The organism is Cellulomonas dongxiuzhuiae (assembly GCF_018623035.1).
GTDB lineage: Bacteria > Actinomycetota > Actinomycetes > Actinomycetales > Cellulomonadaceae > Cellulomonas > Cellulomonas dongxiuzhuiae.
Window position 1 is genome coordinate 1,771,434 of sequence record NZ_CP076023.1, and the last position, 57,671, is coordinate 1,829,104.

Consider the following 57,671-nt stretch of genomic DNA (forward strand, 5'->3'; position numbering starts at 1 on the left):
GGGGCCGGCACGCCGGACGGCGCGACGCTGGAGGACGAGCTCGCCGCCGGCGGCGCGTTCGCCGACATCGTGACGCAGACGGACACCGCGGTGGACGTCGTCCTGACGGGCCACACGCACAAGCAGTACGCGTGGTTCGGTCCGGTGGGCGACGGCGACGCGACGCGGCCCGTCCTGCAGACCGGGTCGTACGGCGAGTTCCTCGGCAAGGTCGTCCTGACGTACGACCGGACGACCGACGAGGTCACCGCCGCGACGGCCGAGAACGTCGCGCGCACCACGACCCCGGACGCCGACCTCGTGGCGGCCTACCCGCGCGTCGCCGCGGTGGCGGACATCGTCGCGGACGCGCTCGCGTACGCCGACGAGGTCGGCTCCGAGCCGGTCGGTTCGGTGACGGCCGACATCACCACGGCGTTCAGCGGTGGTTCGTACGTCGACGGCGTGTACGTCGGGTCGGCACCGGGCACGACCACGGGACGCGACGACCGCAGCCGCGAGTCGACGCTCGGAGGGCTCGTCGCCGACGCGCTCCTCGACGCGCTGGCGGCACCCGAGCGCGGCGGCGCGCAGATCGGCGTCGTCAACCCCGGCGGGATGCGCGCGGAGCTGGTCCACGCGCCGGACGGCACGATCACGTACGCCGAGGCCAACGCGGTGCTGCCGTTCGTCAACAACCTCTGGACGACCACGCTCACGGGCGCCCAGGTGGTCACCATGCTCGAGCAGCAGTGGCAGACCAACGCGGACGGCACGATCCCGAGCCGCCCGTACCTGCAGCTCGGCCTGTCGGACAACGTGACCTACACCTACGACGCGTCGCGCGACCTCGGCGACAGGATCACGTCGGTCACGGTCGACGGCGCGCCGATCGACCCGGCCGCCGACTACCGCATCGGGACGTTCTCGTTCCTCGCACAGGGCGGTGACAACTTCCGGGTCCTCACGCAGGGCCGGGGGACGGCCGACTCGGGCCTCATCGACCGCGACGCCTGGATCGCGTACCTCGAGGCGCACCCGGGTCTGTCGCCCGACTTCGGCGAGCGGGCCGTGGCGGTCCCCGAGCTCGCGCCCGTCGCGGCGGGCGGGGAGCTGACCTTCACGGTCGGCGGCCTCAACCTGACGAGTCTCGGTGCCCCCGAGAACACGCAGGTGGAGGTGCGTCTCGGTGACGACGTGCTCGGCACCTTCCCGCTCGTGCGGGGAGAGGCCGGCCCCGACGCGTCGGCGCAGGTCACGGTCACGCTGCCGGGGGACCTGACGCCCGGTGGGCACGTCCTGACCGTCGTGGCGACGCCCAGCGGGACGGTCGCGAGCGTGCCGTTCACGGTCGAGGACGGCCTGGCGACCTCGGCCACGGCGCTCTCGGCGTCGCCCGCCACGCAGGTGTTCGGCACCCGGGGGACGCGGGTCCGGCTCACGGCGGTCGTGACGTCCGCGGGGCCGGTCACCGGGGCCGTCCGGTTCGTGGCGGGGGACGACGTGCTCGGCACGTCGACGCTGCGCGACGGACGCGCCGTGCTGACGCTCCCGGCGCAGACCCCGGCGGGGACCTACGAGGTCGTGGCCGTGTACGCCGGGACCGACGCGGTCGCGGGCTCGCAGTCGGCGCCCGTCACCGTGACGGTCGCGCAGGCGAGGAGCAGCACGTCGCTGGCCGTCGTGCAGTCGCCGCTCCCGCGGCTGCTCCCGTCGGCGTGGGTCGCCACCGCGGGCCTCGAGACGCGCACCCTGCCCGCGGGGACGGTCGAGCTGCGCGAGGGAGACCGCGTCGTGTCCCGGGCGCGGGTCGTCCTCGGCCTGGCGATCGGGACGGTGCCGCGTGACCTCGGAGCGGGCAGCCACCGCCTGACCGCGGTCTTCGTGCCCGACGACGCAGCGAACGTCGCGGGCAGCGCGAGCGCCGCGGTGAGCGTCCGCACCTGACCGGGCTCGCCGGACCACCCGCCCCGTGCGGGTGGTCCGGCGGCCCGTCGCCGTGCGGTCCCGCCAGGTCGACGCCGTGGACCCCTTGTCGCAGCGCGCAGGTGGTCGCAGAGTGGGACCCGTCGCCGCGTCACCGCCGGCCGGCGCGGACCGGGCGCTGCGGCACGGGTCGCGCAGGGGGCGGGCCCGCACCTGGAGGCGTCGTGCACCCGTGGCGGTCGGTGGTCGTTGCTCTCGTCCTGGCAGGCACGCTCGGCGTGCCGTCGCCCATCCCGCCGGCCGCGGCCGCGGCCGAGCCCGGTGACGCACTCGTCGGGTGGGTCACCGCCTCCGCGACGCGGGCCTTCGACGAGGCGGTCCTCGTCGGTGGCGAGGTGGTGCTCCCCGGCCCCGTCCCGGGGCCGGACGGCGGGGACGTCACGCGGGAGTCGGCGCTCGGCAACCTCGTGGCCGACGCGGCCCGTGCGGCCCGCTACACCCCGGCGGCCGACCCGCAGATCGGGGTCTCGACGCCCACGGCCCTCGCGGCCGACCTGCTCTACGACGTGCCCGACACGCAGTGGCCGCCGGATCCCGGGTACCCGGAGCGCAGCCGCGTCACCGATGCCGAGCTCGTGGCGGTCCTGCCGGAACCGGAGGAGCTGTGGCAGGTGACCCTCACGGGCGCCCGGCTGCAGGCGCTGCTCGAGGAGCAGTGGCGGACCGACACCCGCGAGGGCCGCCCCGACCTGCACCTCGGCCTGTCGGCCAACGTCGTGTACACGTACGACGACACGCGCCCCCGGGGCGCACGCGTGACGTCGCTGAGCATCGACGGCACGCCCGTCGACCCCGCCGCCGGGTACCGGCTCGTCGTGCCGGCGTCGCTCCTGCAGGGCCCGGACGCGTTCGGTGCGCTCGCGGGGGTGAGCGACCGTGTCGCGACCGGCCGCACCGACCGTGACGCGCTGCGCGCGGCGCTGGGCCAGGTGGCGACGCCGGACACCGATCCCCGCGCCCTGGGTGTGTCGCACCTGTCGGACCCGGTCGTCCCGGAGTCGACCCTCGAGCTGCGCCTCACGGGCGCGGGGACCGCGAGCCTGGGTCCCGCGCCGGGACCGGTCGAGATCAGGCTGTCCGGTGTCGAGCTGACCCTGAACCTCCACCTGCCCCGCGACGGTGACCCGGAGGGGCCGGTCGACGTGCGTCTGGCCGTCCCCGCCGGCGTGCCCGCCGGGCCGGGCGTGCTGGGCATCACGGTGGTCCCGGGAGGCACCGAGGCGCGGCTCCCGGTGGTCGTGGGCCCGGGGCGCACGGCCACCACGCTGAGGCTGGACGGGAACGGGCAGTCGCAGGTGTACGGGGACCTGGACCCCGTGGTCCGCGTCCGTGCCTCCCTCACGCCGGTGACGGCGCCGGGCCCCGTGGAGTTCGAGGTGGAGGGGGCCGCGCCCGTGCGCGTGCCGGTCGTGGACGGTCTCGCCGAGTACCGGCTGCCGTCCACGACACCGGTCGGTGAGTACGTCATCACCGCCCGGTACCCGGGCGACGCGGCGTACGCCCCGGCGCAGGCCGGTCCGGTGCGGGTCAGCGTGCGGCCTGTGGTCTCGGGCACGACGCTCACGATGCGCCGCCCCGCGTCCTGGCTGCCTGTCGTGTGGGTGTCGGACGTCCGCCTCGACACGGGCGCGCAGCCGACGGGTCGTGTGGAGCTGCGCGAGGGGACGCGGGTGGTGGCGCGTGCCCGCGTCGTCCGCGGGTTCGCGGCCGGTCCGGTCCCGGCCCTGGGTGCCGGTGTCCACCGGCTCGTCGCCGTGTTCGTGCCCGACGAGCCGCGCAACGTCCTGGGCAGCCGCAGCACCGCCGTCACGGTGCCGCGCTGAGGGGGCCGGCCCGGCCGCTCAGGTCAGGGCCGGTTCCCGCAGCAGTCCGAGCAGCTGGTCCCCGACCCGCGCGGTCTCGTGCAGGTACGGGGTGTCGGAGAGCACGAAGTGCGTCACGCCGAGGTCGCGGTAGCGCTGCAGCGCGGCGGCCACGTCCGCGGCGGAGCCGACCAACCACGTCGTGCCCGCGCCCCCGCCGCCGTACCGCCCCGGCGCGGTGTACAGGCAGGAGTCGAGGACGTCCCCGCGGGCGCCCAGCTCCAGCAGGCGCTGCTGACCCACGGCACGTCGGCGCAGCGGGTCGGGCGGCCGGGTCCCCGCGGTCTCGGCCATGCGTGCCACCTTCTCCTCGGCGTCGTGCCACGCCTCCTGCGTGGTGTCACGCACGAGCGTCGTGACCCGCAGGCCGAACTCGAGCGGGGGGTGCCGCCGCCCGACCTCGTCGCTCAGTGCCCGCAGGCGCGCGACCCGCTCGGCGACCCCGTCGAGCGGCTCGCCCCAGAAGAGCTGGACGTCGGCCTCGGCGGCGGCGACGCGCTCGGCGGCCGGCGACGCGCCGCCGAAGTAGAGGCGCGGGTGCGGACGGCCCGGGCGAGCCACGGGGCGCGGTGCGAGGGTCGAGTCGTCGACCCGGTAGTGCTCGCCGTGGAACGTGACGTGCTCCTGGGTCCACAGGCGTCGGACGAGGTCGAGGAACTCCCGCGTCCGCGCGTACCGCTGCGCCTGGTCCCCGGCCGTGTCGCCGTACTGCGCGACGCCGTCGTGCCCGCTGACGACGTTGACGAGCAGCCGACCGCCGGACAGCCGGTCCAGGGTCGCGGCGGCGCTCGCGAAGTGGGCGGGCTGCCAGTAGCCGGGGCGGACGGCCACGAGCGGCTGGAAGGTGGTCGTGCGGGCAGCGAGCGCGGTGGCGACGGTGAACGTGTCGGGCCGGCCCCACCCCGTCCCGATGAGCGCACCCTCCCACCCGTGCGCCTCGGCGGCGCGCGCCAGCTCGGTCGACAGGTCGAGCGAGCCCCAGCCGTCGGCCGTGTCGTCACCGCGGTGACCGGGCTCGACGGTGTTGGGGATGTACCAGAGGAAGTGCGTGCCCATGCGGACTCCTTGTGCCGGTGTGCCTCCCCGAGACGATAAGCCGACAAGAAGGGTCAAGATAAGACGGTGCCCACGTCGTGGTCACGGCCCTGCCGTGACGTCAGACGTAGTCGTGGTAGGCGGGCAGGTCCAGGACGCCGTTGCCCGACAGGCCGATGAGGATCGTCTCGTCCGTCGTCGCGGCCCGCGCGTGGGCGAACGCAGCCGCCAGGGCGTGCGTCGACTCGGGCGCCGGGATGATGCCCTCGGCCCGCGCGAACTCGATGCCGGCGGCGAAGGCGGCGTCCTGCTCGACCGCGACGGCGTCCAGGAGCCCCAGCGCGTAGGCGTGGGAGACCATCGGAGCCATGCCGTGGTACCGCAGCCCGCCCGCGTGGATGGGCGGCGGCACGAAGTCCTTGCCGAGCGTGTGCATCTTGAGCAGCGGCGTCAGGCCCGCGACGTCACCGAAGTCGTACCGGTACTCGCCCTGGGTCATCGACGGGCAGGCCGCCGGCTCGCAGGCCACGACGCGGGTCGTCGCCCCGTCGCGCAGGTTGCGGCCGAGGAACGGGAAGCTCAGCCCCGCCAGGTTCGACCCGCCGCCAGCGCACCCGAACACCACGTCGGCGGTCTCGCCCAGCTCGTCGAGCTGCGCGAGTGCCTCCTGACCGATGACGCTCTGGTGGAGCAGGACGTGGTTGAGCACCGAGCCCAGCGCGTAGTGCGCCTTCGGGTCGTTCGCCGCGACCTCGACGGCCTCGCTGATCGCCATGCCCAGCGACCCCGTGGTCGTCGGGTCGGCCGCCAGCATCGCGCGGCCCGCAGCGGTGAGGTCCGACGGTGACGGGTGGCACGTCGCGCCGTACGTCTCCATCTGCATGCGCCGGTAGGGCTTGCCGTCGTAGGACGCGCGGACCTGCCAGACCTCGCACCCGAGGCCGAGCAGCGCGCAGGCCATCGACAGCGAGGCGCCCCACTGCCCGGCGCCCGTCTCGGTCGTGAGCCGCGTGATGCCCTCGAGGGCGTTGTAGTACGCCTGCGCGACGGCGGTGTTCGGCTTGTGCGAGCCGGCGGGGGAGCCGCCCTCGTACTTGTAGTAGATCTTCGCGGGCGTCCCCAGCGCGCGCTCCAGGCGTCGCGCGCGCAGCAGCGGTGCCGGGCGCCACAGGGCGTAGATCTCCCGGACCGTCTGCGGGATCTCCACCCACCGCTCGGTCGAGACCTCCTGCGCGATGAGCGCCATCGGGAACAGCGGCGCGAGGTCGTCGGGCGTCAACGGCTCACGCGTGCCCGGGTGCAGCGCGGGCGGGCACGGCTCGGGCAGGTCGGCCGCGAGGTTGTACCAGTGCGTCGGGACGGCGGACGGGACGACGGTGCCGACCGGGTCGGTCAGCGGTGCGGGTCGGGTCGTGCCGGGGGAGGTGGTCATCTCGCCTCGCAGGTTCGGGCGCGGGGGCGCGCGTGGTCGGAGCCGGACCGCCCGCGTAGGTCCCGCCGTCGACGACCCGCACGGGGAGCGTAGCCCCCGGTGCCTGCGCGCGTCCGAGGGTCGAGACCACGAGATGGCGGGCCGGACGCCACGGTCTAGGGTCGACCCGAGACACGGGGTGCCCTGTACCGAGCAGGGCTGAGATCACACCCGTCGAACCTGATCTCGTTCGTACGAGCGAAGGGATGTCCTCATGACGTCTGCCGTCCTGTCCCCGCACGACCTCGCCGCCGCGCTGCCGGCGCTGACCCGATGAGCTGCGCAGGCAGCCGCGTGCGGGTCCTGTCCGTCGCGGGCACCGACCCGACGGGGGGCGCGGGCATCCACGCGGACCTCAAGTCGTTCGCGGCGCACGGCGCGTACGGCATGGCCGTGGTCACCGCGCTCGTCGCGCAGAACACGCACGGCGTGCGGGCGGTCCACGTGCCCGACGTCGCCTTCCTGCGCGCCCAGCTCGACGCCGTGAGCGACGACGTGACGGTCGACGCCGTCAAGATCGGCATGGTCGGCACCCGGGCCGTGGCGGACGAGGTCGCGGCGTGGCTCGCGCACACGCGGCCCCCGGTGGTCGTGCTCGACCCGGTCATGGTCGCGACCAGCGGGGACCGGCTGCTCGACGCCGACGCGCAGGACGCGGTGCGCCGGCTGGTCGCGCAGGCGGACCTCGTGACCCCCAACCTCCCGGAGCTGGGCGTGCTGCTGGGTGAGGGCACCGCGGCCACGTGGGCCGACGCGGTGCGCCAGGCCCGCCGGCTCGCGACCGCCGCGGACGTGACCGTGCTGCTCAAGGGCGGCCATCTGCCGGGGGACGCGAGCCCCGACGCCGTGGTCGACGCGACCACGGTGACCGAGCTCGACGCGGTTCGCGTGAGCACCACCAGCACGCACGGCACGGGCTGCTCGCTCTCGGCGGCCGTCGCCGCCCTGCGGCCCCGTCGGCCCGACTGGGTGACCGCGGTCCGCGAGGCGAAGGAGTGGCTCACCGGCGCGATCGCCGCGGGCGAGGCGCTCGGGGTCGGGTCCGGACGCGGGCCCGTCGACCACCTCCACCACGCACCCGCCCTCGGCGCGCGGCCGTTCAGTGCCGACGCGTGGGACCGCGTCGCGGACCTGCGGGCCGCGTGCGACGACCTGCCGTTCGTGCGCGGGCTCGCCGACGGGTCGCTGCCCGTCGAGGAGTTCGAGCAGTACCTCCACCAGGACGCCCTCTACCTCGCGCAGTACTCCCGCGTGCTCGCGCGGGCGAGCCAGCTGGCCCCGGACGGCGTGGCGCAGGTGTTCTTCGCGCAGGGCGCTGCCCGCTGCCTGGACGTCGAGACGCTTCTGCACGCCGAGCGCCTGGCACGCGCGGGGACGCGCTGGTCCGGCCCGGCGAGCGCCGCCACGACCGCGTACGTGGACCACGTGCTGGCCGTGGCGGCCACGGGCTCGTACGCGGAGGTCGTGGCCGCGGTGCTCCCGTGCTACTGGCTCTACGCGGACATCGGCGCCCGCATCCTGGTGCGCGCCGGTGACCTGGCGGGGCACCCGTACGGGGACTGGGTCGGGACGTACGGCGACCCGGCGTTCGCCGCGGCCTCGGCGCGGGCCTGCGACCTGGCCGACGCCGCCGCTCGCGAGGTCGGTGCCGCGACGCGCGCGCGGATGCTCGCGGCGTTCGTCACGTCGTGCCGGCACGAGGTCGCGTTCTTCGACCAGGTCCGGGCGCTCGCGCCGTCCCGGTGACCGCGGGGGGCGGCGCCGGGCGACCCGGGCGGCACGGTGCGGCAGAGTGGTCGCCGTGGACGTGCGCGCCGTGGTCCTGGACGTCGGGGAGACGATCGTCGACGAGACGCGCGCCTGGACCCGGGCCGCCCACGACGTCGGTGTGACGCCGCTCGCGCTCATGGGGGTCCTGGGCGCGCTGGTGGAGCGCGGCGAGCCGCACGCGCGCGTGTGGGACGTCCTCGGGGTCGACCCACCGGTGACGCGGTCGACGATCGGCGCCGTGGACCTCTACCCCGACGCGCTCCCCACGCTGCACGCGCTGCGCGCGGCCGGGTACGTCGTCGCGATCGCCGGCAACCAGCCGGCGGCCGCCGAGGAGCAGCTGCGTGCCGCGGGCGTCGACCTCGGGCTCGTCGCGTCGTCAGCGCGCTGGGGCGTCGCCAAGCCCGCGCCGGCGTTCTTCGCGCGCGTGCTGAGCGAGCTCGACCTGCCGCCGGGCCAGGTGCTGTACGTCGGCGACCGCCTCGACAACGACGTCCTGCCCGCCCGCGCGGCGGGCATGCGGACCGCGTTCCTGCGTCGTGGACCGTGGGGCTACGTGCACGCCCTGCGGCCGGAGGTGGCGCTCGCCGACGTGCGGGTCGACTCGCTCACGGAGCTGACCCGCCTGCTCGGCGGGCCGCCGCCGGGATGACGCGCGGCCGGCGGGCCGCTAGCAGGAGCCGTCGGTGCAGGCGTCGCCGACCGGCACGGCAGCGAGCGGGTTGGCGTCCCGCCACCCGGCGTCGAGCAGCTGGGCGAAGACCTCGGCCGGCTGCGCCCCGGACAGCGCGTACCTGCGGTCGACGACGAAGAACGGCACACCCGTGACACCGATCTCCCGGGCGGTGGCGAGGTCGTCGCGCACGGCGTCCGCAGCGTCGTCCGCGGCCAGGGCCGCCGCGACGCGTGCGTCGTCCCAGCCGTGCGCGGCGAACCCGGCCCGCGCTGCGAGCGTCACCAGGGCGCCCTCGGCGCCGAGGTCGACGCCCTGCTCGAAGTGCGCCGAGAACAGCGTCTCCATGGTGGCCTCGACGAGCGGTGACCCGCCCGCCGCGCGCGCGAGGTGCAGCAGCCGGTGGGCGTCGAACGTGTTGAACGCCAGCGTGCGCGCGAAGTCGTACCGCAGGCCGTCACCGGCGGCGGCGCTCGTGACGTGCGCGAACATCTGCTCCACCTGCTCGCGCGGCAGCCCCTTCATCTCGGCGAGGGCGTCGATCTCGGGCCGCCCGGGGCCCGTCGGTGTCTCGGGGGAGAGCTGGTAGGAGCGCCAGACCACGTCCACGTGGTCGCGGTGCGGGAAGTCGCGCAGCGCGGCGGCGAACCGGCGCTTGCCGACGTAGCACCAGGGGCACGCGACGTCGGACCAGATCTCGACGGTCAGGGTGCGGGGCGGTGCGGCGAAGGTGGGGACGGCGAGGTTCACGGGAGCAGGAGCACCTTTCCGGTGGTGGCGCGCCCCTCGAGGGCGCGGTGGGCGTCGGCGGCGTCGGCCAGGGGGAACGTCGCGCCGACGCGCACGTCGAGCGCGCCCGCGACGACGGCGTCGAAGAGCTCGGTGGCGCGCCACACCAGCTCGTCACGCGTGGCGGTGTAGTCGCCGAGGGTGGGGCGCGTGACGTACAGCGAGCCGGCGGCGTTGAGGCGCTGCAGGTCCACGGGCGGCACCTGCCCCGAGGAGGCGCCGAACAGCACGAGGGTCCCGCGCCGGGCGAGCGAGGCGAGCGACGCGTCGAACGTGTCCTTCCCGACGCCGTCGTACACCACGTCGACGCCCCGGCCGCCGGTGAGGTCGCGCACGAGCGCCGGCAGCTCGGTGCCGAGATCCGACAGCTCGCGGTAGCGCACGACATCGGCGGCTCCCGCCGCGCGCGCCAGGTGCTCCTTGTCGGCCGACCCCACCGTGGAGACCACCCGCGCGCCGCGTGCCGCGGCCAGCTGCGTGACGAGCAGGCCGACGCCGCCCGCACCCGCGTGCAGCAGCACGTCGTGCCCCGCGGCGAGGGTGAACGTCGAGGCGACGAGGTAGTGCGCCGTCATGCCCTGCATCGGCAGGGCCGCCGCGGTGGCGTCGTCGACGCCCGCCGGCACGGGCAGCGTGTCGGCCTCCCGCACGGCGACCAGCTCGGCGTAGGAGCCGGGTGCGGACGACCACGCGACGCGGTCGCCGGGCGCCAGGGTCGTCACGTCGGACCCGGTCTCGACCACCTCACCCGCGCCCTCGGATCCCACCACGTGCGGGAACCGCATACGGTAGATGCCCCGACGCCGGTAGGTGTCGATGAAGTTCACGCCCGCCGCGGCCACGCGCACGACGACCTCGTCGGGCGCGGGTCGGGGGTCGGGGACGTCGGTGACCTGGAGGACCTCCGGGCCGCCGGCCCCGGTCGCGATGACAGCGCGCATGTATGCCGCAACCGCCGGGCACCGGTGACCTGTTCCCGCGCACGCCTTGGTATTTGTCTGCACTCGACTGTATGTTCATGCACATGACGTTCACGGTGGCGGTGGCCGGAGCCAGTGGGTACGCCGGCGGAGAGGTCCTGCGGCTGCTGCTCGACCACCCGCAGGCACGCATCGGCACGCTCACGGCGCACTCGAGCGCCGGCACGCCGCTCGGCGCCCACCACCCGCACCTGCGCGACCTCGCCGACCGCGTGCTGGAACCGACGACCGCCGAGGCGCTCGCGGGCCACGACGTCGTCGTCCTCGCGCTGCCGCACGGCGCGAGCGGCCGGGTCGCGGCCGAGCTGGAGGCCCTGGGGGAGGACCCCGTCGTGCTCGACCTCGGCGCCGACCACCGGCTCGTCGAGCCGGGCGACTGGGAGACGTACTACGGCAGCGCGCACGCCGGCACGTGGACGTACGGCCTGCCGGAGCTCGTGGTCGGCGGGTCGCGGGGCCGGCAGCGCGAGCGCCTCGCCGGTGCGCGGCGCATCGCGGTCCCGGGCTGCAACGTGACCGCCGTGACGCTCGGCCTGCAGCCCGGCGTCGCCGCGGGGCTGCTCGACACCACGGACCTCGTCGCCGTGCTCGCCGTCGGCTACTCCGGTGCCGGCAAGTCCCTCAAGCCGCACCTGCTCGCGTCCGAGGGTCTCGGTGCGGCCGTGCCCTACGCGGTCGGCGGCAGCCACCGCCACATCCCCGAGCTGGCCCAGAACCTGCGCAGCGCGGGCGCGGGCGACGTCCGCACGTCGTTCACGCCCGTGCTCGTGCCCATGCCGCGCGGCATCCTCGCGACCGCCACGGCCCGGCTCGCCCCCGGCGTCACCGCCGACGACGACGCGCTGCGCGAGGTGTGGCGTGCCGCCTACGCCGACGAGCCCTTCGTGCACGTGCTGCCCGCGGGCGAGTGGCCCACCACGGCGTCGACCACCGGGGCGAACACCGCGCTCGTCCAGGTGGCGCTGGACGCCCGCGCCGGGCGCGTCGTGACAATCACGGCGATCGACAACCTCGTCAAGGGGACGGCCGGCGGCGCCGTCCAGTCCCTCAACCTCGCGCTCGGGCTGCCGGAGACGCTCGGCCTGCCCCGGAACGGGGTCGCCCCGTGACCGACCACCTGGGACCCGCGCTCGCCGGTACGTCACCCGGCACGTCGCCCGGCGTCACGGCGGCCGCGGGCTTCCGCGCGTCCGGCGTGACCGCCGGCCTCAAGGCGTCCGGGAGCCCGGACCTGGCGCTCGTCGTCAACGACGGCCCGCGCCAGGCGGCCGCCGCGGTCTTCACGACGAACCGCATGGTCGGCGCGCCCGTCGTCTGGTCGCGCCAGGTGGTCTCCGACGGAGTCGTGTCGGCCGTCGTCCTCAACTCCGGTGGCGCCAACGTCAGCACCGGTCCGGAGGGCTTCCTCGACGCGCACCTGACGGCCGAGCGCGTCGCCACGGCTCTGGGCGTCTCGGCGGGCGACGTCATCGTGTGCTCGACGGGCCTGATCGGTGAGCGGCTGCCGCGCGAGAACCTGCTCACCGGCGTCGACCTCGCCGCGGCGGCGCTCGCACCGGACGCCGGACCGCAGGCCGCGCGCGCCATCATGACGACGGACTCGGTGCCCAAGACCGCGCACGTCACGGTCGACACGCCGGACGGGTCGTTCACGGTGGGCGGCATGGCCAAGGGCGCGGGGATGCTCGCACCCGCCATGGCCACCATGCTCTGCGTCGTGACCACGGACGCCGACGTCGAGGCGCGCGTGCTCGATGCCGCCCTGCGGGCCGCGACCGCGGTGACGTTCGACCGGGTCGACTCGGACGGGTGCATGTCGACGTCGGACACGGTCACGCTGCTCGCGTCCGGTGCGTCGGGCGTGGCACCGTCGCTCGACGTGCTCGCCGACGCCGTGCTGCGGGTCTGCGCGTCGCTCGCCCGCCAGCTCGTCGCCGACGCCGAGGGCGCGTCGCACGACGTCGCCGTCCACGTCGTCGGGGCCACGAGCCAGGACGCGGCGCTCGCGGTCGCCCGCGCCGTCACGCGCTCCAACCTCTTCAAGGCCGCGATCTTCGGCAACGACCCCAACTGGGGCCGGGTGCTCGCCCAGGTGGGGACCGTCCCCGAGGCGGTCGCGCCGTTCGACCCCGAGGCCGTCGACGTGTCGATGAACGGCGTCATGGTCTGCCAGGCTGCCCGTGTGCACGCCGACCGCAGCGACGTCGACCTCGCGTCCGCGCGCGAGGTCCACGTCGTGGTCGACCTGCACGCGGGCGACGCGTCCGCGACCGTCTGGTCGAACGACCTCACGCACGACTACGTCCACGAGAACAGCGCGTACTCCACATGAGCGGAAGCCACGTGACACCCACCGGCGTGCCCGACGACTTCGTCTTCGACACCCGCACCGACCTGCGGGCCGAGCAGAAGGCCGAGGTCCTCGTCGAGGCGCTGCCCTGGCTGCAGCAGTTCGCCGGGGCGCTCGTCGTCGTCAAGTACGGCGGCAACGCGATGATCGACGACACCCTCAAGCGGGCGTTCGCCGAGGACATGGTCTTCCTGCGGCAGGTCGGGCTGCGGCCCGTGGTCGTGCACGGCGGCGGCCCGCAGATCAACGCGATGCTCGACCGCCTCGGCATCGCCAGCGAGTTCCGCGGCGGCCTGCGCGTCACGACGCCCGAGGCGATGGACGTCGTCCGGATGGTCCTGACCGGTCAGGTCTCGCGCGAGCTCGTCGGGCTCCTCAACGCGCACGCCCCGCACGCCGTCGGCCTGTCGGGCGAGGACGCGGGCCTGTTCCAGGCGCGGCGCCGCACGGCGGTCGTCGACGGGCACGAGGTCGACGTGGGCCTCGTCGGCGACGTCGTGCAGGTCAACCCCGGTGCGGTGCTCGACCTCCTCGACGCCGGACGCATCCCCGTGGTCTCCACGGTCGCACCCGACATCGACGACCCCACCCAGGTGCTCAACGTCAACGCGGACACGGCGGCGGCCGCGCTCGCGGTCGCGCTGGGTGCACGCAAGCTCATCGTCCTGACCGACGTCGAGGGCCTGTACACCGACTGGCCGGACCGGACGACGCTCGTGCGCCGCATCCGCGCCTCCGCGCTGGCCGAGCTCCTGCCGCGTCTCGACGCGGGCATGCGGCCCAAGATGGAGGCGTGCTGGCGCGCCGTCCAGGGCGGGGTGCCGCGTGCGCACGTCATCGACGGCCGCGCGACGCACTCGATCCTCGTCGAGGTCTTCACGTCCGAGGGCGTCGGCACGATGGTGCTGCCGGACGCCGATCCCGACGGGCACCCGTCGACCGTGCCGGTGCGCGCCGTGCGCCTGGCGACCCAGGACCAGCAGGAGGTCGCACCGTGACGACGACGCCCGATCAGGCCGTGGCCGCACCGCCCGGGGGGTCGGCGCGCCACCGCGCCGCCGGCGCCGACGAGGCGCTGCCGCTGCCCGCGGCCGTGGGCTCGGTCGCCGAGTGGACCGACCGGTACACCCACGCGGTCATGGACACGTTCGGACCGCCGCAGCGGGTGCTGGTGCGCGGCGAGGGACCGTACGTGTGGGACGCGGACGGCAAGCGGTACCTCGACCTCCTCGGCGGCATCGCGGTCAACTCCCTCGGGCACGCCCACCCGACCCTCACCGCCGCCGTCAGCGCGCAGCTGGGGACCCTCGGGCACATCTCGAACTTCTTCTCCAGCCCGGCCCAGATCGCGCTGTCGGAGCGTCTGCTCGGGCTCGCCGACGCGCCGCAGGGTTCCCGGGTGTTCCTCACGAGCTCGGGCACGGAGGCCAACGAGGCCGCGCTCAAGCTCACGCGCCGGCACTCCGCGGGCACCCGACCCCGTGTCCTCGCGCTCGAGGGGGCCTTCCACGGCCGTTCGATGGGTGCGCTGTCCCTCACGCACAAGCAGGCGTACCGCGAGCCGTTCGAGCCCCTGCCACCGGGCGTCGAGTTCCTGCCCTTCGGCGACACCGACGCCCTGCGCGCCGCGTTCGAGCACGGCGGCGACCAGGTCGCCGCGCTCTTCGTCGAGCCGATCCAGGGCGAGGCCGGCGTGCGCACGGTCCCCCCCGGCTACCTCGCGCTCGCGCGTGAGCTGACGACGGCGCACGGCGCGCTCCTCGTGCTCGACGAGGTGCAGAGCGGCATGGGACGCACGGGCCGGTGGTTCGCGCACCAGCACCCGCACATCGGCGGCGGGATCCGGCCGGACGTCGTGACCGTGGCCAAGGGCCTCGGCGGCGGCTTCCCCGTCGGCGGCCTGGTCGCGCTCGGGCCGGACGTCGCGGCGCTCCTCGGCCGCGGCCAGCACGGGACGACGTTCGGCGGCAACCCCGTGGCCTCCGCCGCGGCGCTCGCGACGATCGGCGTCATCGAGCGTGACGGCCTGCTGGAACACGTCACGACGCTGGGGGAGCGGCTGCGCGAGCGGCTGCGCTCGACCGGCAACCCGCTCGTGCGCGAGGTGCGCGGCGAGGGCCTGCTCATCGCGGTCGAGCTGGTCCGGCCCGTCGCGGCCCAGGTGGTCGCGCACGCGCTCGAGGCGGGGTTCGTCGTCAACGCGTGCACCCCCGGCACGCTGCGTCTGGCGCCGCCGTTCGTCCTCACCGACGAGCAGGTGCAGCCGTTCGTCGACCTGGTGGCGTCGCTGCCGGCCGGCCTCGCCCCCGAGGAGCCCGCATGACCCGCCACTTCCTGCGCGACGACGACCTGACGCCCGACGAGCAGCGGGTGGTGCTCGAGCTCGCGCTGGCGTTCCGCGAGGACCGGTACCTCCGCAGGCCCGCGGCGGGCCCGCGCTCTGTCGCGGTGATCTTCGACAAGCCGACGCTGCGCACCCAGGTGAGCTTCCTGACCGGGATCGCCGAGCTCGGCGGGTTCCCCCTGCTGCTCGAGGGGTCGCTCGCGCGGATCGGCGTGCGCGAGTCCGTCGCGGACACCGCGCGCGTGCTCGGGCGGCAGGTCGCGGCGATCGTGTGGCGCACGTTCGCGCAGGCGGACCTCGAGGAGATGGCAGCGACGGCGGGCGTCCCGGTCGTGAACGCGCTGACCGACGAGTTCCACCCGTGCCAGGTGCTGGCCGACCTCACGACCCTGGCGCAGCACCGGGGCGGCGTCGCGTCGCTCGCGGGCACGACGTTCGCCTACGTCGGCGACGGCGCCAACAACATGGCGCACTCCTACCTGCTCGGCGGTGCGACCGCCGGGCTCCACGTGCGCGTCGGCACCCCCGTCGACGCCCTGCCCGACCCGGCGGTGGTCGCCCGCGCGGCGGAGATCGCCGCGGCCACGGGCGGCTCGGTGACGGTCGTGCACGACCTCGTCGAGGCCGTCGCCGGTGTCGACGTGGTGGCGACCGACACGTGGACGTCCATGGGCCAGGAGGGCGAGGCGCAGGACAGGGAGCACCGGTTCGAGGCCTTCCGGCTCGACGCGGCGGCGCTCGCACTGGCCCGGTCCGACGCACTGGTGCTGCACTGCCTGCCGGCGTACCGCGGCAAGGAGATCACGGCCGAGGTGCTGGACGGCCCGCAGTCGGTGGTGTGGGACGAGGCGGAGAACCGGCTGCACGCGCAGAAGGCGCTCCTGACGTTCCTGCTGGAGCAGTCATGAGCTCGTCGACGATGGCCTCGACCAAGGCCGCGCGGCACGCGCTGATCATCTCGCTGCTGCAGCGCGGCATGGTCCACTCGCAGGGCGAGCTCGCGGCTCTGCTCGCGGACGAGGGCGTCACGGTCACGCAGGCCACGCTGAGCCGTGACCTCGTGGAGCTGCGTGCGGTCCGCATCCGGACCGCGGCGGGCGCGCTGGTCTACGCCGTCCCGGGCGAGGGCGGTGACCGCACGCCGACGACCTCGGGCACCGAGCACCTCGCGGCACGCCTGGCGCGCCTGTGCGCCGAGCTGCTCGTGACGGCCGAGGCCTCGGGCAACCTCGTGGTCCTGCGCACACCTCCGGGCGCCGCGCAGTTCCTCGCCTCGGCGATCGACCACTCGGTGCTGCCGACGGTGCTCGGCACGATCGCGGGGGACGACACGGTCCTGGTCATCTCACGTGACCCCGGCGGCGGTGACGCGCTGGCGGCCCGGTTCCTCGTGCTGGCGGGCGAGGGCTGAGACCGGTTATGCATAGGTCCGCAGGACGATGTATGTTCATGCAAGCGGACCTCGATCAAGGAGAAGACCACACATGACCGAACGCGTCGTCCTCGCGTACTCCGGCGGCCTGGACACCTCGGTGGGCATCGGCTGGATCGCCGAGGCCACCGGTGCCGAGGTGATCGCCGTCGCGGTCGACGTCGGCCAGGGCGGGGAGGACCTCGAGGTCATCCGCCGCCGTGCGCTCGACTGCGGAGCCGTGGAGGCGTACGTCGCCGACGCGCGCGACGAGTTCGCAGCCGAGTACTGCATGCCGGCGCTCAAGGCCAACGGCATGTACCTCGACCGCTACCCGCTCGTCTCGGCGCTGTCCCGCCCGGTGATCGTCAAGCACCTCGTGCGTGCGGCCCGCCAGTTCGGCGCCACCACCGTCGCGCACGGCTGCACGGGCAAGGGCAACGACCAGGTCCGGTTCGAGGTCGGCATCACGTCGCTCGCGCCCGACCTCAAGTGCCTCGCCCCGGTCCGCGACCTCGCCCTCACGCGCGACAAGGCGATCGAGTACGCCGAGAAGCACAAGCTGCCGATCGCGACGACCAAGCACAACCCGTTCTCGATCGACCAGAACGTGTGGGGCCGCGCCGTCGAGACCGGCTTCCTCGAGGACATCTGGAACGGTCCCACCAAGGACGTCTACACCTACACCGACGACCCGACGTTCCCGCCGGTCGCCGACGAGGTCGTCATCCGGTTCGAGCAGGGCGTGCCGGTCGCGATCGACGAGGTCCCGGTGACGCCGCTGCAGGCGATCCAGGAGATGAACCGCCGGGCCGGGGCGCAGGGCGTGGGGCGCATCGACATCGTCGAGGACCGCCTGGTCGGCATCAAGTCGCGCGAGGTGTACGAGGCTCCGGGCGCGATCGCGCTCATCGCCGCGCACCAGGAGCTCGAGAACGTGACGGTCGAGCGCGAGCAGGCCCGCTTCAAGCGCGGCGTCGAGCAGCGCTGGTCGGAGCTGGTCTACGACGGCCAGTGGTTCTCGCCCCTGAAGAAGTCGCTCGACGTGTTCGTCGAGGACACGCAGCGCTACGTCACCGGTGACGTCCGCATGGTCCTGCACGGCGGTCGTGCGACCGTCACGGGGCGTCGCTCGGAGTCGAGCCTGTACGACTTCAACCTCGCGACCTACGACTCGGGCGACACGTTCGACCAGTCGGCGGCCCGCGGCTTCATCGAGATCTACGGTCTGAGCTCGAAGCTCGCGGCCGCGCGGGACGTCAAGTTCGGCAACGCCCCCGACCTGGGGTCGCAGGGGGGCATCGACGCGTGACCGAGCAGCCCGGCCCGCTCGCGCTGTGGGGCGGACGCTTCGCGTCCGGACCCGCGGCGGCCCTCGCCGACCTCTCACGGTCGACCCAGTTCGACTGGCGCCTCGCCGACGACGACATCACCGGCTCGGTCGCGCACGCGCACGTGCTGCACGCCGCCGGGCTGCTGTCGGACGACGAGGTGGCCGGCATGGTCGACGCGCTCGAGCGGTTGCGCGCCGACGTCGCGTCGGGGGCGTTCGCGCCCCTGCCGGACGACGAGGACGTGCACACCGCGCTCGAGCGCGGGCTCATCGAGCGGGCCGGGACCGACCTGGGCGGCAAGCTGCGGGCCGGGCGGTCGCGCAACGACCAGATCGCCACGCTCGTGCGGATGTACCTGCGGCGTCAGTCGCGGGTCTTGTCGGGTCTCGTGCTCGATGTCGTCGACGCGCTCGTCGCGCAGGCCGAGGCCGCCGGGGACGCGCCCATGCCGGGTCGCACCCACCTGCAGCACGCCCAGCCCGTCCTGCTCGCGCACCACCTGCTCGCGCACGCGTGGCCGCTGCTGCGCGACGTCGAGCGCTGGGCGGACTGGGACGCGCGCGCGGCACGCTCGCCCTACGGCTCGGGCGCCCTCGCCGGCTCGTCGCTGGGCCTGGACCCCGCGGCCGTGGCCGAGGAGCTCGGCTTCTCCGGACCCGTCGAGAACTCGATCGACGGCACGGCGTCGCGCGACGTCGTCGCGGAGTTCGCCTTCGTGGCCGCGATGACGGCGATCGACCTGTCGCGGCTCGCCGAGGACGTCATCCTGTGGGCCACCAAGGAGTTCGGGTTCGTGCGCCTGCACGACGCGTACTCCACGGGGTCGAGCATCATGCCGCAGAAGAAGAACCCGGACGTCGCGGAGCTCGCGCGCGGCAAGGCGGGGCGCCTGGTCGGCGACCTCACGGGTCTGCTGACGACGCTCAAGGGCCTCCCGCTCGCGTACAACCGGGACCTCCAGGAGGACAAGGAGCCCGTGTTCGACCAGGTCGACCAGCTCACCGTCCTGCTGCCGGCGTTCGCCGGCATGGTCGCCACGCTCACGTTCGACACCGCGCGCATGGCGGCGCTCGCGCCGCAGGGCTTCTCGCTCGCGACCGACATCGCGGAGTGGCTCGTCCGCCAGGGCGTGCCGTTCCGCGTCGCCCACGAGGTCGCCGGCACGTGCGTGCGGACCTGCGAGGAGCGCGGCATCGAGCTGTGGGACCTGTCCGACGCCGACCTGGCGGCCATCAGCGAGCACCTGACCCCCGACGTGCGGGCCGTGCTCTCGGTCGAGGGTTCGTTGGCCTCGCGCGACGCGGTCGGCGGCACCGCCCCGGTCCGGGTGGCCGAGCAGCTCGGTGCGGCGCGCGAGCGCAGTGCGCGGATGCGTGTCGCGCGCACGTGACCTGCCGCGCCGGCGGGCGTCCGGCGTGAGCCCGTGCCGCCCGCCCGGGCGAGCGGTCCCGGCCCCGTGAGCCAGGTCGAGGTCGCGCGGGACGGGTCCGCCGGCGCGCCGGTCGTGGTCGACCGGGCGTTGCGCTCGGCCCCGCGGCTGGGGCGTGTCCGGCTCGTCTGCATCGACGGCCCGGCCGGCTCGGGCAAGACGACGACCGCCGCCGACGTGGCCCGTGAGCTGCTCGTGCGCGACGTCGCCGTCGCGGTCGTGCACCTCGACGACCTCTACGACGGCTGGCGCGGCCTCGAGGGCAGCCTGTGGCCCCGGCTGTCGGCCCAGGTTCTCGAGCCCCTGCGGCGCGGCGGGCCCGGTCGGTTCCAGCGCTACGACTGGGCGACCGGGGCCTTCGCGGAGTGGGTCGACGTGCCCGTCCGGCCGGTCCTCGTCCTCGAGGGCTGCGGGTCCGCCCGGCGCAGCGCGGACGCGGTCGCCTCGGTGCGGGTCTGGGTCGAGGCGCCCGACGACGTGCGCCTCGCACGCGGCCTGGCCCGCGACGGGCAGGCCGCCGAGAAGGACTGGACGGCGTGGATGGCCGACGAGCGGGCCCACTTCGCGCGCGAGCGGACGCGTGAGCGCGCCGACATCCGGCTCGACGGGACGGGTCGGGTGGCCGGACGGCGCCCCGACGCGGACGGTCCGACGCGCGACCGGTCCGGTTTGGCATGATGACCGGGTGCAACCCGAGGCGTCCGCGACGGACCGGCCGGACGACGCAGTCGTCCCCGGTGCGAGTGCCGTGCCCGCGCGCAGCTGGTACGCCCGCCCCCCGCTCGCCGTCGCGCGGGACCTGCTGGGCGCGTTCGTGACGTCCCGGAGCGACGAGGGCGACGTGACCATCCGCCTCACGGAGGTCGAGGCCTACGGCGGCGAGGACGACCCGGGGTCGCACGCCTACCGGGGCCGGACTGGCCGCAACGCGGCGATGTTCGCGGAACCGGGTCGGCTGTACGTCTACCGGCACCTCGGCCTGCACCACTGCGTCAACGTCGTCACCCAGCCGGCGGGGCACCCGGCGGCGGTGCTGCTGCGCGCGGGCGAGGTCGTCGAGGGGCAGGACCTCGCGTGGCGGCGCCGCGAGCGTGCAGGCGTCGTCGACAGCGCGCGCCAGCTCGCGCGCGGCCCGGCGCGGCTGGCGGTGTGCCTGGGCCTCGAGCTCGACACGAACGGCGCCGACCTGACCGAGCCGGAGGGGCGGCTGGTGCTCCGCCGGCGCGACGTCAGGACGGTGCAGCCGCCGGTCGCCACGGGACCCCGCGTGGGCGTCTCGGGTGCCGGCGGTGACGCGGCGCTGCACCCCTGGCGGCTGTGGCTGACGCAGGAGCGCACGGTCTCCGCCTACCGACCTGCGTATCGGTCGCCGACGTCGGCAGACGCCCCCCGCGGGGCGACGACGTCGGCCTGACCGCGGCCGACCACGCCCGCCGTGGCGCCGCCCCCGCGCCGCCGCGCCGCCGTGCGGCGCGCGACATCCACCAGCCGCGCCGTCCTGCGACGAGCGGCACCCGAACCGGGAGACCCCTGTGACCGACATCCTCGACGAGCTCGCCTGGCGCGGGCTCCTGGCCCAGCACACCGACCTCGACGCGCTCCGTGCCGAGCTGGCCACCGGGCCCCTCGCGCTGTACTGCGGGTTCGACCCCACGGCGCCGAGCCTGCACATCGGCAACCTCGTGCAGATCCTGACGGTGCGCCGGCTGCAGGACGCGGGGAACCGCCCGTTCGCCCTCGTGGGCGGCGCGACCGGCCTCATCGGTGACCCGAAGATGACGGGGGAGCGGACGCTCAACTCGCCGGACGTGGTCGCGGGCTGGGTCGAGCGGATCCGCGCGCAGATCGCGCCGCTGCTGCGGTTCGACGGTCCGAACGCCGCGACCATGGTGAACAACCTCGACTGGACCTCGGGCCTGTCCACGATCGACTTCCTGCGCGACGTCGGCAAGCACTACCGCCTCGGCACGATGCTGGCCAAGGAGACGGTCGCGCGTCGGCTCCACAGCGAGCAGGGCATCAGCTTCACCGAGTTCAGCTACCAGATCCTGCAGGGGATGGACTTCCTCGAGCTGTACCGGCGCCACGGCGTCCGGCTGCAGACCGGCGGCAACGACCAGTGGGGCAACCTGCTGTCCGGGGTGGAGCTGGTGCGCAAGGTCGAGGGCGTCGCCGTGCACGCGCTGACGACGCCCCTGATCACCAAGGCGGACGGCACGAAGTTCGGCAAGACGGAGTCGGGGACGGTGTGGCTCGACCCGACGATGACGACGCCGTACGCCTTCTACCAGTTCTGGCTCAACGCTGACGACGCCGATGTCGTGCGGTACCTCAAGGTCTTCACCTTCCGCACGCACGAGGAGATCGCCGAGCTCGAGCTGGCGGTCGCGGAGCGGCCGGCGGCCCGCGAGGCCCAGCGGGCGCTCGCGTACGACGTCACCGCGCTCGTCCACGGCACCGCGGCGACCGACGCGGTGGTGGCGGCCAGCCAGGCGCTCTTCGGGCGAGGCTCTCTCGCCGACCTCGACGCGGACACGCTCGCGGCAGCCGTCGCCGAGCTGCCCACGGCGCCCGGCCGCGCGGGCGACCTGGTCGTCGACCTCCTCGCCGCGACCGGTGTCGTCGCGAGCAAGGCGGCAGCGCGTCGTGCCGTCGCCGAGGGGGGCGCCTCGGTGAACAACGTCCGGGTCGCGGGCGACGACGCCGTCCTGTCGGTGGACGACCTCCTCCACGGACGGTGGGCGGTGCTGCGGCGGGGCAAGCGCACGCTGGCCGTCGTGGACAGCCAGGCGCAGGGCACGCCGAGGGCGTGAGGCGGTACGTCCCCGGGGGCGTCCCACGGCAGACCGCCGGGGGGCGCCCCCGACCTCTCTGCGGAGGGCGGGAGCCCGCGCGGACCCTGCCGGCAGCTGGTGACCGGCATCACGCCCCCAGCCGTTTGACGGTCCGCGTGGCCTCGCGTACTGTTCTTCAAGCCCGCCCAGCAGGGAGGAACGGACACCGAGCACCGCTCGATGGTCGGTCCCGCGGAGCAGGGCACAACCCGTATGATGGAACTCGGCGCCTAGCGCGTCGGGTAGAGTCATGCGGCGGCGATCGGAAGGCGCCGACCACCACGGTGGTCAGGAGCCCGGAGAAAGCCTGCTAGATTAGACAACGAAGAACAAGCCTCCTGCGGAAAGCGGAAACGCTGAAGAGGATGCGCGTCTGTTCCTTGAGAACTCAACAGTGTGCCAAGTAGTCGATGCCATATTTTTGGCGTCGAGCCTGGATCAGGTCCACCCCGTGGGTCTGGTTTGGGATGATGCCAGTTGATGCCCCTCTTCGGGGGGGTTCTTTGTGTGTCTGTTGCTCGCCGGTCTTCGGGTCGGTGGGTGGCTGTTTGACATTCACGGAGAGTTTGATTCTGGCTCAGGACGAACGCTGGCGGCGTGCTTAACACATGCAAGTCGAACGGTGATCTCGGTGCTTGCACCGGGTGATCAGTGGCGAACGGGTGAGTAACACGTGAGCAACCTACCCTTCACTCTGGGATAAGCCTTGGAAACGAGGTCTAATACCGGATACGAGACGCACGGGCATCTGTAGCGTCTGGAAAGATTTATTGGTGGAGGATGGGCTCGCGGCCTATCAGCTTGTTGGTGGGGTAATGGCCTACCAAGGCGACGACGGGTAGCCGGCCTGAGAGGGCGACCGGCCACACTGGGACTGAGACACGGCCCAGACTCCTACGGGAGGCAGCAGTGGGGAATATTGCACAATGGGCGAAAGCCTGATGCAGCGACGCCGCGTGCGGGATGACGGCCTTCGGGTTGTAAACCGCTTTCAGCAGGGAAGAAGCGAAAGTGACGGTACCTGCAGAAGAAGCGCCGGCTAACTACGTGCCAGCAGCCGCGGTAATACGTAGGGCGCAAGCGTTGTCCGGAATTATTGGGCGTAAAGAGCTCGTAGGCGGTTTGTCGCGTCTGCTGTGAAAACCTCAGGCTCAACCTGGGGCTTGCAGTGGGTACGGGCAGACTAGAGTGCGGTAGGGGTGACTGGAATTCCTGGTGTAGCGGTGGAATGCGCAGATATCAGGAGGAACACCGATGGCGAAGGCAGGTCACTGGGCCGCAACTGACGCTGAGGAGCGAAAGCATGGGGAGCGAACAGGATTAGATACCCTGGTAGTCCATGCCGTAAACGTTGGGCACTAGGTGTGGGGTCCATTCCACGGATTCCGTGCCGCAGCAAACGCATTAAGTGCCCCGCCTGGGGAGTACGGCCGCAAGGCTAAAACTCAAAGAAATTGACGGGGGCCCGCACAAGCGGCGGAGCATGCGGATTAATTCGATGCAACGCGAAGAACCTTACCAAGGCTTGACATACACCGGAAAAGTGCAGAGATGTGCTCCCCGCAAGGTCGGTGTACAGGTGGTGCATGGTTGTCGTCAGCTCGTGTCGTGAGATGTTGGGTTAAGTCCCGCAACGAGCGCAACCCTCGTCCCATGTTGCCAGCGGGTTATGCCGGGGACTCATGGGAGACTGCCGGGGTCAACTCGGAGGAAGGTGGGGATGACGTCAAATCATCATGCCCCTTATGTCTTGGGCTTCACGCATGCTACAATGGCCGGTACAAAGGGCTGCGATACCGCGAGGTGGAGCGAATCCCAAAAAGCCGGTCTCAGTTCGGATTGGGGTCTGCAACTCGACCCCATGAAGTCGGAGTCGCTAGTAATCGCAGATCAGCAACGCTGCGGTGAATACGTTCCCGGGCCTTGTACACACCGCCCGTCAAGTCATGAAAGTCGGTAACACCCGAAGCCGATGGCCCAACCTTTTGGGGGGAGTCGTCGAAGGTGGGACTGGCGATTAGGACTAAGTCGTAACAAGGTAGCCGTACCGGAAGGTGCGGCTGGATCACCTCCTTTCTAAGGAGCATCTGGCAGCAGGTCGCCTCGTCAAGGGGTGGTGCTGGTGTCCAGGCCCATGCCCTCGCCGATCGTGCGGGGGGTGGTGCTCACGGGTGGAACATCGACTACTGGCCGGCTCGTTGGGTCGGTGGCTTCCAAGTACGCCTGCAGCTTGCTGCGGGGAGGGAACGGAGAGTCGTCGGTTCGTCGCGGGTCGGCTTGGCACGCTGTTGGGTCCTGAGGGAACAGCCCGTTGTGGGTGTTGCCTTGGTCGGGATCGTTCGGTCCGGTCGAACCGCTGGTCGCTGGTGTCCTCTTCGGGGGGTGGTGGTGGTCGGTAGGCGTCGGGATGCCGGGCGGTGACCGGTGGTTGCTTGAGAACTGCACAGTGGACGCGAGCATCTTTGAATGATCTTTTGTGGTCAAGTTTATAAGTGCACAGGGTGGATGCCTTGGCACCAGGAGCCGAAGAAGGACGTAGTAGCCTGCGATAAGCCTCGGGGAGTTGGCAAACGAACCGTGATCCGAGGATTTCCGAATGGGGAAACCCCACACGAGTCATGTCGTGTGACCCGCACCTGAATATATAGGGTGCGTGGAGGGAACGCCGGGAAGTGAAACATCTCAGTACCGGCAGGAAGAGATATTCCGTGAGTAGTGGCGAGCGAAAGCGGATCAGGCCAAACCTAGCGCGTGTGATAGCCGGCAGGCGTTGCGCGTTGGGGGTTGTGGGACCTTTCAGTGGGGGCTGCCGCCTTCGCAGGGAGTCAGAAAGTCGCGTTATAGTCGAAGGGTCTTGAAAGGCCCGGCACAGAGGGTGTTACCCCCGTAGACGAAATGACGCGGCCTCCCGAAGGGGATCCCAAGTAGCTCCGGGCCCGAGAAACCCGGAGTGAATCCGCACAGACCACTGTGTAAGCCTAAATACTACCTGGTGACCGATAGCGGACAAGTACCGTGAGGGAAAGGTGAAAAGTACCCCGGGAGGGGAGTGAAATAGTACCTGAAACCGTGTGCATACAATCCGTCGGAGCCTCCCTAGCAGGGGTGACGGCGTGCCTTTTGAAGAATGAGCCTGCGAGTTAGTGGTACGTGGCGAGGTTAACCCGTGTGGGGAAGCCGTAGCGAAAGCGAGTCCGAATAGGGCGACCGTAGTCGCGTGCTCTAGACCCGAAGCGAAGTGATCTAGCCATGGGCAGGGTGAAGCGCGGGTAAGACCGCGTGGAGGCCCGAACCCACCAGGGTTGAAAACCTGGGGGATGACCTGTGGTTAGGGGTGAAAGGCCAATCAAACTTCGTGATAGCTGGTTCTCCCCGAAATGCATTTAGGTGCAGCGTCACGCGTTTCTTGCCGGAGGTAGAGCTACTGGATAGCCGATGGGCCCCAACAGGTTACTGACGTTAGCCAAACTCCGAATGCCGGTAAGCCAGAGCGTGGCGAGACTGCGGGGGATAAGCTCCGTAGTCGAGAGGGAAACAGCCCAGACCACCAGCTAAGGCCCCAAAGCGTGTGCTAAGTGGGAAAGGATGTGGAGTTGCACAGACAACCAGGAGGTTGGCTTAGAAGCAGCCACCCTTGAAAGAGTGCGTAATAGCTCACTGGTCAAGTGATTCCGCGCCGACAATGTAGCGGGGCTCAAGCACACCGCCGAAGCTGTGGCATTCACACAAGTGACAAGCCTTCGTGGTTCAGTCGTGTGGATGGGTAGGGGAGCGTCGTGCCGGCAGTGAAGCCGCGGGGTGACCCAGCGGTGGAGCCGGCACGAGTGAGAATGCAGGCATGAGTAGCGAATGACGGGTGAGAAACCCGTCCGCCGAATGACCAAGGGTTCCAGGGCCAGGCTAATCCGCCCTGGGTAAGTCGGGACCTAAGGCGAGGCCGACAGGCGTAGTCGATGGACAACGGGTTGATATTCCCGTACCGGCGAAGAACCGCCCATACCGAGCCCGGTGATGCTAACCGTCCGAGCCTGTCTCATCGTCCTTCGGGACACCGGGGCAGGGGAGCACGGGACCCGAACTGGTAGTAGGTAAGCGTATTAACAGGGGTGACGCAGGAAGGTAGTCCAGCGTGGCGATGGTAGTCCACGTCCAAGGTCGTAGGGTGAGGTGTAGGCAAATCCGCACCTCGTGAAGCCTGAGAACCGACGGGTACCGCGTATGCGGGAAATGGGTGATCCTATGCTGCCAAGAAAAGCCTCGACGCGAGGTTCTAGCCGCCCGTACCCCAAACCGACTCAGGTGGTCAGGTAGAGAATACCAAGGCGATCGAGAGAATCGTGGTTAAGGAACTCGGCAAAATGCCCCCGTAACTTCGGGAGAAGGGGGGCCTCAAGCGTGAACCGGCATGCCCGGGGAAGCGTGGAGGGCCGCAGAGACCAGGGAGAAGCGACTGTTTACTAAAAACACAGGTCCGTGCGAAGTCGCAAGACGATGTATACGGACTGACGCCTGCCCGGTGCTGGAAGGTTAAGAGGACGGGTCAGCACGCAAGTGCGAAGCTCAGAATTTAAGCCCCAGTAAACGGCGGTGGTAACTATAACCATCCTAAGGTAGCGAAATTCCTTGTCGGGTAAGTTCCGACCTGCACGAATGGCGTAACGACTTCTCCGCTGTCTCAACCGCGAACTCGGCGAAATTGCACTACGAGTAAAGATGCTCGTTACGCGCAGCAGGACGGAAAGACCCCGGGACCTTTACTATAGCTTGGTATTGGTGTTCGGTGCGGCTTGTGTAGGATAGGTGGGAGACTGTGAAGCCGGCACGCCAGTGTCGGTGGAGTCAACGTTGAAATACCACTCTGGTCGCTCTGGATATCTAACCTCGGTCCGTAATCCGGATCAGGGACAGTGCCTGGTGGGTAGTTTAACTGGGGCGGTTGCCTCCTAAAATGTAACGGAGGCGCTCAAAGGTTCCCTCAGCCTGGTTGGCAATCAGGTGGCGAGTGCAAGTGCACAAGGGAGCTTGACTGTGAGACTGACAGGTCGAGCAGGGACGAAAGTCGGAACTAGTGATCCGGCGGTGGCTTGTGGAAGCGCCGTCGCTCAACGGATAAAAGGTACCCCGGGGATAACAGGCTGATCTTGCCCAAGAGTCCATATCGACGGCATGGTTTGGCACCTCGATGTCGGCTCGTCGCATCCTGGGGCTGGAGTAGGTCCCAAGGGTTGGGCTGTTCGCCCATTAAAGCGGTACGCGAGCTGGGTTTAGAACGTCGTGAGACAGTTCGGTCCCTATCCGCTGCGCGCGCAGGAAACTTGAGAAGGGCTGTCCCTAGTACGAGAGGACCGGGACGGGACGAACCTCTGGTGTGCCAGTTGTTCCGCCAGGAGCACGGCTGGTTGGCTACGTTCGGAAGGGATAACCGCTGAAAGCATCTAAGCGGGAAGCCTGCTTCAAGATGAGGTTTCCACGCCCTTCGGGGTGAGAGGCTCCCAGCTAGACCACTGGGTAGATAGGCCGGACGTGGAAGGCAGGACTAACGACTGCCGCAGCTGACCGGTACTAATAAGCCGACAACTTGACTAACTTCATTCATTGCTACGCGTCCACTGTGCGGTTCCCGAGGAACCAACGGCTCATTCCCGTTGACATCTCGACAGAGTTACGGCGGTCATAGCGAAGGGGAAACGCCCGGTCCCATTCCGAACCCGGAAGCTAAGCCCTTCAGCGCCGATGGTACTGCACCCGCCAGGGTGTGGGAGAGTAGGACGCCGCCGGACAATCATTCAACGAAAGGCCCACCCCTCACGGGGTGGGCCTTTCGTCGTTCCACCACCGGGGGGTCGGCCGGCCCCGGTTCCGCGCCCGCGGACCCGTTTCGGCGCCCGTGGACCGCCTTCTTGCGCGCCGTCGCGCGCGTGGTGTGTCGAGACGAACGCGTTCCGGGGGCCGCACTGGTGCGTCAGGTGCTCGCGGTGGTGGGACCATGGTGCTAGGCGATCGATCGAGGAGTACAGATGAACAGCGACGTGCCCAGCAGCTCGGGCGACCAGGACCGGCCCCGCAGGAGCGGCCCGCCCCGTGCGGGTGCGACCGGCGGTGGGTCCCGTGGGCGCGCCGGGGGTGCACGCGCCCCGTACTCGGGCAGCGGCGGCGGTGCCCGAGGGGGCGCCCGCGACGCGGGTGGACGCACCGGAGGGTCCTCGGCGGGACGCGGGGGCTTCGGCTCCGGTCGCACCGCGGGGGGACCGCCCCGTGACGACCGTGGGACACGTCCGTACGGTGCGCAGGGTCGCGACGAGGGGGGCCCGCGCGGCGGGTGGTCCGAGCGTCCGCGCAGCGGAGGCGTGCGGCCCACCGCCGCCGGCGGAGCGGGTGTCCGCGGCCCGCGGCAGGATCGCCCCGCAGGTTCCTGGTCCGGGGAGAGTCGCTCCGGCGGTGCGCCCGACGCGCGGCGCGGCGACGACCGTCAGCGTGGAGCCTCGCAGCGCGACGGCGGCCGCCCTGCTGGTGGGTCCTCGTATCGCGACGGTGGCCGCCCCGCGGGTGGTGGCGGTCGTTCCTTCGGTGACGGTGGGCGTCCGTCGGGCGACGGGCGGTCCTCGTTCGGTGACCGTGGTCGTCCTGCCGGTGGTTCCTCCTACCGTGACGGCGGCCGCCCCACCGGCGGTGCGGGTCGCCCCGCGGGTGCTGGACGCTCGTTCGGTGACGGCGGGCGTCCTGCGGGCGGATCGTCCTACCGCGACGGCGGCCGCCCCACGGGTGGTGCCGGTCGGTCCTTCGGTGACGGTGGACGTCCGTCCGGTGAGGGGCGGTCCTCGTTCGGCGACCGTGGCCGTCCTGCCGGTGGTTCCTCCTATCGCGACGGTGGTCGTCCGGCCGGTGGTGGGTCCTCCTACCGTGACGGTGGTCGCCCGGCTGCCGGTGCAGGGCGTTCGTTCGGTGACGGTGGGCGTCCGTCCGGTGACGGGCGTCCGTCCTACGGCGACCGTGGTCGTCCGGCCGGCGGGTCCTCCTACCGCGACGGCGGCCGCCCCACCGGCGGTGCCGGTCGCCCCGCGGGCGCTGGGCGCTCGTTCGGTGACGGCGGGCGTCCTGCGGGCGGATCGTCCTACCGCGACGATGGCCGCCCTACGGGTGCCGGGCGCTCGTTCGGTGATGGCGGGCGTCCGTCGGGTGACGGGCGTCCCTCCTACGGCGACCGTGGTCGTCCGGCCGGCGGGTCCTCCTACCGTGACGGTGGCCGTCCGGCTGCCGGTGCAGGGCGTTCGCTCGGTGATGGTGGGCGTCCGTCGGGTGACGGGCGTCCGTCCTACGGCGACCGTGGTCGTCCGGCCGGCGGGTCCTCCTACCGCGACGGTGCCCGCCCCACGGGTGGTGCCGGTCGGTCCTTCGGTGACGGCGGGCGTCCGTCGGGTGACGGGCGTCCGTCCTACGGCGACCGCGGCCGTCCGGCCGGCGGGTCCTCCTACCGTGACGGTGCCCGCCCCACGGGTGGTGCCGGTCGGTCCTTCGGTGACGGCGGGCGTCCGTCGGGTGACGGGCGTCCGTCCTACGGCGACCGCGGCCGTCCGGCCGGTGATTCCTCCTACCGCGACGGTGCCCGCCCGGCCGCCGCGGGTGGGCGGTCGTTCGGTGGCGGGTCGTCGTCCCGTGAGGGTGGCCGTCCCGAGCGGGGAGCGCCGGACAGGTCCGAGCGGCGGGGTGCCCCGTCGCACCGCGACAGCGGTGGTGGCCGGGCATCCGGGCCGGGACGGTCCTCCGACGCCGGGTCGCGGTCCTCGTGGAGCGGTGGCGAGCGGTCGTCCGGTCCGGGGGCGCGCCCCGAGCGCGGTGGCGCGGAACGTCCGGCGCGCGAGAGCGCGGGCGGCACCTTCGGTGAGGACCGCGAGATGCGCGTCCCGGACCCGGCGGTGCCGGACGACGTGACGTTCTCGCTGCTCGACCGCGACGTGCGTGGCCGTCTGCGCACCCTGAGCAAGGAGAACGCCGAGGGCGTCGGTCGTCACCTGGTGATGGTCGGCCGCCTGCTCGACGACGACGCCGAGGCGGCCTACGAGCACGCCCAGGCAGCGGTACGCCGGGCGGGACGGGTCGACGTGGTCCGTGAGGCTGCGGGTCTCGCGGCCTACCGCACGGGGCGCTACGCGGAGGCGCTGCGTGAGCTGCGCACCGTGCGACGGCTCAACGGTTCCTCCGAGCACCTCGCGATCATGGCCGACGCCGAGCGGGGCCTCGGGAGGCCCGAACGGGCGATCACGCTGTCGCAGGAGCCGGAGGCCGCGACCCTCGACACCGAGACGCAGATCGAGCTCGCGATCGTCGTGAGCGGAGCCCGCCTCGACCTGGGTCAGCCCGAGGCCGCTGTCGCCGTGCTCTCGAGCCCGACGGTGCGCGCCGCGAGCGGGCTCGTCGCGGCTCGTGTCGCACAGGCGCGTGCGGCGGCCCTCGAGGCCGCCGGACGCCAGGACGAGGCAGCAGCCGAGCTCGCCGCGTTCCCGCAGGACGTCCTCGACGAGGCGGCCGGGAACACAACCGAGCACGAGGAGGTCGTCGTGTACGACCTCACGGAGGACGAGGACGGCGAGGTGGCGACCGAGGTCCCCGTCGACGAGGCCGACGAGGTTGACGTGGTCGACGAGGGCGACGTGGTCGACGTGGCTGACGTGGTCGACGAGGTTGATGTGGTCGACGAGGTGGACGTGGCCGACGTGGCGGACGAGGTTGACGTGGCCGACGTGGTCGACGAGGTCGACGTGGCCGCTGTCGAGATAGACGCTGACGATGTCGTCGACGGGAGCACCGAGCCCGCGGGCGACGTCGTGGCATCCGACGCGTCCGCCACGCAGGAGGACGCCCGGTGAGCTCACGGGGGCTGCTGGGCAGCGACGAACCCCTCGTGCGGCGCTACGACCTGGCGCTCGTGGACCTGGACGGTGTGGCCTACCGCGGGCACGACCCGATCGACGGCGCCGCCGAGGGGCTGGCCGGGGCTCGTGCCGCCGGCATGCGGCTGGTGTTCGTCACCAACAACGCGTCGCGGGAGCCGGAGGCGGTCGCCGAGCAGCTCAGCGGGCTCGACATCCCGACGCACGCCGGCGAGGTGATGACGGCGGCGCAGGCGGCGGCCGAGCTCCTGGCGACGCGCGTGCCCACCGGCGCGACCGTCCTCGTCGTGGGCGGCGCGGGCCTGCACACGGCGGTCGCGGCCAAGGGGTACCGGATCGTGGCCTCGGCCGACGACGGCCCGGTCGCCGTCGTGCAGGGTTTCGCGCCCGAGGTGGGGTGGACGCAGCTCGCCGAGGCCGCCTACGCGGTCCGGGCCGGGGCATGGCACGTCGCCTCGAACCTCGACCTGAGCCTGCCGACCGCCCGCGGCTTCGCACCGGGCAACGGCGCGCTCGTGGGTGCCGTGCGGGCCGCCACAGGCGTCGAGCCGTCGAGTGCCGGAAAGCCGTCACCGACGATGTACCGGCTCGCCGTGGACCGGGCGGGGGCGACCCGGCCCCTCGTCGTCGGGGACCGCCTCGACACCGACCTCGCGGGTGCGCGCGCCGGCGACATCCCGGGGCTGCACGTCCTGACGGGCGTCAGCACCGCGCGCGACGCGGTCCTTGCCGTGCCCGGCGAGCGGCCGCACTACCTCGCGGGTGACCTCCGCGCCCTGCTCGTGCCCCACCCCGAGCCTGTCCGCGACGAGGAGTGGTGGTCGTGCCGCGGCGCGGCCGCACGCGTCGTCTCCGGTGCGCTCGAGCTGCGCGGCACGGCGCACGACCCGGTCGACCTCGTGCGGGCGGCGTGCGCGGCCGCGTGGGACGCGGTCGACCGCGGTGAGGTCGTCGACCCCTCGACGGTGCCCGAGCTCCCGCGCTGACGCCGGCCCGCCGGGGTGGCACCGCCCTGTGGGTGGCGGGCCACCCACGCCGCCGCCGGCAGGTAGCGTGGACGCGCGCCGGTCGGACGAGACCCACGACCCGCAGGTCGAAGGAAGGACGTGACGTGAGCGAGCCCGAGCAGAGCATCCGCGGGACCGGTGTCGAGACGCCGCTGACGGGTGACAACGCCGTGGACGAGGCGCTGCGCCGGCTCACGGACGTCGAGCTCCAGGACCTGCGCGCGCAGGTCGGCACGTTCGAGGACGTGCACGGCGCCCTGCAGGACCGGTTGGCGGACGCCGAGGGATGACGGTCACGACGATGACGGCCCGGCTCGACTCCGAGCTCGTGCGGCGCGGGCTCGCGCGCTCGCGCGGCCACGCCGCCGACCTTCTCGCCGCCGGGCGGGTGAGCGTCGACGGGGCCGCGGTGCGCCGCCCGTCGACCCAGGTCGACGACCGTCAGGACGTGCACGTCGCCGTCGCCCCCGACGACCCCGGGTACGCGTCACGTGCGGCGCACAAGCTCGCGGATGCGCTGGACGGGTACGGAGCCGACGGGCCGCAGGTCGCGGACCAGGTGTGCCTCGACGCCGGCGCCAGCACGGGCGGGTTCACCGACGTGCTCCTGCGGCGCGGGGCCTCGCGTGTCGTCGCGGTCGACGTGGGGCACGGACAGCTCGTCGGCCGGCTGCGCGACGACCCGCGCGTCGAGGTCCGTGAGCACGTCAACGTCCGCGACCTGCGCGCGGGCGACGTGGTGCCCGCACCCGGCCTCGTCGTCGCCGACCTGTCCTTCATCTCGCTGACGCTCGTGCTCGAGCCGCTGCTGGCCGTCGCGGCGCCCGGCGCGGATCTCGTGCTCCTCGTCAAGCCGCAGTTCGAGGTGGGACGGGAGCGTCTGGGCGCGGACGGCGTGGTGCGCGACCCCGACCTGTGGCACGCCGCGGTCACCGGGGTCTGCGACCGCGCCGCAGCTCTGGGGGCCGCGGTGCGCGACGTGCGGCCCAGCACGCTGCCCGGCGCCCACGGCAACGTCGAGTTCGTCCTGTGGGCACTGGCCCCGGACCACGCGCTGCCGGCGGCGACGGTCGACACCCCCGCCGTCGTCACGGCCGCCGTGCGGGCCGCGGCGGGCGACGGGTGGTCCAGGTGACGCGCCGCGCGCTCGTCGTCCGGCACAGCGGCAGGCCGGAGGCGGTCGCCGCCACCGACGCCGTGCTGCGTGCGCTGAGCGCGGCGGGCGTCGAGACGGTCACGGCGTCGCAGGACACCAGACCGGACGAGCTGCCGCCGTTCGAGCTCGCCGTCGTGCTCGGCGGTGACGGCACGATCCTGCGGGCCGCCGAGCTCACCCGGGGGACCGACGTGCCCCTGCTGGGCGTGAACCTCGGGCACGTCGGCTTCCTCGCCGAGATCGAGCCCGCCGACGTGGCCACGGCCGTGCGCCGGCTGACGGACGGCGACTACGACGTCGAGGAGCGCTCGACCCTCGAGGTCCGGGTCATCGACGCCGCGGGCACGGTGCAGGACTGCTGGGCCCTCAACGAGGCGGCGCTGGAGAAGACCGACCCGGCGCGCATGATCGAGGTGGTCATCGAGGTCGACGGCCGCCCGCTGTCGTCGTTCGGCTGCGACGGGCTCGTCGCCGCGTCGGCGACCGGGTCCACCGCCCACGCGTTCTCCGCCGGTGGCCCGGTGGTGTGGCCGGACGTCCGCGGGATGGTCCTCGTCCCGCTCGCGGCGCACACGCTCTTCGCGCGTCCGCTCGTCATGGGGCCCAGCAGCGTGCTCGCGGTCGAGATCCTCGAACGCTCACCCTCGACCGCGGTCGTCACGTGCGACGGGCGCCGCCAGCTGCCCGTCGCGCGCGGCACCCGGATCGAGGTGCGCGTCAGCGACGTGCCCGTGCGCTTCGCGCGGCTCAATCCCGCGCCCTTCACCACCCGCCTGGTGCAGAAGTTCGACCTGCCGGTGGTGGGTTGGCGCGGTGCCCACCAGGACGACGAGGAGGGCGCGGGGTGATCGACGAGATCCGGATCGAGGACCTCGGGGTCATCGGACGTGCGCACGTGCGCCTGGGGACCGGTCTGACGGTGCTCACCGGTGAGACCGGTGCGGGCAAGACGATGGTGCTCACGGCGCTCGGCCTGCTCCTGGGCGGACGCGCCGACCCGGCCACCGTGCGCACCGGTGCGACCGGCGCCGCCGTCGAGGGCAGGGTGCTGCTGGCGCCCGGGTCCCCGGCGCTCGCGCGCGCCCGTGACGCGGGCGCGGAGGTCGACGACGACGGCACGCTGGTCGTGCTGCGGACCGTGGGTGCAGGCACGCCCGACTCGCCGGGACGCTCGCGCGCCTACGTCGGTGGGCGCTCCGTTCCGCAGGGCCTCCTGGCGGAGATCGCCGAGGAGCTCGTCACGGTGCACGGTCAGGCCGACCAGATGCGCCTGCGCTCCGCGGTGCGGCAGCGGGCCGCGCTGGACGCCTTCGCCGGACCGGAGCACGCCGCCGTGATCGCCGAGCACGCCACGACGTGGGCGGAGCGGGCACGGGTGCAGGCCGAGCTGGACGACCGCGTCGCGCGCGGGCAGGAGCGGGCGCGCGAGGCCGAGCTGCTGCGCCTCGGGCTGGCCGAGGTCGAACGTGTCGCGCCGCAGCCGGGGGAGGACCTGGAGCTCGCCGCCGAGGCGGAGCGGCTGGGCAACGCCGAGGACCTGCGCGCCGCCGCCGCCGGTGCGCACGTCGCGCTCGTGGGGGACGAGGACGCTGCCGAGGTCGGCGCGGCGGCGGTCGTGCTCGTCGAGGAGGCGCGCCGCTCGCTCGAGCACGCCGGCCACCACGACCGCGCGCTCGCCGACCTGGCCGTCCGCGCCGCCGAGGCGGGCTACCTGCTGGCGGATCTGGCGACGGAGCTGTCGACCTACGTCCAGGACCTGCAGGCGGACCCCGCGCGGCTCGACGCGGTGCAGCGGCGCCGGGCCGAGCTCACGGGGCTCACGCGCAGCTACGGCGAGGACGTCGGTGCCGTGCTGGAGTGGGCGCGCGGCGCGTCCGACCGGCTCCTCGACCTCGACGGCGGGCAGGAGCGCGTGGCCGAGCTCACGGCCCAGCGCGACGCGCTCGACGCGCGCGTGCGCGAGCTCGCGGCGACGATCACCGCGACCCGCACGCGCGCGGCCACCCGGCTCGCCGACGCCGTCACCGAGGAGCTCGCCAGCCTCGCGATGGCCGCGGCCCGCCTCGAGGTCCGTGTCGGGCCCGCGGACGAGCCGGGCCCTCATGGCGCCGACCACGTCGAGATGCTGCTGGTCCCGCACGCGGGTGCGCCGGCCCGCCCCCTCGGCAAGGGGGCGTCCGGCGGCGAGCTGTCGCGCGTCATGCTCGCGCTCGAGGTCGCCCTGGCGACCGCCGAGGGGTCGGGCGCCGCGACGCCCGGCACCTTCGTGTTCGACGAGGTCGACGCGGGCGTCGGAGGCCGGGCCGCCACGCAGGTGGGCGAGCGGCTGGCGCGGCTCGCGCGCGGCACCCAGGTGCTCGTCGTCACGCACCTGGCCCAGGTCGCCGCGTGCGCCGACCGTCACCTGGTCGTGACGAAGTCCGTCGCGGACGGCGTCGACGTCGTCACCGAGTCGGACGTGCGCGAGGTCACGGGGGACGACCGCGTGCGCGAGCTCGCCCGGATGCTGTCCGGCCAGGACGACTCGGCCACGGCACGGGCCCACGCAGCGGAGCTGCTGGCCCAGTCCGTGGGACGATGAGCCCCGATGAGAGTCTCCCTGCGCCGCCGCACGCCCGCGACCGATGACGCCGAGGTCGTCGGGCCCGCCCGCGTCGACCCCCGTACCAAGGGCCTGACCAAGCGGCTGAAGCCCGGTGACATCGCCGTGATCGACCATCTCGACCTCGACCGGGTGTCGGCTGAGGCCCTGGTCGCGTGCCGGCCCGCCGCGGTTCTCAACGCGGCCCGCTCCACGTCGGGCAGGTACCCGAACCTCGGGCCCGAGATCCTCGTGGACGCCGGGATCCCGCTCGTCGACGACCTCGGCCCCGACGTGATGGGGCTGACTGAGGGACACGTCCTGCGGGTCGTCGACGGCGCGGTCTTCGACGGCGAGACCCTCGTCGCCGAGGGCGTCGCGCAGACGGCCGAGAGCGTGGCGGCGACGATGGCGGAGGCGCGCGAGGGGCTGTCCGTGCAGCTCGAGTCCTTCGCGGCGAACACGATGGACTACCTGCGGCGCGAGCGTGAGCTGCTGCTGGACGGTGTCGGCGTGCCCGACATCGACACGCGTATCGACGGCCGCCAGGTGCTGATCGTCGTGCGCGGGTACCACTACAAGGACGACCTGGTCACGCTGCGCCCGTACATCCGCGAGTACCGGCCGGTGCTCATCGGTGTGGACGGCGGCGCGGACGCGATCCTCGAGGCCGGGTGGCGCCCGGACATGATCGTCGGTGACATGGACTCCGTGTCCGACCGCGCGCTGCAGTGCGGTGCCGAGGTCGTCGTCCACGCGTACCGCGACGGGCGCGCGCCGGGCATCGCCCGCGTCGAGCAGCTCGGGGTCCCGCACGTCGTGTTCCCGGCGACGGGCACCAGCGAGGACGTCGCGATGCTGCTGGCCGACGACAAGGGCGCCGAGCTCATCGTCGCCGTGGGGACGCACGCCACCCTGATCGAGTTCCTCGACAAGGGCCGCTCGGGCATGGCGAGCACGTTCCTCACGCGGCTGCGGGTCGGCGGCAAGCTCGTCGACGCCAAGGGCGTGTCCCAGCTCTACCAGCACCGGATCTCGAACATGCAGCTCACGCTGCTGTCCCTCGCGGGGCTCCTCGCGCTCGGTGTGGCGCTCGCCTCGACCACCGCGGGTCAGACCCTGTTCGGCCTGTTCGGGGCCCGCGTCGACGACCTCGTCTCCTGGGTGAGCGCACTGTTCGGCGGATCGCCGTGACGACCCCCGCCCGCCCCCTGTTCGCACGTCCCGCCGCGACCCGTCGCGCACCCGATCGAGAGCTCACCCTGTGATCGACTTCCGGTACCACATCGTCTCGCTCATCTCCGTGTTCCTCGCGCTCGCCGTCGGGATCGCGCTCGGCGCCGGCCCGTTGAAGGAGACCATCGGCGACACGCTGACGGGTCAGGTCCAGGCGCTGCGTGACGAGAAGGAGGGCCTGCGCACCCAGCTCGACGAGACCGGGGGCGACCTGGCCGCCGAGGAGGCCTTCGTGTCCGCGTCCGGCGAGCGCCTGCTCGCCGGGACGCTGACCGACCGTCGCGTGGCGCTCGTGCTGATCGGCGAGGTGCCCGAGGAGCAGGTCACCGCCCTCACCGAGCGGTTCGGCCAGGCGGGGGCGACCGTGTCGGCCACGGCGACCGTCAACGACACGTGGACCGACCCCGCGCTCGCGACGTACCGCCGCACGCTCGCGGGCACGCTGGTGTCGTACCTCGACGAGCCGCCCGCGTCGGACGCCGGCACCGACACCGAGCTGGCCGAGGCGCTGGTCGCCGGGCTGGTCGGTGGGGACTCGGCCTCACCCGACGCGCTGTCCGAGAACGCGTCGTCGCTCCTCGACGTGCTCGCCGAGGGGGACCAGGCGCTCGTGACGTTCGCCGAGGACGTCACGCAGCCGGCCGACGCCGTCGTGCTCGTCGCGGGTGCCGCGCCGGAGGCGACCGGACCGTCCGCGACGGCCGAGGAGACCCCTGACGACCTCGGCCCGCAGCTCGCGCTCGTCGCCGCCGCCGAGCGGTTGGCGCAGGGCGTCGTCGTCGCCGGTGCAGCGCCGTCGGACGACGCGCTCGTGGCCGCCGTGCGCGGCGACGACGAGCTCGCCGACGCCACGACCGTCTCCGACACGACCACCGTGAGCGGCCAGGTCACCGTGCCCCTCGCGCTCGCCGCCGACATCGGCCAGCAGCCCGGGCACTACGGCTACGGGGACGACCTGACCGTCCTGCCGCCGGCCGTCCAGCTGCCGCCGGTCGACCGCAGCCCCGCGCTGCCCGACGCCGGAGGCGGCGCCGGTGACGTCCCGGACTCCACGCAGGACGCCGGTGACACCACGTCGGGTGGTGAGGGGTGAGCGCGCCGCGTCGCCTCCTGCCGGCCGTGGTCGCGGGCGTCGCGACCGCGGTGGTGCGCGGCGGCCTCGACTGGCAGCCTCCCGGCGGCGCCGCGACGTGGACGCGCACCAACCACCGGGGTGAGCCCGTGAGCCTCCTGGAGGGCCCCGCCGTGGCGGCCGGCGTGCTCGCGGGCGCCCTGGTCGGTGGCGGCGCACGCGCGACCCTCGCGACCGCGGTCGCGGCACTCGGCGGCGGGGCGTTCGGGCTGGTCGATGACCTTCGGGAGGACTCGGCCACGCGGACCAAGGGCCTGCGCGGGCACCTGGGAGCGCTCGCACGTGGGCGCGTCACGACCGGCGGCCTCAAGGTCCTCGGCATCGGCGCGAGCGCGCTCGTGGCGGCTGCCGTCGCCCCGCCCGGGGGCGGGGCCGCGTCGAAGCCGCTCGCGCGGACCGCCGACACCCTCGCGTCGGCGGCGCTCGTCGCGGGTGCCGCCAACCTGCTCAACCTCCTCGACCTGCGTCCCGGGCGCGCGCTGAAGGCCGCCTCGCTGGCCGCTGCGCCCCTGGTCGGCACGGCGGGCGGTGCCGCCGCCTGCGCCGTGCTCGGCGCCGCCTCGACGGCCGTGGAGGCGGACCTCGCGGAGACCGACATGCTCGGTGACGCGGGTGCCAACGCCGTCGGTGCGGTCCTGGGCACGGCGGTGGTGCTGGGCGCGCCCCGTCCCGTGCGGCTGGCCGTCCTCGGCGTCGTGGTGGCGCTGACGCTCGTGAGCGAGCGCGTGAGCTTCACGCGGGTCATCGAGCGCACGCCCGTGCTGCGCGAGGTCGACGCGTGGGGCCGGCGCCCGGTGTCCTCGCCCGCGACCGGTGCCGCCGCAGGCGGACCCCTCCCGTCATGAGCGCCGGGGTGCGTCGCGCGCTCCAGGGTCTGGTGGGCGCTGCTGCGATGATCGCGGCGATCACCGTCGTCAGCCGCGTGCTGGGCCTCGTGCGCACGATCGTGCAGGCGTCCACGGTGGGGACGGAGGCGATCAACGACGCCTACAGCGCGGCGAACCTGCTGCCGAACGTCCTGTTCGAGATCGCCGCCGGCGGCGCCCTCGCGGGAGCGGTGATACCGCTGCTGGCCGCGCCGGTGGCGCGGGCCGACCGCGACCAGGTCGCGCGCGTGGTGTCCGCGGCGCTCGGGTGGGTCCTGCTCGTGCTGCTGCCCGTCGGTGTGCTGCTGGCGGCGCTGAGCGGCGTGGTGGGCTCCTACGCGGGCGACGACCCCGTCATGGCGTCGACGGTCCGGTTCTTCGTTCTCGTCTTCGCCGTCCAGGTCCCCGTCTACGGGGTCACGGTGCTGCTGTACGGCGTCCTGCAGGCCCACAAGCGGTTCTTCTGGCCCGCCTTCGCGCCGGTGCTCAACTCCGTCGTGCTCATCGCCACCTTCGCCGTCTACGGCGCCATGGCGGACGGCGAGACGAGCGACCCCACGGCGCTGGCGGCCGGCGCGCTGGACGTGCTCGCCTGGGGCACCACGGCCGGCGTGGTCGCCATGTGCCTGCCCGTGATCGGGCCCGTGCGGCGCCTGGGCGTCCGCCTCACGCCCACGCTGCGGTTCCCCGGGGACGCCGCCACGCGGTTCCGTGCGCTGGCGCTCGCGGGCGTCGGGTCGGTCGCCGCGCAGCAGGTGTCGGTGCTCGTCGTGTGGCTCATGGCGAACGGCCTGCTCCCGCACGACGGCCGCGGTTTCTCCGCCGTCGTGTACTCCCAGCAGATCTACCTGCTGCCCTACGCCGTCCTGGTCGTCCCCCTGGCGACGTCCACGTTCCCCCGCGTGGCGGCCTACGCGGCCGCCGGCGACGCCGTCCGGTTCGCACGCATGTCGGCCGTGACGACGCGAGCGGTGCTCGCGGTCGGCGCGCTCGGGGGCGCTGCCGTGCTGGCCGCCGCTGCAGCCGTGGCGACCGTGTTCGCACGCGTCTCGCCCGGCGCGGACGGGGTGATCGGGGCCATGACCGTGCTGCTCACCTGGATGGCTCCGGGCGTGGTCGGGCTCGCCGTGATGTTCCACGTCTCGCGGACCCTCTACGCGGTCGAGCGACCGCGTGCCGCCGTGGCGGCGAACGTCGTCGGGTGGGGGAGCGTCGCGGTGCTGGCGCCGGTACTGCTCCTCGTGACGGGCACGGACGGGTCGGCCGTGCTGCGGGCGATCGGGCTCGCGACGTCGCTGGGGATGACGGCGGGCGGGATCGCGGCCGTCGTCGTGCTGCGGCGGGCTGCGGGCACCGCCGCGCTGTCGGGGATGCTGCGCACCGCGGTGGTCGCGCTGGTGGCCGCGGGCGCAGGGGCGGTCGCCGGCCGTGCGGTCGCCTCGACCGTCCTGGACCTGGTGGGCGACGACGTGTGGAGCGCGACCGGTGCCGCGGCCGGCGCGGCGGTGGTGGCGGCGACCGTCGTCGCGGCCGCCGTCATGGTCCTCGACCCCGGCACCCTGCGGGGCGTCGTCGCGGTCGAGCCGGCACCCGTGCCGCCCACCGGCGGCGTACGTCGCTGACACCCGGATCGGCGCGTCGGGCGGGCCGCCGGACGTGGGTGGGCCCGACGTCGGGTAGCGTGGAAGCCCGTGATGGATCGCGCACATCGACTCTCCGGGCGGTCGGACTCTCTGACCCGGCACATCTTCGTCAGCGGAGGCGTCGCCTCCTCTCTGGGCAAGGGCCTGACGGCCAGCAGCCTCGGTCGACTCCTGCGATCTCGGGGCCTGCGGGTCACGATGCAGAAGCTCGACCCGTACCTCAACGTCGACCCCGGCACCATGAACCCCTTCCAGCACGGTGAGGTGTTCGTCACCGAGGACGGTGCCGAGACGGACCTCGACGTGGGCCACTACGAGCGGTTCCTCGACGTCGACCTCGTCGGCTCGGCCAACGTCACCACCGGCCAGGTGTACTCCAACGTCATCGCCAAGGAGCGGCGCGGGGAGTACCTGGGCGACACCGTCCAGGTGATCCCGCACATCACCGACGAGATCAAGGCGCGCATGCGCTCGCAGGCGTCCGACGACGTCGACGTGATCATCACGGAGATCGGCGGCACGGTCGGCGACATCGAGTCGCAGCCGTTCCTCGAGGCCGCTCGCCAGGTGCGGCACGACCTGGGCCGCGACAACGTGTTCTTTCTGCACGTGTCGCTGCTGCCGTACATCGGGCCGTCGGGCGAGCTCAAGACCAAGCCGACGCAGCACTCCGTGGCGGCGCTGCGCAGCATCGGCATCCAGCCCGACGCGATCGTCCTGCGCGCCGACCGCGAGGTCCCGGAGTCGATCAAGCGCAAGATCGCGCTGTTCTGCGACGTCGACGTGGACTCGGTCGCGATCGCGAAGGACGCGCCGAGCATCTACGACATCCCGCGCGTGCTGCACTCCGAGGGCCTCGACGCGTACGTCGTGCAGCGCCTCGGTCTGCCGTTCCGTGACGTGGAGTGGAGCGGCTGGGACGCCCTGCTCACGCGCGTGCACGCCCCCGCGCACGAGCTCGAGGTCGCGCTCGTCGGCAAGTACATCGACCTGCCGGACGCGTACCTGTCGGTCACCGAGGCGCTGCGCGCCGGCGGCTTCCACCACGACGCGCGGGTCACCATCCGCTGGGTCCCGTCCGACGACTGCCGCACGCCCGAGGGCGCGCAGGAGGCGCTCGGTGGCGTCGACGCCGTGCTCGTGCCGGGCGGGTTCGGCGTGCGCGGCATCGAGGGCAAGCTCGGCGCGCTGCGCTGGGCCCGGGAGCGCAGGGTCCCGACCCTGGGCCTGTGCCTCGGCCTGCAGTGCATGGTCATCGAGTACGCCCGCAACGTCGCCGGGCTCGAGGGCGCGTCGTCCTCCGAGTTCGACCCCGACACGGCTCACCCCGTCATCGCGACGATGGAGGAGCAGCTCTCGATCGTCGACGGCGCGGGCGACCTGGGCGGCACCATGCGGCTCGGGGCGTACGACGCGCGGCTCACGCCCGGGTCGGTCGTGGCCGAGGTGTACGGCGCGGAGCGCGTCTCCGAGCGTCACCGCCACCGCTACGAGGTCAACAACGCCTACCGCGACAAGCTCGAGGCCGCAGGCCTGGTGATCTCCGGGGTGTCGCCCGACAGGTCGCTCGTGGAGTTCGTCGAGCTGCCCCGCGAGGAGCACCCGTACTACGTCGCCACGCAGGCGCACCCGGAGTTCAAGTCCCGGCCGACGCGTGCGCACCCGCTCTTCTCCGGCCTGGTCGGCGCTGCGCTCGCGGCACGGACCGGCGCGTGAGCGACGTGCCGCTCGTCGACGTCCCGTGCGAGCGGGACGTCGTGGAGCACCGACTGCTGCACGACGGGCGGGTGTGGGACCTGGTGTCCGACACGGTGCGTCTCGACGACGGCGAGGTCGTGCGTGAGTACGTCGACCACCCCGGGGCCGTCGCGGTGATCGCGCTCGACGACGACGACCGCGTGCTGCTGCTCTCGCAGTACCGGCACCCGGTGCGGCACGTCCTGTGGGAGCCGTCGGCCGGGCTGCTCGACGTCGAGAACGAGGACCTCGTCGCTGCCGCGGCACGCGAGCTCGCCGAGGAGGCCGACCTCGTCGCCGGCCGGTGGTGGCGCCTCGTGGAGTACTTCAGCTCGCCCGGTGGCTCGGACGAGCGCATCACGGTGTTCCTCGCGCGCGACCTCACGCCCGTGCCGGACGACGAGCGGTACGAGCGCGGCGAGGAGGAGGCGGCGATGGTGCCCGTGTGGGTGCCGCTCGACGACGCCGTGGCCGGCGTCCTGGCGGGGCGCCTGCACAGCCCGACCACCGTGACGGGCGTGCTCGCCGCGGCAGCCGCACGCGCGGCCGGCTGGGCCAACCTCACCGAGGTCACGCCTGCCTGACGGCCGCGTTCCCGCCTGACGGGCGAGCCCGGGACCCGAGCGGTCCCGGGCTCGCCCCGCTCAAGCGGCGCGGCGGCGCAGCGTGCCGAGGAAGAACGCGGTCGCGGCGATCAGCAGGCCGGCTCCGAGCATGTGCAGGTTGACCAGCGCGATCGGCAGCCCCGTGAACAGCTGCACGTACCCGATGAGCCCCTGGCCGAGGGTGACGCCGAGGAGCACGAGGCCCGAGCGCAGCGCGTGGGACGCACCGAGCGTCGTCACCGAGGCGCCGACCGGGGCGATGCCCCGCGCGGGCTGCGCGCGACCGTCGGCACGCTCGTACGCCGGTCCCGCGGTCACGGCCCGACGTGCGCGGGCCAGCAGCAGCAGGATCACGGCGAGGGTCCCCACGAACGCCCACACGGACAGCGCGTGCACCCGGGCCATCGCGTACGGGTCGACGGCGAACCGGTAGCCGACCTCCTCGTCGCCCGAGTGCGGACCTGCCCCCGTCACGACGACACCCAGTGCGACGACCACCGCGCCGAGGACCGCGAGCCCGCGCGCCAGCGTGCGGACGCGTTCGTCGACGACCGGCACCACTGGCCCGTCGCCCTCACGCCTGCGGACGACCAGCCACGCGGAGACGGCGATGAGCGCCGCGGAGATGAGGAAGTGCGACCCGACGATCGCCGGGTGCAGGTCGACGAGCACGGTGATCCCGCCGACGACGGCCTGCACGACGACGCCCACGAGCGGCGCCCAGGCGAGCCTGCGGTAGGACGGCGAGCGGGACCGGTCGAGCCCCGCGAGCAGCGCGACGGCGAGCGCCAGGACGAGGAGGACCCCCGTCAGGGTGCGATTCCCGAACTCGATGAGCGGGTGGATCGTCATCTCGGCGTGGAACTCGGGCGTGAACCGGCCCGGCTCGCAGTACGGCCAGTCCGAGCAGCCGAGGCCGGACCCGGTCAGTCGCACCGCACCCCCGGTCACGACGATGCCGATCTGCGCCACGAGGTTCGCCACGACCGCCGGCCTCGTCCACCGCGGGCGGAGGCGGTCGAGCAGGTCCGTGCCTCGGGCGACGACGGAGCGGCGCCCGCCGGGCGGGAGCTCGCTCCGGGACGTGGGGTCGGGGGAGGGCAAGGTGCCGGTCACGGGGTCCAGCGTAGGTCGCGCGTGCGACGCTCCGGCCGCCACGAGCGGTCCCGGGGTGCGGTGTACGTCTCACCGGCCGGGCATCGCGGCCGACGCCCCGAGGCGCTCAGTGCCAGCGGAACAGGCGCGCCGCCAGGGCACCCAGCGCCACGGTCCAGCCCGCGAGCACGAGCACCGGGAGCAGCGGCAGCGCACCGTCGACGAGCGCACCGCGCAGGACGTCGCCGAGCGCACCCGACGGCAACCACGCGGCGACGGTCGCGAGCGGCCCGGGCAGCTGCTCGGCCGGGACGATCACGCCCCCGCCCAGCGCGAGCACCAGCAGCAGCAGGTTGGCCAGCGCGAGCACGGCCTCGGCACGCAGCGTGCCGGCCACGAGGAGGGCGAGCGCCGTGAACGCACCCGTCCCGAGCGCGACACCCAGCAGGGCGAGCACGACGCCCACGGGGTCGGGGCGCCAGCCCAGCGCGAACGCGGCAGCGCCCAGCAGGACCACCTGCACCGCCTCGACGGCCAGGACGCCGAGCACCTTGCCCGCCAGCAGCCCGCCGCGCCCCAGCGGCGTCGTCGCCATGAGGCGCAGCACCCCGTTGCGTCGGTCGAAGGCCGTGGCGATCGCCTGCGACGTGAAGGACGCCGTCATCACGGCGAGGGCCAGCACCCCCGGCGTGAGGAAGTCGGCGCGCGAGAGACCGTCGGTGTCGATCTCGACGAACGTGCCCTTCACGAGACCGACGAGTGCGAGCACCGGGATGACGACGGCGACGAGCACCTGCTCGCCGTTGCGCAGGATCATGCGCGCCTCGAACGCCGCCTGCGCGAGCACGCGTCGCACGGCGGGGGCGGCCTGCTGCACGTCCGCGTCCGGGACCGGGGCGGTCATCGCAGGCTCCGGCCGGTGAGGTCGAGGAAGACGTCCTCCAACGTGCGCCGTCCCAGGTCGAGCCGCGTCACCAGCACGTCGTGCGCCGCGCACCATGCCGTGACCGCGGCGACGGTCGCCGGATCCACAGCGCCGGTGACGGCGAGCGTCGAGCCGGAACGGCGCTCGACCGCGAAACCGGCACCCAGGTGTTCGCGCAGCCCCACAGGGTCGACGTCGCCCGCCGCGTGCACGGCCAGCGTCGCCGCGCCCTGCGGCTCGGCCCCGGCCGCGAGCAGCTCGGGGACGCTGCCCTGCGCGAGGACCCGGCCGTGGTCGACGACCACGACGTGGTCGGCGAGGTCCTCGGCCTCCTCCATGAGGTGCGTGGTGAGGATGACGGCGGCGCCGCCGTCGCGCAGCTCGCGCACCAGCTCCCACACGGCGAGCCGGGACTGCGGGTCCATGCCGGCGCTCGGCTCGTCGAGGAAGACCACGCGCGGACGCCCGACGACCGCCACGGCCAGCGCGAGGCGCTGCCGCTGCCCACCCGACAGGCGGCGCACCGTGGTGCGCGCGAAGGCGCCCAGGCCGAGCCGGTCGGCGAGCGCGTCGGTGTCCAGCGGAGCCGCGTACATGCGGGCGACGTGGTCCAGCATCTCGCGGGCCCGCACGCCCGTCGGCAGGCCGCTGTCCTGCAGCATCACGCCGATGACGGGCCGCAGCGCGGCGCCGTCGGCGACCGGGTCGAGCCCCAGGACGCGGACGGTGCCGCCGTCGGGTGCACGCAGCCCTTCGCAGCACTCGACGGTGGTCGTCTTGCCGGCGCCGTTGGGGCCGAGGACGGCCGTCACGCGACCGGCGGCCGCGGACAGGTCGAGGCCGTCGACGACGGCGCGTCCGTCGTACCTCTTGACGAGGCCGCGGACCTCGACGGCGGGGGAGTGCGGCACGGGGCGCGAGTCTAGGCGCTCGTGCCCGGGGCGTGCTCCGTGGGAGGTGTCCTGGTCGTGGACACGGCGCACGGCGCGTGCGCGGGCCGCCCTAACCTACGGCGCGCAGGGGGGTGCGTCCGGATCATCCCCGCGCGTCCAGACCGGCCGGGAGGCTCCGTGGTCACGTACCGCATCGACACGACGACCCTGCGCGAGGTCCCGCTGGACGTGACCGCGACGTGGGAGCACGTGGAGCTCCTCGAGCGCCGCGGGGTCGACGGTGACGGTGAGCGCGTGGTGTGGCTCCGGATCCTCGGGGCGCTCGCCTCGGCGGAGCAGCTCGCGTGGTCGGACGTCGCGCGCCACGGTGGCCCCGCGTCGCTCGAGCACGTCCCACGCCCGGGTGGTCACGACGTGCCGGCGGCAACGTGGCGGCCCCTGCTGCGGCTCGCGCAGGTGCTCCACTGGCGCCACCGGCTCGACGCCGCGGACGTCGTCGTGGACGCGGTCCGCCGTGCTGCGCAGGCCGCGATCGTCCGTCACGACGTCGACGAGGCGACCCGGCGCGACTGCTCGGCGGTCCTCGCGTTCGCCGACCAGGGGCAGGGCAAGGTGCGTTACGACGCGGGTCGGTGCGTGGAGGCGGTCCACCTGTTCACGTCGGCGCTCGAGCGCCGCGCCCGCGACGGTGCACCGGCGGACCAGATCGAGTCGAGCCGGATCGCGCTCGCGGCGGCGAGCAGCCGCGCAGCGAGCACCGGCGCCGCGCGCAGCGGCGCGGAGCACGACGCCTGGCAGGCCGCCGCCCGGGTGTGACGTGAGGCACGCGGCACGCGCGTGCGGGGGTCCGACGAAGGTACGCCTTGCTTGCGGGGATGGATTTCGGCAACAAGGATGTTGCCGATATCGAACGCAGTTCTGCGTTCGTCGCGTCCGGACCCGCCACGGGGTCCACGCCTGGCTCCCGGAGGTGCGCATGACAGGTCCCACGCCTGTCGTCGACCGCACCCCCGACGCGGTGAGCGAGGCGTCCACGCGCCGGCGCATCCTGCAGATCGTGGCCGCCGACGGGCCCGTCAGCGCCGCGGACCTCGCGTCCGCGCTCGACCTCGCTGCCGCCGGCGTGCGCCGCCACCTGCAGGCGCTCGAGCTCGCCGACCAGGTCGCCGTCCACCGCGGCCGTGCCGCGGCCCGCGGCCGCGGCCGTCCCGCACGCCGCTACGTCGTCACCGGCCAGGGGCAGACGGCGCTGTCGCACCGCTACGCCGAGATCGCCGCCGACGCGCTGGGGTTCCTCGCGCGCGCGGCCGGGCCGCAGGCCGTGGAGCAGTTCGCCGAGCACCGCGTGCGTGAGCTCGAGGACCGGCACGCCGCCGCGGTGGACGCCGCGGGCCCGGACGTCGCGGCTCGTGCCGAGGCGCTCGCGCGCGCGCTGGCCGGGGACGGCTACGCCGCGTCCGTGCGTCCGGTGCCCGGCACGTCCGTCGTGCAGCTGTGCCAGGGCCACTGCCCGGTGCAGGAGGTGGCGGCGCAGTTCCCCCAGCTGTGCGAGGCCGAGGCACGCGCGTTCGGCCGTCTGCTCGGCGTGCACGTGCAGCGGCTGTCGACCCTGACGTCCGGCGGCCACGTGTGCACCACGAGCATCCCGACCGTCCCGACCCGGGCGGCGACGCCCGGCGGTACCGGACCCCCTGACGACCCCGTCCTCGGCGGGACGGCCGAGACGGCCGTCCCCGCACCGACCCCGACCCCCCCAGCCCCCGTGCACTCGACGGAAGGACCGACACGATGAGCGCACCCACGGACGACACGGCCACCCGGCCGGCGGCCGCAGAGCCGCTGAGCCAGGACGAGGCGATCGCCTCCATCGGCAACTACACCTTCGGCTGGCACGACCCCGACGTCGCCGGCTCGGTCGCGCGCCGCGGCCTGTCCGAGGACGTCGTGCGCGACATCTCGCGGCTCAAGAACGAGCCCGAGTGGATGCTCAGGACGCGCCTGAAGGCCCTGCGGCTGTTCGACAAGAAGCCCATGCCCTGGTGGGGCGCGGACCTGTCGGGCATCGACTTCGACAACATCAAGTACTTCGTGCGGTCCACCGAGAAGCAGGCCACCAGCTGGGAGGACCTGCCCGAGGACATCAAGAACACGTACGACCGGCTCGGCATCCCCGAGGCCGAGAAGCAGCGGCTCGTCTCGGGCGTCGCGGCGCAGTACGAGTCCGAGGTCGTCTACCACCAGATCCAGGAGTCGCTCGAGGAGCAGGGCGTCATCTTCCTCGACACCGACACCGCGCTGCGCGAGCACCCGGAGATCTTCGAGCAGTACTTCGGCTCGGTCATCCCGTCCGGGGACAACAAGTTCGCCGCACTCAACACCGCGGTGTGGTCGGGCGGCTCGTTCGTCTACGTGCCGCCGGGCGTGCACGTCGAGATCCCGCTGCAGGCCTACTTCCGGATCAACACCGAGAACATGGGCCAGTTCGAGCGGACGCTCATCATCGCGGACGAGGGCTCCTACGTGCACTACGTCGAGGGCTGCACCGCGCCGATCTACCAGTCGGACTCGCTGCACTCGGCCGTCGTCGAGATCATCGTCAAGAAGAACGCCCGCGTGCGGTACACGACCATCCAGAACTGGTCGAACAACGTCTACAACCTCGTGACCAAGCGGGCGACCGCGGCCGAGGGCGCGACGATGGAGTGGGTCGACGGCAACATCGGCTCCAAGGTGACCATGAAGTACCCCGCGATCTACCTCATGGGGGAGCACGCACGCGGCGAGACGCTCTCGATCGCGTTCGCGGGTGAGGGCCAGCACCAGGACGCGGGCTCGAAGATGGTGCACGCCGCACCGCACACGTCGTCGTCGATCGTCTCGAAGTCGGTCGCGCGCGGCGGCGGGCGGACGTCGTACCGCGGGCTCGTGCAGATCCTCGAGGGAGCCGAGCACTCGGCGTCCAACGTGCTGTGCGACGCGCTGCTCGTGGACCAGATCTCGCGCTCGGACACCTACCCGTACGTCGACGTCCGCGAGGACGACGTGTCGATGGGCCACGAGGCCACGGTGTCCCGCGTGAGCGAGGACCAGCTGTTCTACCTCATGTCCCGAGGCATGACCGAGACCGAGGCCATGGCCATGATCGTGCGCGGGTTCGTCGAGCCCATCGCGCGCGAGCTGCCCATGGAGTACGCGCTCGAGCTCAACCGCCTCATCGAGCTGCAGATGGAAGGGGCCGTCGGCTGATGACGACCACCACGAACGAGACGCCCGCCGCGGGCCTCTCGACGGACCACTCCCGCGCCGTCGCCGACGGCGCCCACACGCACGGCGGGCTCGTGCCCGAGTCGTCGCGCGCGTCGCGGCCCACGAGCTTCGACGTCGCCGACTTCCCCGTGCCCACCGGGCGCGAGGAGGAGTGGCGCTTCGCCCCGGTCGACCGTTTCGCCGGTCTGTTCGCGGCCGCGAGCGAGGGCATCCTGACCGGCCGCGGCGTCCTGACGACCGTCGTCGAGTCGCCCGAGGCCCGCGTCGAGATCGTCGACCGTGACGACGCGCGCCTCGGCACCGCCGGGAAGCCCGGCGACCGGGCCGCGGCCACCGCGTGGGCGTCGTTCGACCGCGCGACCGTCGTGACGCTGCCGCGCGAGTCGGTGTCCTCCAAGGTGACGTCGATCGTCGTCGAGGGCGTCGAGGGCGCCGGCCTGGCCGACGCGCCGCTCGAGCCGACGGCCACGCACCTGCTGGTCCACGCCGAGCCGCTGTCGCAGGGCGTCGTCGTGCTCGACCACGTCGGGCACGCCAACCTCACCGAGACGGTCGAGATCGTCGCCGAGGACGGTGCGCACCTCACGGTGGTGTCGGTGCAGGACTGGGCCTCCGGCTCGGTCCACGCCGCGAGCCACCGCGTGCGGATCGGCCGCGACGCGTCCGTGAAGCACATCGTCGTCACGCTCGGCGGCGACGTCGTGCGCGTCACCCCCGACACCGAGTTCGTCGGCGAGGGCGGGTCCGTCAAGGCGCTCGGGCTGTACTTCGCCGACGCGGGGCAGCACCAGGAGCACCGCCTGTTCGTCGACCACGCGGTCCCGAACTGCGTGTCCCGCGTGACGTACAAGGGGGCGCTGCAGGGCGTCGGCGCCCACACGGTGTGGGTCGGCGACGTGCTGATCCGCGCGGCCGCCGAGGGCACGGACACCTACGAGCTCAACCGCAACCTCGTGCTGACGGACGGTGCGCGCGCGGACTCGGTGCCGAACCTGGAGATCGAGACGGGCCTCATCGAGGGTGCCGGCCACGCCAGCGCCACCGGCCGGTTCGACGACGAGCAGCTCTTCTACCTGCGCTCGCGCGGCATCCCCGAGACCGACGCGCGTCGCCTCGTGGTCCGCGGCTTCTTCGCCGAGCTCATCCAGGAGATCGGCGTGCCCGAGGTCGAGGAGCGGCTCACCGCCGCCATCGACGCGGAGCTCGAGAAGTCCATGTCCGCGATCCTCGGCACCGAGCCGCGCGTCGAGGGCTCGGAGGCCGCGCTCTCCACGGAGCGTGCATGAGCGCCCAGCTGGCCTGCTACACCGCGGACGTGCCCGTCGCCGGCGCGCTGCGCGTCGAGCTCGAGGGCGAGACGGGACCCGTCGAGGTCGCCGTCGTCCGTGACGAGTCCGGCGACTGGCACGCGATCAGCGACATCTGCTCGCACGGTGCCGTCTCCCTGTCCGACGGCGAGGTCGAGGACTGCACGGTGGAGTGCTGGCTGCACGGGTCGAGGTTCGACCTGCGCTCCGGCAAGCCGCTGTCGCCGCCCGCGATCAAGCCCGTCCCCGTCTACCCCGTGACCGTCGACGGCGAGCGTGTGCTCGTCGACGTCGACGCGCCGCTCTGAACCCGAGGAGTACCCCGATGTCCACCCTGGAGATCCGCGACCTGCACGTCAGCGTCGAGACGAAGGAGGGCCCCAAGCCCATCCTGCGCGGCGTCGACCTCACCGTGAGCAGCGGCGAGACCCACGCCATCATGGGCCCCAACGGGTCCGGCAAGTCCACGCTGGCGTACTCGCTGGCCGGGCACCCGAAGTACCAGATCACGTCGGGCAGCGTGCTGCTCGACGGTGAGGACGTCCTCGCGATGAGCGTCGACGAGCGTGCCCGCGCCGGCATGTTCCTCGCCATGCAGTACCCCGTCGAGGTCCCCGGCGTGTCCGTCTCGAACTTCCTGCGGACTGCCAAGACCGCGATCGACGGTCAGGCGCCGCCGCTGCGCTCGTGGGTCAAGGACATGCGCGGCGCCATGGACGCCCTGCGGATGGACGCCACGTTCGCGGAGCGGTCCGTCAACGAGGGCTTCTCCGGTGGCGAGAAGAAGCGTCACGAGATCCTCCAGATGGAGCTCCTCAAGCCGCGCTTCGCGATCCTCGACGAGACCGACTCGGGTCTCGACGTCGACGCGCTGCGCGTCGTGTCCGAGGGCGTCAACCGCGTCAAGGCCGGTGGCGACGTGGGTGTGCTCCTCATCACGCACTACACGCGCATCCTGCGCTACATCCAGCCCGACTTCGTGCACGTCTTCGTCGACGGCCGGATCGCCGAGGAGGGCGGCCCCGAGCTCGCCGAGCGCCTCGAGAACGAGGGCTACGACCGGTTCCTGCCGGCCGGCACGTCGGTCTGAGACCGTCGCGACGGCCGCCGGGGGGACCCGGCGGCCGTCGCACCCGTCGTCCCTGGCGACCGTCGCCACTGCGTGTCCCGCGCACCGCCGGCCGCCTCCCGTCCGCCCGGAGGACCCCATGACCAGCACGCTCGAGCCGCTGCGGCCCGCTCCTGCTGACGCCGCGACCCTGTCGGCCGGCGAGCTCGCCGCCGTGCGGGCCGACTTCCCGCTGCTCGAGCGCACGCTGCGCGACGGCCGGCCCCTGGTCTACCTCGACAGCGCTGCCACGTCGCAGAAGCCCGAGGTCGTCCTCGACGCCGAGCAGGACTTCTACGTGCGCCGCAACGCGGCCGTGCACCGCGGCGCGCACCAGCTCGCCGAGGAGGCGACCGAGGCGTTCGAGGACGCGCGCGCCCGCGTCGCCGGCTTCGTCGGCGCGTCCCCGGGCGAGCTCGTGTGGACGTCGAACGCGACGGCCGCCGTCAACCTCGTGGCGTACGCGATGTCCAACGCGTCCCTGGGACGCGGGGGAGAGGTCGCCCGCCGGTTCGCGCTCGCGCCGGGCGACGAGATCGTCGTCACCGAGGCCGAGCACCACGCGAACCTCGTGCCGTGGCAGGAGCTGGCCGCGCGGACCGGTGCCACGCTGCGCTGGCTGGGCGTCCACGACGACGGGCGGATCCGCGTCGAGGACCTCGCCACGGTCGTCACCGACCGCACCCGCGTGCTGGCGTTCACGCACGCCTCGAACGTCACCGGCGCGATCACGCCCGTCGACGCCTTCGTCGCACGAGCCCGCGAGGTCGGGGCGCTCACGGTGCTCGACGCCTGCCAGTCCGTGCCGCACCTGCCGGTGGACCTGGGGGCCCTCGGCGTGGACTTCGCGGCGTTCTCCGGCCACAAGATGTACGGCCCCACCGGCGTCGGCGCCCTGTACGGGCGGCGCGAGCTGCTCGAGGCCATGCCGCCGGTCACGACCGGTGGCTCCATGGTCGAGGTCGTCACCATGGAGACCACGACGTACGCCCCGCCGCCGCAGCGGTTCGAGGCCGGGACGCAGATGGTGTCGCAGGCCGTCGCGCTGGGCGCTGCGGCGCAGTACCTCTCGGAGCTGGGCATGGCGGGCGTGGCCGCGCACGAGCGCCACCTCGCCGGCCTCCTGCTCGACGCCGTCGCATCCGTGCCCGGTGTCCGGGTCGTCGGCCCGACCGAGAACGTCGACCGCCTGGCAGCCGTGTCGTTCGTCGTCGAGGGCGTCCACGCCCACGACGTGGGGCAGGTCCTCGACGACGCCGGTGTGGCCGTGCGCGTCGGCCACCACTGCGCGCAGCCCCTGCACCGCCGGTTCGGCGTCGCGGCGACGGCGCGCGCGTCGGCCGGCGTCTACACGACCGACGACGACGTCGCGGCGTTCCGGGAAGCACTCGCGGGGGTCCGCGCGTTCTTCGGGATGGACGACGCCACGACCGCAGGGAGGCCCGCATGAGCTCGGCCATGGAGCAGCTGTACCAGCAGGTCATCCTCGACCACGCCAAGTTCCCGCACGGCCGCGGCCTGCCCGAGGGCGCGACGGCCGTGGGCGTCGCGGTGGCGGACCACGGCACCTGCGCGGCGACGTCGCACCAGGTCAACCCCACGTGCGGCGACGAGGTGACCCTCCACGTCGACGTGGACACCTCCGGCGACGTGCCGGTCGTGCGCGACGTCGCGTGGGAGGGGCAGGGGTGCTCGATCTCCCAGGCCTCGATCTCGGTGCTGCACGACCTCGTCGCGGGCCAGGACCTGCCCACGGTCGACCGGCTCGCGGGCACGTTCCGCGAGCTGATGCAGTCGCGCGGCGCCGGCCTGTCCGACGACGCCGAGGAGTCGCTCGGGGACGCCATCGCGTTCGCCGGGGTCTCCCGCTACGCCGCCCGCGTGAAGTGCGCCCAGCTCGGCTGGGTCGCCCTGAACGACGCCCTCATCCTGTCCGGAGCCCGTACGACGGAGGACGCATGACCACCGAACCGATCACCACCCCTGCCGGTCCGCCGACGGTGGCCGACGTCGAGGAGGCGATGCGTGACGTCATCGACCCCGAGCTCGGCATCAACGTCGTCGACCTCGGCCTGGTCTACGGCGTCGTCATCGACCAGACCAGCACCGCCGTCATCGACATGACGCTCACGTCGGCGGCCTGCCCGCTCACGGACGTCATCGAGGACCAGACGGGCCAGGCGCTCGACGGCCTCGTCGACGGCTTCCGCATCAACTGGGTGTGGATGCCGCCGTGGGGCCCGGAGAAGATCACGCCCGACGGCCGCGAGCAGATGCGGGCGCTCGGCTTCAACATCTGAGCGTGCACCACGACGAGGGCCTCGCCGGTCGACCGGCGAGGCCCTCGTGCTCCGTGCGGGCGCCTCAGCGGTCGACGCGCGCCCCGCCGCCTCCGGCGAGCCTGATCACCTCGGCAGCGGACGCCATGGTCGTGTCACCCGGCGTGGTCATGGCCAGGGCGCCGTGGGCGGCCCCGTACTCGACCGCGGTCTGCAGCGGCTGACCGTCGAGCAGGCCGTAGACGAGCCCCGAGGCGAACGAGTCCCCACCGCCGACGCGGTCGAGGATCTCCAGGCCCGGCCGGTGCGTGGCCTGCACCACGCCCGTCTGCGGCGACCACGCGATGGCGCCCCAGTCGTTGACCGTCGCGCTCCGGACGGTGCGCAGGGTCGTCGCGATGACCTCGAAGTTCGGGAACTCCTGCGCGACCCGGGCGATCATGCCCGCGAACGAGTCGACCTCGATCGCCGTGAGGTCGGCGTCGACGCCCTCGACCTCGAACCCGAGCGCGGCGGTGAAGTCCTCCTCGTTGCCGATCATGACGTCGACGTGGCGGGCGATCGCGCGGTTGACCTCCTGGGCGCGCGCGGTCCCGCCGATGGCCTTCCACAGGCTCGGCCGGTAGTTGAGGTCGTACGAGACGACGGTGCCGTGCCGCTTCGCGGCGGTCACGGCGGCGATCACCGTCTGCGCGGACGTCTCGGACAGTGCCGCGTAGATCCCGCCGGTGTGGAGCCAGCGCACGCCGAGGTCGCCGAAGAGGTGGTCCCAGTCGACGTCGTCCGGGCCGAGCTGGCTCGCTGCCGTGTGGCCGCGGTCGGAGACCCCGACGGCGCCGCGCACGCCGAAGCCCCGCTCGGTGAAGTTGAGGCCGTTGCGTACCGAGCGCCCGATGCCGTCGTAGGGCAGCCACGTGAGGAACGACGTGTCGACGCCGCCCTGGAGGATGAGGTCCTCGACCAGCCGGCCGATCTCGTTGTCGGCGAGGGCGGTGACCACGGCGGTGCGCAGGCCGAACGCGCGACGCAGCCCGCGCGCGACGTTGTACTCACCGCCGCCCTCCCAGGCCCGGAACTGGCGGGCGGTGCGGATGCGGCCCTCGCCCGGATCGAGGCGGAGCATCACCTCGCCGAGGGAGACGGCGTCGTAGCGGACGTCGGCGGCGGGACGGATCTGCAGGGGCATGGTTCTCTCCTCGACGGGGGTGGTCAGGGACGCAGGCGCGCGGCGAGCGCGACGGCCTCGGCCACGAGCGACCGGACGGCGTCGACGTCCCCGGCGCGCACGAGGTCGCGGGGGACCATCCACGACCCCCCGACGGCGGCGACGCACGACAGCGCGAGGTACTCGCCGAGGTTGGCCGTGCCGACGCCTCCCGTGGGGACGAACCGCACGCCGCCGAAGGGGGCGGCGAGCGCGGCGATGGCGGCGCTGCCGCCGGACGTCCCGGCCGGGAAGAACTTCACGGTCTCGATGCCGAGCTCCAGGGCGGCCTGCACCTCGGTCGCGGTGACGGCGCCCGGGATCACGGGCACGCCGTGCTCGTGCGCGCGATCCACGACGGCGCGGGACGTGCCGGGGGACACGACGTACCGGGCGCCCGCGGCGACGGCCTGGTCGACCTGGGCGGGCGTGAGGACGGTGCCCGCGCCGACGAGCACGTCGCCGCGCTCGGCCAGCACGCGGATCGCGTCGGCTGCCGCGGCGGTGCGGAAGGTGACCTCGGCGACGGGCAGGCCACCGGAGACGAGGGCCTCGCCGAGGGCGGCGGCGTCCGCGGCGTCGTCGACCACGACGACGGGGACCAGGCGGTGGGCGGCGAGCTGCTCGAGGATGTCGGCCATGATGCTCCGTTTCGTCTAGCGGAACGCTAGTGGCGGTCTGCGGAACAAGCATGCCATGGCGGTGTGCCCGGGCCCCACGGGGACGGGCGCGTCAGACGTGGAGCGCGAGCCCCGTGGGCAGCAGCGGCGTCGCGACGGCGACCACGCGCTCGTGCAGCGTCGTCATGCGCTCGGGAGTCATGCGGTCCGCCGGGGCGGTGACGCTGAGCGCTGCCACGGGACGCCCGCCGCGCAGCAGCGGCACCGCGAGGCACGCGATGCCGGGCTCGTTCTCCTGGACCTCCGTCGCGTAGCCGCGCGACCGGGCCGCCTCCAGCTCGGTGGCCAGAGCGGTGGCCGTGATCCGTCCGGCCGGGCGGACGGCGCTCGCGTACACGTCCAGGGCCGCCTCGGGCGTCGTGCCGAACGCGAGGAGCGCCCGGCCGAGCGCGGTCGTCGCCGCCCAGTTGCGCCGCCCGACGGCGGACCAGACCCGCACCGGACGGTCCGGCTCGACCTTGTCCAGGTAGACGACGTGGACGCCGTTGAGCACCCCGAGGTGCACGAGCTCGTTGGTCGCCGAGCACACGGCGACGAGCGCGCCGTGCAGGCGCGCGGGCAGGTCGTTCTCGGAGAAGTACCGGTCCGCGAGACCCACGCCTGCCGGCCCGAGGGAGTACCTGCCGGTCGTGGGGTCCTGCGAGACGTAGTCGCGGTGGCGCAGCGCGGCGAGCGAGCGGTGCACGGTCGTCTTGTGCACGCCGAGGCTCGCGGACAGGTCCGCGAGCGAGACCCCGCCCGGACCCGCGGACGCGACCGTCTCGAGCGTGCGCAGCGCACGGTCGACGCTCTCGACCGGCGACGTCGGCACGACGACCGGGGGATCGACCTCCACGGCACCACCCTACGGGTCGGCGGTCGAGGGACCGACGCCCAGGAGCGCTCAGAGGTCGGTGGCCGCGAAGGTGTCGCAGGCCGCGAGCGAGCCCTGCTCGTAACCGATGGTGAACCACTTCTGGCGCTGCTCGCTCGACCCGTGGGTCCAGGTGTCGGGGTCGACCCCGCCGCCGGACTGCTGCTGGATATGGTCGTCGCCCACCGAGGCGGCGGCGTCCAGCGCCTGCGCGAGCTCCCCGGCCGTGGGGGGTTCGAGGAACGTCACGCCCGGTCGGTCGGGATCCTCTCGCGTCGCTGCGTCGCCGGCCCACATGCCGGCGTAGCAGTCGGCCTGCAGCTCGATGCGCACGGAGTCCGACTCGGCGCCGCCCCCGCTGCGGTCGGCGGCGTCGAAGACGCCCGTGAGGTTCTGGATGTGGTGCCCGTACTCGTGCGCGTAGATGTACATCTCCGCCAGCGGCCCGCCTTGGGCGCCGAACTGCTGCTGGAGCACCTCGAAGAACGAGACGTCGAGGTAGATGCCCTGGTCGGGCGGGCAGTAGAACGGACCGGTGGACGACGAGGCCTGACCGCAGCCTGTCGAGATGCCTCCTGTGAACTCGTTGGCCGTCGGGGCCACGAACGACGTGCCGGCCGGGACCGTCGCCCCCCAGAACGCGTCCAGGGACTGCACTGTGGCGGAGAACCGGCACAGGGGATCGGTGTTCGCCTGCTCGACGGTGCACTCCTCGACCACACCGGTGGGCGCGCTCTGGCCGCCCTGCTGGCCGCCGTCCACCAACCCGGACATGTCCTGCCCGGTGAACAGGTAGATCGCCAGCGCGATGATCCCGATGAGACCGCCACCGCCCGCCACCGCCCGGCCGCCGCCGTGGCGCCTGACCCGCCCGCCCTCGAAGTTCCCGCCGTCGCTGAAAGTCACGGGCACACGGTAGTGCGGGCGGCCTGACCGCGCGCGGGCAGCGGGGACCCGTGCGG

The 57,671-nt window shown here is 73.2% G+C and carries 47 protein-coding genes, 3 rRNA genes and 1 riboswitch (1 of these 51 only partly in view); of the genes, 39 read left to right on the forward strand and 11 right to left on the reverse strand.

Annotated features, from left to right (window positions below; translation table 11 throughout):
* Both KKR89_RS07955 and KKR89_RS07960 read left to right on the forward strand, forming a co-directional pair.
* Positions 1-1,926: the 3' end of an ExeM/NucH family extracellular endonuclease gene (locus KKR89_RS07955; protein ID WP_307802238.1), read on the forward strand. Its footprint begins 3,051 nt before the window's first position; the window shows 1,926 of its 4,977 coding nt (coding positions 3,052-4,977); its start codon lies off the left edge, out of view; its stop codon occupies positions 1,924-1,926.
* A 203-nt stretch (positions 1,927-2,129) separates the two neighbouring features.
* Positions 2,130-3,788 (forward strand): 5'-nucleotidase, encoded by a 1,659-nt coding sequence (locus tag KKR89_RS07960; RefSeq protein WP_208197751.1) that lies wholly within the window; start codon positions 2,130-2,132, stop codon positions 3,786-3,788.
* Between the two features lie 18 nt (positions 3,789-3,806).
* On the opposite strand, the gene KKR89_RS07965 is transcribed toward KKR89_RS07960, so the two are convergent.
* Together KKR89_RS07965 and KKR89_RS07970 are read right to left on the reverse strand one after the other, a co-directional pair.
* Positions 3,807-4,883 carry an LLM class flavin-dependent oxidoreductase gene (locus tag KKR89_RS07965; RefSeq protein WP_208197752.1) on the reverse strand — a complete coding sequence of 359 codons (1,077 nt, stop codon included), beginning with the start codon at positions 4,881-4,883 and terminating at the stop codon, positions 3,807-3,809.
* A 100-nt stretch (positions 4,884-4,983) separates the two neighbouring features.
* A complete protein-coding gene (locus tag KKR89_RS07970) occupies positions 4,984-6,294 on the reverse strand; it encodes a TrpB-like pyridoxal phosphate-dependent enzyme (protein WP_208197753.1) in 1,311 nt (436 codons plus the stop codon).
* 164 nt (positions 6,295-6,458) lie between these two features.
* Positions 6,459-6,557: riboswitch (TPP riboswitch) on the forward strand.
* Between the two features lie 49 nt (positions 6,558-6,606).
* Between KKR89_RS07970 and thiD the strand changes: the two genes are divergently transcribed.
* The gene (gene thiD, locus KKR89_RS07975) at positions 6,607-8,079 is read left to right on the forward strand and encodes a bifunctional hydroxymethylpyrimidine kinase/phosphomethylpyrimidine kinase (protein WP_208197754.1); all 1,473 of its coding nucleotides are present in this window, start codon (positions 6,607-6,609) and stop codon (positions 8,077-8,079) included.
* 46 nt (positions 8,080-8,125) lie between these two features.
* Positions 8,126-8,755 (forward strand): HAD family hydrolase, encoded by a 630-nt coding sequence (locus tag KKR89_RS07980; RefSeq protein WP_208197755.1) that lies wholly within the window; start codon positions 8,126-8,128, stop codon positions 8,753-8,755.
* An 18-nt stretch (positions 8,756-8,773) separates the two neighbouring features.
* Here the strand turns inward: KKR89_RS07980 and KKR89_RS07985 are convergent, their stop codons facing one another.
* Together KKR89_RS07985 and KKR89_RS07990 are read right to left on the reverse strand one after the other, a co-directional pair.
* Positions 8,774-9,526 carry a DsbA family oxidoreductase gene (locus tag KKR89_RS07985; protein ID WP_251141071.1) on the reverse strand — a complete coding sequence of 251 codons (753 nt, stop codon included), beginning with the start codon at positions 9,524-9,526 and terminating at the stop codon, positions 8,774-8,776.
* Positions 9,523-10,506 (reverse strand): quinone oxidoreductase family protein, encoded by a 984-nt coding sequence (locus tag KKR89_RS07990; RefSeq protein WP_208197756.1) that lies wholly within the window; start codon positions 10,504-10,506, stop codon positions 9,523-9,525. Before KKR89_RS07990 ends, KKR89_RS07985 begins: the two co-directional genes overlap by 4 nt.
* Positions 10,507-10,589: 83 nt before the next feature.
* Here KKR89_RS07990 and argC point away from each other — a divergent pair, with 83 nt between their 5' ends.
* The 26 genes from argC (at position 10,590) to KKR89_RS08120 (ending at position 43,077) form a co-directional block, all read left to right on the forward strand.
* The gene (argC, locus tag KKR89_RS07995) at positions 10,590-11,654 is read left to right on the forward strand and encodes an N-acetyl-gamma-glutamyl-phosphate reductase (RefSeq protein ID WP_208197757.1); all 1,065 of its coding nucleotides are present in this window, start codon (positions 10,590-10,592) and stop codon (positions 11,652-11,654) included.
* Positions 11,651-12,877, forward strand: a complete 1,227-nt coding sequence (argJ, locus tag KKR89_RS08000) for a bifunctional glutamate N-acetyltransferase/amino-acid acetyltransferase ArgJ (RefSeq protein ID WP_208197758.1) — start codon at positions 11,651-11,653, stop codon at positions 12,875-12,877. Before argC ends, argJ begins: the two co-directional genes overlap by 4 nt.
* Positions 12,874-13,893: an acetylglutamate kinase gene (gene argB, locus KKR89_RS08005; protein ID WP_208197759.1), complete on the forward strand. Its 1,020-nt coding sequence runs from the start codon at positions 12,874-12,876 to the stop codon at positions 13,891-13,893. The genes argJ and argB overlap by 4 nt, the downstream gene beginning before the upstream one ends.
* A complete protein-coding gene (locus KKR89_RS08010; protein WP_208197760.1) occupies positions 13,890-15,218 on the forward strand; it encodes an acetylornithine transaminase in 1,329 nt (442 codons plus the stop codon). The genes argB and KKR89_RS08010 overlap by 4 nt, the downstream gene beginning before the upstream one ends.
* Positions 15,215-16,147, forward strand: a complete 933-nt coding sequence (gene argF, locus KKR89_RS08015; RefSeq protein ID WP_208197761.1) for an ornithine carbamoyltransferase — start codon at positions 15,215-15,217, stop codon at positions 16,145-16,147. Before KKR89_RS08010 ends, argF begins: the two co-directional genes overlap by 4 nt.
* Positions 16,144-16,650, forward strand: coding sequence for an arginine repressor (locus KKR89_RS08020; RefSeq protein ID WP_208197762.1), 507 nt, complete (start codon positions 16,144-16,146; stop codon positions 16,648-16,650). Before argF ends, KKR89_RS08020 begins: the two co-directional genes overlap by 4 nt.
* 73 nt (positions 16,651-16,723) lie before the next feature.
* Entirely contained in the window at positions 16,724-17,962 is a 1,239-nt protein-coding gene (locus KKR89_RS08025) for an argininosuccinate synthase (protein ID WP_191784108.1), read from the forward strand.
* Positions 17,959-19,374 carry an argininosuccinate lyase gene (gene argH, locus KKR89_RS08030; protein WP_208197763.1) on the forward strand — a complete coding sequence of 472 codons (1,416 nt, stop codon included), beginning with the start codon at positions 17,959-17,961 and terminating at the stop codon, positions 19,372-19,374. The genes KKR89_RS08025 and argH overlap by 4 nt, the downstream gene beginning before the upstream one ends.
* Positions 19,375-19,440: 66 nt before the next feature.
* A complete protein-coding gene (locus tag KKR89_RS08035; protein ID WP_251141072.1) occupies positions 19,441-20,091 on the forward strand; it encodes a uridine kinase family protein in 651 nt (216 codons plus the stop codon).
* A gap of 7 nt (positions 20,092-20,098) precedes the next feature.
* On the forward strand, positions 20,099-20,827 hold the full coding sequence (locus KKR89_RS08040; protein WP_208197764.1) for a DNA-3-methyladenine glycosylase: 729 nt from the start codon (positions 20,099-20,101) through the stop codon (positions 20,825-20,827).
* 118 nt (positions 20,828-20,945) lie between these two features.
* Positions 20,946-22,226: a tyrosine--tRNA ligase gene (gene tyrS, locus KKR89_RS08045; protein ID WP_208197765.1), complete on the forward strand. Its 1,281-nt coding sequence runs from the start codon at positions 20,946-20,948 to the stop codon at positions 22,224-22,226.
* A 575-nt stretch (positions 22,227-22,801) separates the two neighbouring features.
* Positions 22,802-24,323: ribosomal RNA gene (locus KKR89_RS08050) — 16S ribosomal RNA — on the forward strand.
* Between the two features lie 402 nt (positions 24,324-24,725).
* Positions 24,726-27,833, forward strand: a 23S ribosomal RNA gene (locus tag KKR89_RS08055).
* Positions 27,834-27,910: 77 nt separating this feature from the next.
* A 5S ribosomal RNA gene (gene rrf / locus KKR89_RS08060) occupies positions 27,911-28,027 on the forward strand.
* The 16S, 23S and 5S rRNA genes sit together here, the layout of an rRNA operon.
* 2,112 nt (positions 28,028-30,139) lie before the next feature.
* Positions 30,140-31,111, forward strand: coding sequence for a hypothetical protein (locus KKR89_RS08065; RefSeq protein WP_243882248.1), 972 nt, complete (start codon positions 30,140-30,142; stop codon positions 31,109-31,111).
* A complete protein-coding gene (locus KKR89_RS08070) occupies positions 31,108-32,121 on the forward strand; it encodes an HAD-IIA family hydrolase (protein ID WP_208194896.1) in 1,014 nt (337 codons plus the stop codon). Before KKR89_RS08065 ends, KKR89_RS08070 begins: the two co-directional genes overlap by 4 nt.
* A 125-nt stretch (positions 32,122-32,246) precedes the next feature.
* Positions 32,247-32,432: a hypothetical protein gene (locus KKR89_RS08075; protein WP_208195785.1), complete on the forward strand. Its 186-nt coding sequence runs from the start codon at positions 32,247-32,249 to the stop codon at positions 32,430-32,432.
* On the forward strand, positions 32,429-33,277 hold the full coding sequence (locus KKR89_RS08080) for a TlyA family RNA methyltransferase (protein WP_243882200.1): 849 nt from the start codon (positions 32,429-32,431) through the stop codon (positions 33,275-33,277). The genes KKR89_RS08075 and KKR89_RS08080 overlap by 4 nt, the downstream gene beginning before the upstream one ends.
* A complete protein-coding gene (locus KKR89_RS08085; RefSeq protein WP_208194897.1) occupies positions 33,274-34,146 on the forward strand; it encodes an NAD kinase in 873 nt (290 codons plus the stop codon). The genes KKR89_RS08080 and KKR89_RS08085 overlap by 4 nt, the downstream gene beginning before the upstream one ends.
* On the forward strand, positions 34,143-35,879 hold the full coding sequence (recN, locus tag KKR89_RS08090) for a DNA repair protein RecN (protein WP_208194898.1): 1,737 nt from the start codon (positions 34,143-34,145) through the stop codon (positions 35,877-35,879). Before KKR89_RS08085 ends, recN begins: the two co-directional genes overlap by 4 nt.
* A 6-nt stretch (positions 35,880-35,885) precedes the next feature.
* Positions 35,886-37,073 (forward strand): putative cytokinetic ring protein SteA, encoded by a 1,188-nt coding sequence (gene steA / locus KKR89_RS08095; protein WP_208194899.1) that lies wholly within the window; start codon positions 35,886-35,888, stop codon positions 37,071-37,073.
* 70 nt (positions 37,074-37,143) lie between these two features.
* Positions 37,144-38,208: a copper transporter gene (locus KKR89_RS08100; RefSeq protein WP_208194900.1), complete on the forward strand. Its 1,065-nt coding sequence runs from the start codon at positions 37,144-37,146 to the stop codon at positions 38,206-38,208.
* The gene (locus KKR89_RS08105) at positions 38,205-39,092 is read left to right on the forward strand and encodes a hypothetical protein (protein ID WP_208194901.1); all 888 of its coding nucleotides are present in this window, start codon (positions 38,205-38,207) and stop codon (positions 39,090-39,092) included. Before KKR89_RS08100 ends, KKR89_RS08105 begins: the two co-directional genes overlap by 4 nt.
* On the forward strand, positions 39,089-40,735 hold the full coding sequence (gene murJ, locus KKR89_RS08110; RefSeq protein WP_208194902.1) for a murein biosynthesis integral membrane protein MurJ: 1,647 nt from the start codon (positions 39,089-39,091) through the stop codon (positions 40,733-40,735). The genes KKR89_RS08105 and murJ overlap by 4 nt, the downstream gene beginning before the upstream one ends.
* 72 nt (positions 40,736-40,807) lie before the next feature.
* Positions 40,808-42,472, forward strand: coding sequence for a CTP synthase (locus tag KKR89_RS08115; protein WP_307802197.1), 1,665 nt, complete (start codon positions 40,808-40,810; stop codon positions 42,470-42,472).
* A gap of 5 nt (positions 42,473-42,477) precedes the next feature.
* Positions 42,478-43,077, forward strand: coding sequence for an NUDIX domain-containing protein (locus tag KKR89_RS08120; protein ID WP_372438563.1), 600 nt, complete (start codon positions 42,478-42,480; stop codon positions 43,075-43,077).
* 60 nt (positions 43,078-43,137) lie between these two features.
* Here the strand turns inward: KKR89_RS08120 and KKR89_RS08125 are convergent, their stop codons facing one another.
* From KKR89_RS08125 to KKR89_RS08135, 3 genes are all read right to left on the reverse strand, one after another.
* On the reverse strand, positions 43,138-44,124 hold the full coding sequence (locus KKR89_RS08125) for a COX15/CtaA family protein (RefSeq protein ID WP_372438564.1): 987 nt from the start codon (positions 44,122-44,124) through the stop codon (positions 43,138-43,140).
* Between the two features lie 196 nt (positions 44,125-44,320).
* Positions 44,321-45,097: an ABC transporter permease gene (locus tag KKR89_RS08130; protein ID WP_208194904.1), complete on the reverse strand. Its 777-nt coding sequence runs from the start codon at positions 45,095-45,097 to the stop codon at positions 44,321-44,323.
* A complete protein-coding gene (locus KKR89_RS08135; RefSeq protein WP_208194905.1) occupies positions 45,094-46,029 on the reverse strand; it encodes an ABC transporter ATP-binding protein in 936 nt (311 codons plus the stop codon). Before KKR89_RS08135 ends, KKR89_RS08130 begins: the two co-directional genes overlap by 4 nt.
* A 159-nt stretch (positions 46,030-46,188) precedes the next feature.
* Between KKR89_RS08135 and KKR89_RS08140 the strand changes: the two genes are divergently transcribed.
* From KKR89_RS08140 to KKR89_RS08180, 9 genes are all read left to right on the forward strand, one after another.
* The gene (locus tag KKR89_RS08140; RefSeq protein ID WP_208194906.1) at positions 46,189-46,827 is read left to right on the forward strand and encodes a hypothetical protein; all 639 of its coding nucleotides are present in this window, start codon (positions 46,189-46,191) and stop codon (positions 46,825-46,827) included.
* A 160-nt stretch (positions 46,828-46,987) separates the two neighbouring features.
* Positions 46,988-47,803, forward strand: coding sequence for a helix-turn-helix transcriptional regulator (locus KKR89_RS08145; RefSeq protein ID WP_208194907.1), 816 nt, complete (start codon positions 46,988-46,990; stop codon positions 47,801-47,803).
* Positions 47,800-49,257 (forward strand): Fe-S cluster assembly protein SufB, encoded by a 1,458-nt coding sequence (gene sufB, locus KKR89_RS08150; RefSeq protein ID WP_208194908.1) that lies wholly within the window; start codon positions 47,800-47,802, stop codon positions 49,255-49,257. Before KKR89_RS08145 ends, sufB begins: the two co-directional genes overlap by 4 nt.
* Positions 49,257-50,564, forward strand: coding sequence for a Fe-S cluster assembly protein SufD (sufD, locus tag KKR89_RS08155; RefSeq protein WP_208194909.1), 1,308 nt, complete (start codon positions 49,257-49,259; stop codon positions 50,562-50,564). The genes sufB and sufD overlap by 1 nt, the downstream gene beginning before the upstream one ends.
* A complete protein-coding gene (locus KKR89_RS08160) occupies positions 50,561-50,893 on the forward strand; it encodes a non-heme iron oxygenase ferredoxin subunit (protein WP_208194910.1) in 333 nt (110 codons plus the stop codon). The genes sufD and KKR89_RS08160 overlap by 4 nt, the downstream gene beginning before the upstream one ends.
* A gap of 17 nt (positions 50,894-50,910) precedes the next feature.
* Positions 50,911-51,675, forward strand: a complete 765-nt coding sequence (sufC, locus tag KKR89_RS08165) for a Fe-S cluster assembly ATPase SufC (protein WP_191779132.1) — start codon at positions 50,911-50,913, stop codon at positions 51,673-51,675.
* Positions 51,676-51,793: 118 nt separating this feature from the next.
* Entirely contained in the window at positions 51,794-53,143 is a 1,350-nt protein-coding gene (locus KKR89_RS08170) for a SufS family cysteine desulfurase (protein ID WP_208194911.1), read from the forward strand.
* Positions 53,140-53,655, forward strand: coding sequence for a Fe-S cluster assembly sulfur transfer protein SufU (gene sufU, locus KKR89_RS08175; RefSeq protein ID WP_208194912.1), 516 nt, complete (start codon positions 53,140-53,142; stop codon positions 53,653-53,655). The genes KKR89_RS08170 and sufU overlap by 4 nt, the downstream gene beginning before the upstream one ends.
* Positions 53,652-53,993, forward strand: coding sequence for a metal-sulfur cluster assembly factor (locus tag KKR89_RS08180; RefSeq protein ID WP_191779138.1), 342 nt, complete (start codon positions 53,652-53,654; stop codon positions 53,991-53,993). Before sufU ends, KKR89_RS08180 begins: the two co-directional genes overlap by 4 nt.
* A 64-nt stretch (positions 53,994-54,057) precedes the next feature.
* Here KKR89_RS08180 and KKR89_RS08185 read toward each other — a convergent pair whose 3' ends face one another.
* The 4 genes from KKR89_RS08185 to ypfJ all read right to left on the reverse strand — a co-directional run bounded on the left by KKR89_RS08185 (position 54,058) and on the right by ypfJ (position 57,615).
* Entirely contained in the window at positions 54,058-55,158 is a 1,101-nt protein-coding gene (locus KKR89_RS08185) for a sugar kinase (protein WP_208194913.1), read from the reverse strand.
* Between the two features lie 23 nt (positions 55,159-55,181).
* Entirely contained in the window at positions 55,182-55,817 is a 636-nt protein-coding gene (gene eda / locus KKR89_RS08190) for a bifunctional 4-hydroxy-2-oxoglutarate aldolase/2-dehydro-3-deoxy-phosphogluconate aldolase (protein WP_208194914.1), read from the reverse strand.
* A 91-nt stretch (positions 55,818-55,908) separates the two neighbouring features.
* The gene (locus KKR89_RS08195; protein WP_208194915.1) at positions 55,909-56,691 is read right to left on the reverse strand and encodes an IclR family transcriptional regulator; all 783 of its coding nucleotides are present in this window, start codon (positions 56,689-56,691) and stop codon (positions 55,909-55,911) included.
* Between the two features lie 48 nt (positions 56,692-56,739).
* Positions 56,740-57,615 carry a KPN_02809 family neutral zinc metallopeptidase gene (gene ypfJ / locus KKR89_RS08200; RefSeq protein WP_208194916.1) on the reverse strand — a complete coding sequence of 292 codons (876 nt, stop codon included), beginning with the start codon at positions 57,613-57,615 and terminating at the stop codon, positions 56,740-56,742.
* Positions 57,616-57,671 lie beyond the last annotated feature (56 nt).

Coding starts and splice junctions, on each gene's coding strand:
- KKR89_RS07990 (WP_208197756.1), bottom strand. CDS start 10,506: ATGCGCGCTGTCATCGCGACCGGGGCCGGCGGCCCGGAGGTCCTCCAG.
- argB (WP_208197759.1), top strand. CDS start 12,874: ATGAGCGGAAGCCACGTGACACCCACCGGCGTGCCCGACGACTTCGTC.
- KKR89_RS08115 (WP_307802197.1), top strand. CDS start 40,808: ATGGATCGCGCACATCGACTCTCCGGGCGGTCGGACTCTCTGACCCGG.
- murJ (WP_208194902.1), top strand. CDS start 39,089: ATGAGCGCCGGGGTGCGTCGCGCGCTCCAGGGTCTGGTGGGCGCTGCT.
- KKR89_RS08025 (WP_191784108.1), top strand. CDS start 16,724: ATGACCGAACGCGTCGTCCTCGCGTACTCCGGCGGCCTGGACACCTCG.
- sufU (WP_208194912.1), top strand. CDS start 53,140: ATGAGCTCGGCCATGGAGCAGCTGTACCAGCAGGTCATCCTCGACCAC.
- sufD (WP_208194909.1), top strand. CDS start 49,257: ATGACGACCACCACGAACGAGACGCCCGCCGCGGGCCTCTCGACGGAC.
- KKR89_RS08130 (WP_208194904.1), bottom strand. CDS start 45,097: ATGACCGCCCCGGTCCCGGACGCGGACGTGCAGCAGGCCGCCCCCGCC.
- KKR89_RS08145 (WP_208194907.1), top strand. CDS start 46,988: ATGACAGGTCCCACGCCTGTCGTCGACCGCACCCCCGACGCGGTGAGC.
- KKR89_RS07970 (WP_208197753.1), bottom strand. CDS start 6,294: ATGACCACCTCCCCCGGCACGACCCGACCCGCACCGCTGACCGACCCG.
- KKR89_RS08020 (WP_208197762.1), top strand. CDS start 16,144: ATGAGCTCGTCGACGATGGCCTCGACCAAGGCCGCGCGGCACGCGCTG.
- sufB (WP_208194908.1), top strand. CDS start 47,800: ATGAGCGCACCCACGGACGACACGGCCACCCGGCCGGCGGCCGCAGAG.
- steA (WP_208194899.1), top strand. CDS start 35,886: ATGAGAGTCTCCCTGCGCCGCCGCACGCCCGCGACCGATGACGCCGAG.
- argC (WP_208197757.1), top strand. CDS start 10,590: ATGACGTTCACGGTGGCGGTGGCCGGAGCCAGTGGGTACGCCGGCGGA.
- KKR89_RS08065 (WP_243882248.1), top strand. CDS start 30,140: ATGCGCGTCCCGGACCCGGCGGTGCCGGACGACGTGACGTTCTCGCTG.
- KKR89_RS07965 (WP_208197752.1), bottom strand. CDS start 4,883: ATGGGCACGCACTTCCTCTGGTACATCCCCAACACCGTCGAGCCCGGT.
- KKR89_RS08170 (WP_208194911.1), top strand. CDS start 51,794: ATGACCAGCACGCTCGAGCCGCTGCGGCCCGCTCCTGCTGACGCCGCG.
- thiD (WP_208197754.1), top strand. CDS start 6,607: ATGAGCTGCGCAGGCAGCCGCGTGCGGGTCCTGTCCGTCGCGGGCACC.
- eda (WP_208194914.1), bottom strand. CDS start 55,817: ATGGCCGACATCCTCGAGCAGCTCGCCGCCCACCGCCTGGTCCCCGTC.
- sufC (WP_191779132.1), top strand. CDS start 50,911: ATGTCCACCCTGGAGATCCGCGACCTGCACGTCAGCGTCGAGACGAAG.
- KKR89_RS08185 (WP_208194913.1), bottom strand. CDS start 55,158: ATGCCCCTGCAGATCCGTCCCGCCGCCGACGTCCGCTACGACGCCGTC.
- argF (WP_208197761.1), top strand. CDS start 15,215: ATGACCCGCCACTTCCTGCGCGACGACGACCTGACGCCCGACGAGCAG.
- KKR89_RS08160 (WP_208194910.1), top strand. CDS start 50,561: ATGAGCGCCCAGCTGGCCTGCTACACCGCGGACGTGCCCGTCGCCGGC.
- KKR89_RS08080 (WP_243882200.1), top strand. CDS start 32,429: ATGACGGTCACGACGATGACGGCCCGGCTCGACTCCGAGCTCGTGCGG.
- KKR89_RS08180 (WP_191779138.1), top strand. CDS start 53,652: ATGACCACCGAACCGATCACCACCCCTGCCGGTCCGCCGACGGTGGCC.